Annotated in this window: 45 protein-coding genes (2 of these 45 running past the window's edge); 29 read left to right on the top strand and 16 right to left on the bottom strand. The window is 51.1% G+C overall.

Annotation, left to right across the window (positions count from 1 at the left end; genetic code table 11):
* The 3 genes from SH451x_RS00825 to cyaB all read right to left on the bottom strand — a co-directional run.
* Window positions 1-424: the start of a DNA-methyltransferase gene (locus SH451x_RS00825; RefSeq protein ID WP_479360369.1), read on the bottom strand. Its footprint begins 521 nt before the window's first position; 424 of the gene's 945 nt are visible here — the first part of the coding sequence; its start codon is at window positions 422-424; its stop codon lies off the left edge, out of view.
* 38 nt (window positions 425-462) lie between these two features.
* Window positions 463-1701 (bottom strand): PQQ-dependent sugar dehydrogenase, encoded by a 1239-nt coding sequence (locus SH451x_RS00820; protein WP_479360368.1) that lies wholly within the window; start codon window positions 1699-1701, stop codon window positions 463-465.
* A 120-nt stretch (window positions 1702-1821) separates the two neighbouring features.
* Window positions 1822-2370: a class IV adenylate cyclase gene (gene cyaB / locus SH451x_RS00815; RefSeq protein WP_479360367.1), complete on the bottom strand. Its 549-nt coding sequence runs from the start codon at window positions 2368-2370 to the stop codon at window positions 1822-1824.
* Window positions 2371-2516: 146 nt separating this feature from the next.
* On the opposite strand from cyaB, the gene SH451x_RS00810 reads away from it, so the two are divergent.
* Entirely contained in the window at window positions 2517-3155 is a 639-nt protein-coding gene (locus SH451x_RS00810) for a TlpA family protein disulfide reductase (protein WP_479360366.1), read from the top strand.
* Here the strand turns inward: SH451x_RS00810 and thiE are convergent.
* Together thiE and SH451x_RS00800 are read right to left on the bottom strand one after the other, a co-directional pair.
* A complete protein-coding gene (gene thiE, locus SH451x_RS00805) occupies window positions 3152-4180 on the bottom strand; it encodes a thiamine phosphate synthase (RefSeq protein ID WP_479360365.1) in 1029 nt (342 codons plus the stop codon). The two genes, SH451x_RS00810 and thiE, sit on opposite strands and share 4 nt — an antisense overlap.
* 76 nt (window positions 4181-4256) lie before the next feature.
* On the bottom strand, window positions 4257-4952 hold the full coding sequence (locus tag SH451x_RS00800; protein ID WP_479360364.1) for an AIM24 family protein: 696 nt from the start codon (window positions 4950-4952) through the stop codon (window positions 4257-4259).
* Between the two features lie 397 nt (window positions 4953-5349).
* On the opposite strand from SH451x_RS00800, the gene SH451x_RS00795 reads away from it, so the two are divergent.
* The 3 genes from SH451x_RS00795 to SH451x_RS00785 all read left to right on the top strand — a co-directional run bounded on the left by SH451x_RS00795 (window position 5350) and on the right by SH451x_RS00785 (window position 9119).
* A complete protein-coding gene (locus SH451x_RS00795; RefSeq protein WP_479360362.1) occupies window positions 5350-7632 on the top strand; it encodes a hypothetical protein in 2283 nt (760 codons plus the stop codon).
* A 111-nt stretch (window positions 7633-7743) separates the two neighbouring features.
* Complete coding sequence (ubiE, locus tag SH451x_RS00790; RefSeq protein ID WP_479360361.1) at window positions 7744-8451, top strand: bifunctional demethylmenaquinone methyltransferase/2-methoxy-6-polyprenyl-1,4-benzoquinol methylase UbiE; 708 nt, start codon at window positions 7744-7746, stop codon at window positions 8449-8451.
* On the top strand, window positions 8448-9119 hold the full coding sequence (locus SH451x_RS00785) for a UbiX family flavin prenyltransferase (protein WP_479360360.1): 672 nt from the start codon (window positions 8448-8450) through the stop codon (window positions 9117-9119). Before ubiE ends, SH451x_RS00785 begins: the two co-directional genes overlap by 4 nt.
* A gap of 32 nt (window positions 9120-9151) precedes the next feature.
* Here the strand turns inward: SH451x_RS00785 and SH451x_RS00780 are convergent, their stop codons facing one another.
* Window positions 9152-9907: a YdjY domain-containing protein gene (locus SH451x_RS00780; protein WP_479360359.1), complete on the bottom strand. Its 756-nt coding sequence runs from the start codon at window positions 9905-9907 to the stop codon at window positions 9152-9154.
* A 270-nt stretch (window positions 9908-10177) separates the two neighbouring features.
* Here SH451x_RS00780 and SH451x_RS00775 point away from each other — a divergent pair, with 270 nt between their 5' ends.
* The 6 genes from SH451x_RS00775 (at window position 10178) to SH451x_RS00750 (ending at window position 15228) form a co-directional block, all read left to right on the top strand.
* Window positions 10178-12022 carry a hypothetical protein gene (locus SH451x_RS00775; RefSeq protein ID WP_479360357.1) on the top strand — a complete coding sequence of 615 codons (1845 nt, stop codon included), beginning with the start codon at window positions 10178-10180 and terminating at the stop codon, window positions 12020-12022.
* Window positions 12023-12214: 192 nt separating this feature from the next.
* Complete coding sequence (secG, locus tag SH451x_RS00770) at window positions 12215-12847, top strand: preprotein translocase subunit SecG (protein ID WP_479360356.1); 633 nt, start codon at window positions 12215-12217, stop codon at window positions 12845-12847.
* Between the two features lie 6 nt (window positions 12848-12853).
* A complete protein-coding gene (locus SH451x_RS00765) occupies window positions 12854-13732 on the top strand; it encodes a YicC/YloC family endoribonuclease (RefSeq protein WP_479360355.1) in 879 nt (292 codons plus the stop codon).
* On the top strand, window positions 13729-14331 hold the full coding sequence (gene gmk / locus SH451x_RS00760; protein WP_479360354.1) for a guanylate kinase: 603 nt from the start codon (window positions 13729-13731) through the stop codon (window positions 14329-14331). Before SH451x_RS00765 ends, gmk begins: the two co-directional genes overlap by 4 nt.
* Entirely contained in the window at window positions 14316-14579 is a 264-nt protein-coding gene (locus SH451x_RS00755; RefSeq protein WP_479360353.1) for a DNA-directed RNA polymerase subunit omega, read from the top strand. Before gmk ends, SH451x_RS00755 begins: the two co-directional genes overlap by 16 nt.
* Before the next feature lie 112 nt (window positions 14580-14691).
* Window positions 14692-15228 (top strand): flavoprotein, encoded by a 537-nt coding sequence (locus SH451x_RS00750; RefSeq protein WP_479360352.1) that lies wholly within the window; start codon window positions 14692-14694, stop codon window positions 15226-15228.
* Window positions 15229-15359: 131 nt separating this feature from the next.
* Here the strand turns inward: SH451x_RS00750 and SH451x_RS00745 are convergent, their stop codons facing one another.
* Window positions 15360-21158, bottom strand: coding sequence for a protein kinase domain-containing protein (locus SH451x_RS00745; RefSeq protein WP_479360350.1), 5799 nt, complete (start codon window positions 21156-21158; stop codon window positions 15360-15362).
* A complete protein-coding gene (locus tag SH451x_RS00740) occupies window positions 21155-22084 on the bottom strand; it encodes a serine/threonine-protein kinase (protein WP_479360349.1) in 930 nt (309 codons plus the stop codon). The genes SH451x_RS00745 and SH451x_RS00740 overlap by 4 nt, the downstream gene beginning before the upstream one ends.
* Window positions 22085-22427: 343 nt before the next feature.
* Here SH451x_RS00740 and SH451x_RS00735 point away from each other — a divergent pair, with 343 nt between their 5' ends.
* Window positions 22428-23354: a ThuA domain-containing protein gene (locus SH451x_RS00735; protein WP_479360347.1), complete on the top strand. Its 927-nt coding sequence runs from the start codon at window positions 22428-22430 to the stop codon at window positions 23352-23354.
* Between the two features lie 24 nt (window positions 23355-23378).
* On the opposite strand, the gene miaA is transcribed toward SH451x_RS00735, so the two are convergent.
* Window positions 23379-24350 (bottom strand): tRNA (adenosine(37)-N6)-dimethylallyltransferase MiaA, encoded by a 972-nt coding sequence (miaA, locus tag SH451x_RS00730; RefSeq protein ID WP_479360346.1) that lies wholly within the window; start codon window positions 24348-24350, stop codon window positions 23379-23381.
* Between the two features lie 138 nt (window positions 24351-24488).
* A complete protein-coding gene (locus SH451x_RS00725; RefSeq protein WP_479360345.1) occupies window positions 24489-25751 on the bottom strand; it encodes a BaiN/RdsA family NAD(P)/FAD-dependent oxidoreductase in 1263 nt (420 codons plus the stop codon).
* A 132-nt stretch (window positions 25752-25883) separates the two neighbouring features.
* Here SH451x_RS00725 and SH451x_RS00720 point away from each other — a divergent pair, with 132 nt between their 5' ends.
* Genes SH451x_RS00720 through folP form a run of 3 tightly spaced genes read left to right on the top strand, consistent with a single transcriptional unit; the run spans window position 25884 to window position 29151 of the window.
* The gene (locus SH451x_RS00720) at window positions 25884-27989 is read left to right on the top strand and encodes a thioredoxin domain-containing protein (RefSeq protein ID WP_479360344.1); all 2106 of its coding nucleotides are present in this window, start codon (window positions 25884-25886) and stop codon (window positions 27987-27989) included.
* Window positions 27986-28282, top strand: coding sequence for a hypothetical protein (locus SH451x_RS00715; protein WP_479360342.1), 297 nt, complete (start codon window positions 27986-27988; stop codon window positions 28280-28282). The genes SH451x_RS00720 and SH451x_RS00715 overlap by 4 nt, the downstream gene beginning before the upstream one ends.
* Window positions 28279-29151 carry a dihydropteroate synthase gene (gene folP, locus SH451x_RS00710; RefSeq protein WP_479360340.1) on the top strand — a complete coding sequence of 291 codons (873 nt, stop codon included), beginning with the start codon at window positions 28279-28281 and terminating at the stop codon, window positions 29149-29151. Before SH451x_RS00715 ends, folP begins: the two co-directional genes overlap by 4 nt.
* Before the next feature lie 23 nt (window positions 29152-29174).
* On the opposite strand, the gene SH451x_RS00705 is transcribed toward folP, so the two are convergent.
* Entirely contained in the window at window positions 29175-30047 is an 873-nt protein-coding gene (locus SH451x_RS00705) for a glycosyltransferase family 2 protein (RefSeq protein ID WP_479360339.1), read from the bottom strand.
* Window positions 30048-30405: 358 nt separating this feature from the next.
* On the opposite strand from SH451x_RS00705, the gene SH451x_RS00700 reads away from it, so the two are divergent.
* The 4 genes from SH451x_RS00700 (at window position 30406) to SH451x_RS00685 (ending at window position 33785) form a co-directional block, all read left to right on the top strand.
* Complete coding sequence (locus tag SH451x_RS00700) at window positions 30406-31125, top strand: ABC transporter ATP-binding protein (RefSeq protein WP_479360338.1); 720 nt, start codon at window positions 30406-30408, stop codon at window positions 31123-31125.
* Window positions 31122-31904, top strand: coding sequence for an ABC transporter permease (locus SH451x_RS00695; RefSeq protein WP_479360337.1), 783 nt, complete (start codon window positions 31122-31124; stop codon window positions 31902-31904). Before SH451x_RS00700 ends, SH451x_RS00695 begins: the two co-directional genes overlap by 4 nt.
* 190 nt (window positions 31905-32094) lie before the next feature.
* On the top strand, window positions 32095-33375 hold the full coding sequence (locus SH451x_RS00690; RefSeq protein WP_479360335.1) for a beta-ketoacyl-[acyl-carrier-protein] synthase family protein: 1281 nt from the start codon (window positions 32095-32097) through the stop codon (window positions 33373-33375).
* A complete protein-coding gene (locus tag SH451x_RS00685; RefSeq protein WP_479360334.1) occupies window positions 33375-33785 on the top strand; it encodes a hypothetical protein in 411 nt (136 codons plus the stop codon). Before SH451x_RS00690 ends, SH451x_RS00685 begins: the two co-directional genes overlap by 1 nt.
* A gap of 74 nt (window positions 33786-33859) precedes the next feature.
* Here the strand turns inward: SH451x_RS00685 and SH451x_RS00680 are convergent, their stop codons facing one another.
* Both SH451x_RS00680 and SH451x_RS00675 read right to left on the bottom strand, forming a co-directional pair.
* Window positions 33860-37177, bottom strand: a complete 3318-nt coding sequence (locus SH451x_RS00680; RefSeq protein ID WP_479362936.1) for a type II secretion system protein GspD — start codon at window positions 37175-37177, stop codon at window positions 33860-33862.
* 330 nt (window positions 37178-37507) lie between these two features.
* The gene (locus tag SH451x_RS00675; protein WP_479360333.1) at window positions 37508-38494 is read right to left on the bottom strand and encodes an aldo/keto reductase; all 987 of its coding nucleotides are present in this window, start codon (window positions 38492-38494) and stop codon (window positions 37508-37510) included.
* Between the two features lie 447 nt (window positions 38495-38941).
* Here SH451x_RS00675 and nusB point away from each other — a divergent pair, with 447 nt between their 5' ends.
* The 3 genes from nusB to acpS are packed head-to-tail and all read left to right on the top strand — an operon-like array spanning window position 38942 to window position 40806.
* A complete protein-coding gene (nusB, locus tag SH451x_RS00670; protein WP_479360332.1) occupies window positions 38942-39373 on the top strand; it encodes a transcription antitermination factor NusB in 432 nt (143 codons plus the stop codon).
* A gap of 51 nt (window positions 39374-39424) precedes the next feature.
* Window positions 39425-40393 carry a tryptophan--tRNA ligase gene (gene trpS / locus SH451x_RS00665; RefSeq protein WP_479360331.1) on the top strand — a complete coding sequence of 323 codons (969 nt, stop codon included), beginning with the start codon at window positions 39425-39427 and terminating at the stop codon, window positions 40391-40393.
* A 5-nt stretch (window positions 40394-40398) separates the two neighbouring features.
* Complete coding sequence (gene acpS / locus SH451x_RS00660; RefSeq protein WP_479360330.1) at window positions 40399-40806, top strand: holo-ACP synthase; 408 nt, start codon at window positions 40399-40401, stop codon at window positions 40804-40806.
* A 22-nt stretch (window positions 40807-40828) separates the two neighbouring features.
* On the opposite strand, the gene SH451x_RS00655 is transcribed toward acpS, so the two are convergent.
* Window positions 40829-42520: an HlyD family secretion protein gene (locus SH451x_RS00655; RefSeq protein ID WP_479360329.1), complete on the bottom strand. Its 1692-nt coding sequence runs from the start codon at window positions 42518-42520 to the stop codon at window positions 40829-40831.
* 469 nt (window positions 42521-42989) lie between these two features.
* Between SH451x_RS00655 and SH451x_RS00650 the strand changes: the two genes are divergently transcribed.
* Both SH451x_RS00650 and SH451x_RS00645 read left to right on the top strand, forming a co-directional pair.
* On the top strand, window positions 42990-44558 hold the full coding sequence (locus SH451x_RS00650) for a hypothetical protein (RefSeq protein WP_479360327.1): 1569 nt from the start codon (window positions 42990-42992) through the stop codon (window positions 44556-44558).
* Window positions 44559-44699: 141 nt separating this feature from the next.
* The gene (locus tag SH451x_RS00645) at window positions 44700-45839 is read left to right on the top strand and encodes a DUF1559 family PulG-like putative transporter (RefSeq protein WP_479360326.1); all 1140 of its coding nucleotides are present in this window, start codon (window positions 44700-44702) and stop codon (window positions 45837-45839) included.
* A gap of 10 nt (window positions 45840-45849) precedes the next feature.
* Here the strand turns inward: SH451x_RS00645 and SH451x_RS00640 are convergent, their stop codons facing one another.
* Window positions 45850-47688: an ABC transporter ATP-binding protein gene (locus tag SH451x_RS00640; protein ID WP_479360324.1), complete on the bottom strand. Its 1839-nt coding sequence runs from the start codon at window positions 47686-47688 to the stop codon at window positions 45850-45852.
* A 55-nt stretch (window positions 47689-47743) separates the two neighbouring features.
* Between SH451x_RS00640 and SH451x_RS00635 the strand changes: the two genes are divergently transcribed.
* The 6 genes from SH451x_RS00635 to SH451x_RS00610 all read left to right on the top strand — a co-directional run bounded on the left by SH451x_RS00635 (window position 47744) and on the right by SH451x_RS00610 (window position 57224).
* Window positions 47744-49045, top strand: coding sequence for a class I SAM-dependent rRNA methyltransferase (locus SH451x_RS00635; protein ID WP_479360322.1), 1302 nt, complete (start codon window positions 47744-47746; stop codon window positions 49043-49045).
* Window positions 49046-49128: 83 nt separating this feature from the next.
* Entirely contained in the window at window positions 49129-49599 is a 471-nt protein-coding gene (locus tag SH451x_RS00630; protein ID WP_479360321.1) for a DUF1499 domain-containing protein, read from the top strand.
* A gap of 204 nt (window positions 49600-49803) precedes the next feature.
* Window positions 49804-50715, top strand: coding sequence for a GIY-YIG nuclease family protein (locus SH451x_RS00625; protein ID WP_479360320.1), 912 nt, complete (start codon window positions 49804-49806; stop codon window positions 50713-50715).
* Between the two features lie 354 nt (window positions 50716-51069).
* Entirely contained in the window at window positions 51070-53334 is a 2265-nt protein-coding gene (pilM, locus tag SH451x_RS00620; protein WP_479360319.1) for a type IV pilus assembly protein PilM, read from the top strand.
* 23 nt (window positions 53335-53357) lie between these two features.
* Window positions 53358-55100 (top strand): hypothetical protein, encoded by a 1743-nt coding sequence (locus tag SH451x_RS00615; protein WP_479360318.1) that lies wholly within the window; start codon window positions 53358-53360, stop codon window positions 55098-55100.
* A gap of 102 nt (window positions 55101-55202) precedes the next feature.
* Entirely contained in the window at window positions 55203-57224 is a 2022-nt protein-coding gene (locus SH451x_RS00610) for a hypothetical protein (protein ID WP_479360317.1), read from the top strand.
* 116 nt (window positions 57225-57340) lie between these two features.
* Here SH451x_RS00610 and SH451x_RS00605 read toward each other — a convergent pair whose 3' ends face one another.
* Window positions 57341-57671, bottom strand: the 3' end of a protein-coding gene (locus tag SH451x_RS00605; protein WP_479360316.1) for an NAD(P)-binding domain-containing protein. Its footprint extends 788 nt past the window's final position; only the last 331 of its 1119 coding nucleotides appear in the window; the start codon falls outside the window, past its right edge — the gene reads right to left on this strand; it ends in the stop codon at window positions 57341-57343.

The raw sequence follows: 57671 nt of genomic DNA, 5'->3' as shown, positions 1-57671 counted from the left end.
ACACATCTGCTACATTGAAGACGTAATCGTTGGGGTTTTTAACAAAATAAAAGAGATGAGCGTGCGAACGCGTGAACTTATATTTGCAATGCACGCCAAAAGTGTAATACCACACTACCCAGTTGCGGCAGAAGAATCCTAGTCCCTGGGCCGCAATTTTTAGTTCCGCAGCATATTCATCGCCAATCGCTAGCCAGAATGCCCCATTGGGCATGAGGACGCGATGCACCTCTCGCATCCACTCGCTACACCAGTGCACGTACTCGTCACTCTCTAAACGGTCTTCGTACTGGTCGTATTTATAGCCAATATTGAATGGCGGATCGGCGAACGCCAGCTGAATCGAGCCCTGCGGCAGCGACTGCATTCCTTGTACGCAGTCACCGCAGTTAATCTTTCCAAGCAGGCCAACTTGTTCCGTCATTCGTATACCGTCTGTAGAGCCACAACTAAAAGCGACGTCTACTTACTCGCGCCGCTTGCGAACTTGAAGATGATACCACCACTGGTCGTCGTTGTGAAATAGACTTCACCTTCCTGGTCCTCACCGAACGTGACAATCGGCAAATTCTGCGACCATTCGATGACGCGGTTTTCGACAACTTTGCGTGTATCCTTATCGATCTTCAACGCCCAAAGTCGACCAGACACATAATCGCCATAGAGATAATAGCCTTTGAGTTCTGGAACAGCGTTACCTCGATAAACGACACCACCGGTAATGGACTTACCAATTTTGTCTTCATGCGGATACTCCCAAATTGGATCGGTCATTTGAGAAATGGAGTTTACTTTATTGCTTTTGGCTTCATGCAATCCTTCACGCGCACTCCAACCATAGTTACCACCTCGTTCAACGAGATCAATCTCTTCCCATTTGTCCTGCCCGACGTCTCCAACGTAAAGGTCTCCTGTTTCACGATCAAAGCTCATGCGCCAAATGTTACGAAATCCATATGCGAAAATTTCCGGACGCGCGCCTGATTGCTTAACAAATGGATTATCTTGAGGAATTGCGTAAGGCAGGCCAGGTGATTTATGGTCTATATCAAAGCGAAGGATTTTCCCTAAGACAGTCGTTAGGTCTTGAGCCGATTGGAGCGGGTCATCACGAAGCCCGCCATCGCCCATTCCGATATACAAGTATCCATCAGGACCAAAATCAATAGTACCGCCGTTATGATTCCAATATGGTTGCTTGATCTGCATGAGAACTTCCTCGCTCGCAGGATCAGCTTTGTTAGGATCATCTTTTGACACCGTAAAGCGTGACACGTAGCTCAATTGCGGTTCACTCTTGTTGGTGTAGTACAGAAAGAACTGCCCGTTACTTTTGTAGCTCGGGTGAAACGCCAAGCCCAGCAGGCCTTCTTCGTTTTGCCGATCGTCGTAAACCGTTCGGTCGGTTATATCTAGAAACTCAGCAGGCTCTTCGTCCGTTTGAGGGTTGGGCAATACAAAGATCTTGCCCTTCTGTGAACCGATAAACAAACGGTTGCTACCGTCACCTGCGTGATCGATAAAAATGGGACGATCAACTTGGAAGTTCTCGTAGGCTTTAACTACGTGCACAGCGATGGGCGACTGGTCCACGCTTTCAAAATCAATTTTCTGTGACCAGCCAACTTGGCTGGCTCCCAACAACATGGCCAATGGCAGCACGGCCGCTGAACACGCCTTAACGAAGGTATAGGTTGTCATCAATGTCTCTTCGGGGTAAGAAAAGGTACAAAAAGTGCGTTCCGAACATTTGGCTCGCCTGCACATTATTACATCGATTCAATCCGACTAACACTACCGAATGGGCAGACGGCGCACGAATCAAGCTTTACCCTTCAATTGCAACAATTGTCGCAAGTAGCTTCGCGGCTCCGCTGCCCCCAGGTCTAGCGCTGTGGCCATCGCCGTGACGCGAGCAGCCCCCGCCGTCCGATCGCCATCTGAATCGACCAACGTCTCTATTTCTACGAAATTGCCTAATTCTTCGACTTGGTCAACAGCGACCACCAGGTTAGCCAGATCCGGCTGCGTGTAGATGTCGCGGATCTTGCGAACTTCATCAGCCACCGAAAATCCCAGTTTTGCCCACAAATCCATCCAACTTGCAAAGTCACCGCCAACGGGCAATTCGATTTCGGTCCGAATTTTTACTTCCCCTGCTTCCCGCTTTCCTTTGTACGTCACAACCATCGATTCGTTGACTTGACGCACTCGGAAAGCCTCTCCCGTTTCTGCGAAGCTCCTAACCGGATGGCGAAGGTACGTATCGATATGTTTTTCCTGACTGCCGCATGAAAAACCGGCCGCAGTCAGGTTTCCAATGACATTCTCGATGCATTCAACACGATACTTTTGTTCGATCTCGAACATATTCTTGCAGTCCTGGATAAGTACAGAAGGTCAGCGGCCACAGATGACGAATTTGTTTACGACGTTATCATAGATTTGAAAGAGGGAATTGTCATTCGCGTCTTGTAGCGTATCAAGCCTCTCCAATTTCCCGCTTACCAATATGAATGATGTCCGCATCTAGTCCGACTGGAAAGCTTGCTCCCGAGTCAAGCACGCCACCAAAAACAAGCCTATTTCCACTCTTGGGCGCAGGCGTTTTTATGTTGTTAGGCATTTTGGCATTGTTGTACATTGGCCGCGACGTTTCCTCGCTACGAAATGCTCCTATGCCTAACATTGATGTGGCGCCGATGCTGGGAACGAACCTAGAGCCGACCAATGAAAATCTGATTGGAAAGATTGTGGTCTTTCATTTCTGGGGACCGTGGCAAGCGGACAGCCTAACGGAATACGCTGAATTCAGCGAGCTTTACTCGAACTATACCGATGCTACGGAGGTTCAATTTATAAGTGTGGCTTGTGACCCCAGCCAGACAAACGATCGTAAAGCATTACAAGAATCTACTCAAGAGACCTTGAACCAGTTGAAGATTAGCATGCCGATTTTTGCTGATTATTCGATGTACACTCGTGCTCAAATTGCTAAATCTATGCCGGCGGGCGGCTTTGAATACCCGATGACGATTTTGGTGGATCAAAGAGGCGTCGTTCAAGACTTCTGGCGAGGCCGTAGCCCGGGCGTTATGAAAAAAGTTGCTGCGAAAATCGACGAGCTGAGAAAACAACCGCCGCCCGCAAGTTAGTTGCGCAGGATATCGACAAAGCGTTTTGTGGCATCCACTGGGTTTGCCGCCGACCAGATCGCAGCTGAAACGGCAATTCTATCCACCCCTGCTTTCCGTACTTGCGCCACGTTATCGAGCTTGATACCACCGATGGCAAACGCGGGGCAAGTCGCCAGTTGTGCTGCCTCTCGGAGAAAGTCAAGCCCGGCAAATGTGTCGAAAGACTTTGTCTGGCTTGAAAAAGTCGGTCCGCAGCCGACGTAATCAACATTGTCATGCAGCGCGTCTACTAACTGCTGACGGTTGTGCGTCGACACACCTAGCCATTGCTTTGGCTTGAGCAGCCTCCGCGCCATCGCGGGAGTAATGTCGGTTTGCCCTAAATGCACGCCATGGGAATCGGATAAAGTCGCTAAATCGACTCGATCGTTGACAATAATCTTCGTCTTCTCTAAATCGATCTCGTCACAGAGCGTTTTAATTCGTTGCATAATCACCGTTGACTCGGCAGATTTGTCGCGAATTTGGATAAGATCGGCGCCTGCCTGTGAAATCGATTTTACTCGCGTCACAAATTCTGCCTCGCTCAACTCGCAACTGACAAGCACATATAGCCGAGCGTTTTTTAGAAACTCCTGATCCCGCTGCAAAATCAACAACAACTGCGAGTTTGCAGTGTAGGCGCGATAGCGAAGCTGCTCAACACAAGTAGCCGCCGAGGGGACTTGTTCGACCGATTCCAATTTCAAACACTCCTCGATACACCGGAGCGATTGTTCGACTCGAGAGGCGGCAGCACAGGCAATACTCGATATTGAATCTCGCCTATATTCCGAATCGCTGCTTACTTCAGTCCCAACATCTTGAGGCGTATTGCGAGCTAGATATCGATCTGCTCCGACAGATTGGCTGACGATGTTCGTTAACTCATGCCGAAGGTGCTTGTACGCGCTACATAAGGCGACATTGTCCAAGGAAAACCGAGCCAAATCTTCCAGCGTGCGCAGCCCTTCAGATGCTCGATTCATATTTGCATCGAGCATTCGGAGTATCGCAAAAGGAAGGCTCGAATCCATCTTTTTTTACCGCGCTGAGCTAGTGAGGATGCATAACGAACTACTAACTAGACCCGTGTTGCAAATACACTTCTTCGTAAGGCTGGATGACCACAAAGCCATTGCCACGAAAAAGCATTTGAACGCTCTCGCCAGAACCGCGGCCAAAAAACGTCTTTAACGATACGTCCGTTTTAAATTCCGGTTGCAGCGAACCACTCCAAGCGATTGTTGCGTTTGGATCGGTTACTACAGGATTATCTGGCGTGACGATTAGCGTCAACGGGTCGTAATGCGTCGTTATGGCGAGCATTCCTGTGCCGCTGACATAAATATTGAACAGTCCGCCGGACAACATGGCCGTGACCTTTCGCATCATCCGGATATCGAACTGAAGCGTATCGTCGAGTGCCAGGACATCGTTACCGTTCACGAAGATAGCGTCGTTATTCAGCTCAAGGACTGTGACTTTCTTTCCGGCATCGGCCAAATACAACTTACCGTTTCCAGTTGCTTTTGTAAGCCTAGCGCCTTCACCCGAGACCGCCTTCTTCAGAAGGTTGCCAATGCCGCGATCGAGCACGCCTTCTCGGGTGAATTTAATGTTTCCGCGATACGCCACCATGGAACCGGTCTTGGTCCAAATCATGCCGTCCAAATTAATTTCCAGCAAACGGTCGCTTTCCAGTTCAAACTCGCCCTGGCCACGGTCCTTCTGTGCCGTTGACTGGACAAAGTCGTTGATGCCATATCGGCCCATCGCAGTTCTCCCAAATTGGCGTCGCACTAGATTTCGTCGCTTACAATCGACATATGCATCTATTGTTGGGCAAATGCAACGCGATGAAAACTATGGGCTAATAATTTTTGAAAGGCAAGAACTAAATGCAGTGAACGAATATTTTGAGATCTGATATATTGAATGCTAGGGCAGAGCTCCTTGAGACCGGTTCGGCAGGGCAGCCGCTGATGCCTAGGATCGTCGGCCTCTATGTTCACGTCAACGTTGCAGCCATGATCACGGCAATTCGTATTGCGTCCATGGTCGGGCTTCTAGAAGATCGGCGACCAGTAATCGACCGTTACCATATCCATTCCATTACTTTCTGACCCACAAATCAACATACCCATCGGCCGGAATGATACTGAGGTTTTCAATGTCAAAGTTAATTAATAGCCTTAAAAAGGCGTCTCTTTGTACGTGCACACTTGCATCTTTCGCGATGCCTTCAAGTGTTTTCGCGCAAACAAATACGGCTCAGAACAAGGCAGCAGCCAGCGCGGTTGCTGCGTATCAAACGCTCGATCTCAAGCAATCAAGCTTGCGGCTGGTCGATGCGGATGCTGCTGTCTATTCGGCAGGATTTCAGCTGCAACAACAGTGGTCAGACCTTATCAATGGTCCATTTGTTCAGCAAGTTTTGCAGACACCGATCGGCCAAAAAGTCACATCAACACTTCAAGAACAATGGAACACTCGAAGCGGAAAGGTCGGGGAACTGCGCTCGACACTTAGTAATCCAAATGTTCAGTCGCTGCTTTCGCTGCTACAAGATTTCTCCAGCGACGAGGTTTTTCTATACGGCGACCAAAACTTGCCAAATACTTTGACCGAGGTATCACGGCTCTCTCGCGACATCCAAATGCTGGCAGCAGATGGCGATATCGAACTGGTCAAAGAGTATCTGCAGGGATTACGCAAGGACGAAACCGATGCAATCAAGATTCCCACGCTGATTCTGGGCGGAAAAATTTCTGACAAAGCTGCCGTTCTCCAAAAACTAGATGAGCTAGAGGCGATCATCACCTTTGGCCTCAGTAGCATTCCAAATGCCAACCATTTGCTCGATGGACTAGAGCGAACCGAAGACAATCGTGGTACTCGCATCTCCCTGACTCTCAGTAGCGCCATGATTCCGTGGGAAGACATACCCACCAACGGCAACATTGATGTGGAAGATATCGTTGACCAATTGCACACATTGCTCGAGGACCGACAAATCTCCATCATCATCGGAATGCTAGACGACTACCTTGTCTTTGGCATCAGCGAATCCCAAGACCAAGTCGCCACCTTAGGCAGCAGCGACTCCCTCCTTGATCACGACCATCTTGAACTCGTACGTAGCAAAGAAGCCCTCCCGATTCTTGCGATTAATTACCTCTCGGATGATATGGCGGATGCTAACTTCGAAATTAACCTGAGCGATTACTTCACACGTAATGTTACACCGCTAGTAAATGAAGGCCTGGAACAACAACATAGCCAACTTCTAGATGACGACCTCGACGACCGCGAACTGGAAAAGATCGAAGCTATCAGCGAGCTTCTCGAAACGATCCCCGAAGACTTGCAGTGGATCGATGATCAAATCGCCGAACACGTTCCCGAATTCCGCGGTCAAACTGCGGTAAGTGTCGCGCACGCCGACGGCAATGAATCATGGACCGAGTATCGTACGGAAAATGTTGCTCTCGACTCGCAAGAAGAATTGCCAATCCTCGAGCACTTGGGTGGTGACCCACTCGCATTCTTCGCAGGACGCCGACAATACCATCCAGAATACTTTGAGACCTGTCGGTCAATCGTTCGCAAAGTTCGAACCTACCTGGAACGCGCCGCCGACTCAAAAATCGTCACGGATGATGAAGAAGAAAAACTGAACCTGTTTCTCGAGCGGGGTTGGCCGCTACTGGTCGAACTGGCCGATACAATCGAGCAAGATTTTATACCTGCAACCGAAGATGGCCAGTTTGCGTTCGTCTTGAATGCGCCAAGCCTCTTTGCGAAGCAGTGGTTCAAAGACATGCCAGCAAGCGAGCAAGAACTACCACTGATCGAGGTTGCGGAAATCGTCGGAGTCAACGATGCTTCGAAGTTCACCAATGGCTTTGAGCGATTGTTCGCAATCGGAGATCAAATTGTCGAGTTCATGCGAGAAGAAGAACTTGCAGATATCCCCGAAGAATATACGATCCCTCGTCCCATGAGTGCAGAGGCTACAGCAAACTCCACGAAATACTTCTATCCGATTCCAGAGGACTGTCCTGTCCCTCAATCGATGGCACCCCAAGCCTTGATTGGCGAAGGCTTCTCTTATTTCGGCTACAGCCAAGCACAGATCGATGCACTGTCGAAATCAACTGCGTTGACAAAGCAAGCGGATTTTATCGACGAGAAAGAAACGCTTTCCTCGATTGCCTTCTTCGATATTGGACGCATCTCAACCGCGTTTCGTCCCTGGTTCCAGTATGCCTTGAAACAAGCAGGCGACGAACTGATTATCCCTGCTCAAGAAGGCTTTCCCGAGTTTCGCACTACCGATCTCGATGATCTCTACAACGCAATTTCACATTGCGGTGAAGTCATCGCCGTCAAAAGCGGTAATGGAGAGGATGGGTCGATTTTGCACGTACGGTACTTCCGTCAAGCGCAATAGTTGCCAACAATCGCCCTTAAATCTTAGTACGAGTTGCCTAGCAATTAGAATATTGCTAGGCGGCTTGCGTTTTAGGGCTCCATTCTCGAACTGATTGAGTAGTTGACCAAAGTGGTTGAAAAATCCGGGGATCGCGTGCGGCAAATGTTTGCCCAAATCGCGCCGCATTACGATCGAATGAACCACGTCTTGTCGCTCAACATCGATAAACGCTGGCGCAGCAAGACCGTAAAGTTACTCCGATCTGCCGCGACCGACTCGCTCTTGGACGTATGCACCGGAACAGGCGACTTGGCCGCTGCTTTTGCCCAACAAACCGATTGTCCGAAGATCATCGGCACCGATTTCTGCTCGCCAATGCTTGAAATTGCCAAGCGGAAACAGGCGAAGCAGCAGATTAGTGACGACAGAATGAACTTCTTCGAAGCCGACGCGCAGGCATTGCCCTTTAACGACGACAGCTTCAGTTTAGTCACCGTCGCGTTTGGGCTCCGCAATGTTGCCGACACCATGCAAGGCCTGCGTGAAATGCTGCGAGTCTGCAAGCCCGGCGGAACAGTGGGAGTTCTCGAGTTTTCCAAACCCACTCTTCCGGTCTTTAAACAAGCATACGGCGCTTACTTTCGTTATATCTTGCCCTGTGTCGGACAGGCATTTGCCAAAAACAACAGCTCAGCATACGAGTACTTGCCCGCGAGCGTACGAGAATTTCCTTCGGGCACTGCTTTTCTTGAACTCATGACGAATGCAGGATTTCGCGACGCGAAACAATTTCCGATGACCTTCGGAGTTGCCACACTTTATACAGGCACAAAATGATGAAGCCAATCGTGCTCGCCGTTACCGGTGCCAGTGGAGCGATCTACGCAGTGCGACTGCTGCAGCAACTCGCACTTTCTAAACAAACGGTTGAGTTGGTGATCAGCCCATCAGGGTGGTCCGTAATTGGTCAAGAGTTAGGTGAAAAATTTCGAGTTCGGATGCCAGCCGGAAGCGAGGTTGTCGAATGGTTACTGAGTTATAACGGCGATGGCCTTCTGCCCAATCCAGCGGAACGATGGGGAAGGACTCCTGCGCTTGACCAGGCGAGCTTCATTAATATCCACGAACATACGGACTATTTCTGCTCGATCGCCAGCGGCTCGGCCAAAACTGCTGGCATGATTATTTGCCCGTGCTCCGGCGCAACCATGTCTGGCGTAGCTCATGCCGCCAGTGGCAATTTGATCCACCGCGCAGCAGAAGTGCACTTAAAAGAGCGCCGCAAGCTGGTTTTAGTACCGCGGGAAACGCCGCTTTCCACTTTTCAACTTGAGAACATGACGCGGCTGTCGCAGGCGGGAGCCACAATCATGCCGGCCATGCCGGGTTGGTATCACGGCGTTCGCGACGTCCTAGATTTGGTCGATTTCATCGTCGCTCGGATTCTCGATCATTTCGACATCGAACATAACCTTACAAAACGATGGTCTGGCAAAGACGATTAGCTTCGAGCCCAATTCTTCAGCTCGTGAATTACTTAGGACCTGGGTGGATCGTCACTTACAACCAGAACGACTCGCACAGGTGTAAACAATGGCGGAATCGCATCAGTGTTGGGAGCGAACTGTAAGCTTTCGTTGCTCGCGTCACTACGAATGGCAAGGTCCAAGGTTGCGGACGGAAAGTTTGCGACCGTAATGAAGTCGCCGTAGTCGCCTAAATAGAGCTCTTCGTTGTCGTCGTTCTTGACAAACTTGCTCCCTGCAAAAACCCAGTCAAGCTTCATTGTTTCTTTGGTGTTGACGTTTAGGATCCAATCCTGAGCTGAACTGGTGCGTTTCTTTCCGTCGGTATCGTACCAAAGGACGTAAACTTTGATCGTAGAACCTTCCGCAGGCTTAAACGGTTCGAACTGAACCGGCTGGCCGACCTCAGCTCCAACGCTGAGCAAGGCAGTATGGACCCAGCTTGCTTGCCCAAAGACCGACACCACACTTTCGTGCTCTTTCGTTCCAAAAGCACATGCAAACATTTCGAGTTGTCCGGCGCGCAGCGCAACGTGGCCGTCACAAACAACCATTCGCTTTTTGGGATTTACCCAGATCAATCCCTTTTCACTGATCTGCTGAAAATCTGGCGGCGGACCAAATGTTCCTCGCACACGCGCGTATGCTTCATCCCGCGATGGGCGAATTTGTGAAAACGCGTCAGAAGCAGCGAAACAGAAGCTGATTGCAAATGCAAGCTGTATTGTGGCTCGAAACGAAAACAATTTTGGTAATTTTTCCAGCATTTCATCAGCCTTCTGAATGTCGTAAAAATCCGAACTCTTCCTGCTTGCATCCGCCAAATCTCGAACAACAATTGTGCCCGACTGGTCTCGACATTGTAACGAGTCACAACTGCTTTCGAATGACGGAAATGGTTTTGCAAAATCAATTACGATTGAATTCTGCAAATTGCTTGCCGTTTCCCAAAACGGTTGTTATACCCGCTGCAGGTTACAGTTTTAACATTTGATACGTCGAGCGCACAATTGAATAGCGACAGGGAGGACGACGACATGCAGCTTGCAAGTAGTTTGTTGCACTTTTGGAAAGATCAACATTCGCTCAGCTCTACTAATGGGGCCGGCGATGACAAGCAGGAACGCGCCGCGAAAATCAATCGTCGCGAAAAGTTGAAGGATAGCACTCAACTTTCCGATGCTATCACTTGGGGAGCTGCTTGCTTAAGCACCGAAATCGATGATGCGTTTGAGCAGTTTATCGCCGTTAGCCAACTTTTGGAGTATACATCTTCGCCGACAAAGTCGGAGAAGCGGATCGCCAAGGCCCGAGACCTTTCCAATACCGTCGCCCGTTGGTTGAATACGCATCTACCGCTCGATAGTAGCGACCATTACGTGACACTTGTTGCTGCAGGCTGGATTTATGCAATGCAACACGCCACGGCTACCATTTCAAGTTCGTTATGGCTTGAAACACTTCAGAATATTCTGACGCAAGTTGACCGCGCCTGGAGTGATGCCAGCAACGAATCCATCATTCCGACGATGCTCTGGGGTTGCGAAATTCCACTGGCACTTGCGACTCAAATCGAAAGCATGGATGGTCAAACCAAGCTTGTTTCTGAGACGAGACAGCGATTGCGATTCTTGGTTAGCCGCGTTGATAACGCAGAGGCGATGTGGTTGCAGCGAGGCGGAAATGAAGTACGCACGCTGCTTGCCAGCGTACTGCGTTGTTGCTGGCTGTTACGAGCCTTGAATGGTAAAGAACTGTCGCGGAAAGACCTAAAAATGCTGACCTACTACGCGAAAGCTGGACTTTCACTGTCGCAGGTCGGTGGCCAGCCGCTCTTGCAAGGCAATGCTGTTTCCGACGACAATGCTCTTTGGCATGCATTTGTTAAACATTGGCCGCACGATAAGAAGCTCAACACACTGGTGGAAGCCCTGATTCCCAATGGCAAAAAAAGCCAGAAGATCAAAGCGATCCGTTCGAGCATCGAAGCCGAACTCCCACCTTTAGGTCAGAATTTTGAACTACCTGAGGCCGCGGTCATGCGGCGCGATTGGCTCAGTGGTTCTCAATTAGTCGCCGTCGACTACTCGGTCGATCCGATGTCGATTGAAGTATACGGCCCGAACCGTCGCAAACTGATCGCAGGCGACTGGGAGCTTGATTTACAAAAAGATGGTATGGAGGTTGCCATCGATTCGCCTTGGGAGCAAGTCTGCTGGATGAGCGATGACGACATCGACTACTTAGAACTGCAGTGTGAGGCGGAAGAGCAGTGCAAGGTTCAGCGGCAGATTATGCTGATCCGCAGCGAAGGCGTTGTGTTCTTATGCGACACGTTACTTGGTAAGTTTAGCGCTGACTGGTCTTTGAAATCCACACTAACCTTGGCAGATGATATCGATGCGGAAGGCAGCCACGAAAACACAGAAATACGCTTGAGAGCTCGCAGCAATAAATCAACCAAGACGATTTCACGGCCAGCCGCAGTCATTCTGCCGATCGCGCTGCCAGAATGGAAGCAGCAGAATCGAGCTGGCACATTGAGTTCGGATGGCAAAACCCTCACTCTTCACCAAAACACTTCTGGGGACCGCATGATGTGTCCGCTAGTAATTGGCTGCGGGGACAAAGCGTCCAAATCCGCCTATACATGGCGACAATTGACAATTGCGGAAGACCTTGAGATTCGCAAACCCTCCATCGCGCGTGGCTTTCGCGTGCAAATCGGCAGCGACCAGTTGCTTTTCTACCGGTCATTGGGTGACATCAAGCGGCGAACTATGATGAGCCTGCATCTGTATTGCGAGTTTTACGCCGGTCGTTTCGATAGTCGCGACGGTGAAATCGAGTCGCTCATCGAGGTCTCTAGCGAAGAAGATTAGGGCCAATTCGAAAGCTCAGTGGTCGCTTCGCAGACTTTCGAACCTAGGAATCACGATGTTCGCAGCTTTTCTAGGTGGTTTCGTGTTCCCATGTTAGGTGCAGCTCGATAGAATGCGGAGCTTTCGATTTCCGGCCATCGGCTATTTTGAGCCAGCCGCCCCCATTTTCCCAGCATTTTAAGGATGGAGTTCGTGTCCATCGTATTTACAGCCTTCCCCATCGCAGTTTTGTCCCAATATATTTTTGGAACGCTGCTGTTTCTACTTTCTAGCTTCTTGATTCTGCTGATTTTGCTTCAGCAAGGTCGCGGAGGTGGTTTGACTGGTGCCTTGGGTGGTCCAGGCGGCCAGAGTGCATTCGGAACCAAGGCCGGCGATATTTTCACTCGAATAACGATCGTCACAGCCACATTGTGGATCTTTTTGGCGGCCACCTGCGTTTATTTTTACACAGAGCCACCGGCTGGATCGGCACTTTCGAATACGACAGCCGATCTTACTCCTGCGACCACAGTTGGCGGATCTGGTGACCTTCCGACGCTGGGTAACGATTCAAGTTTCCCCGCCAGCGGTCTTAGCCTACCAAATGGTCCACTTCCAACCGCTCCCGCCGCCGGTGCTCTTGATGCCGGTGCAGTAGTTCCTGCTGCTGAGGGCGTGCCAGCCATCGATTCAGCGGCAACGGAGACACAGGCAGAAGTCACAGAAATAGAAGGTGCGGTCGACGTGCCGCCAACGGCCAGCGAAGACACTGCACCAGCGACGGATACGCCCGTTGCGCCTGCGAGCGAACCAGAAACCACTCCCAACCCAGCTGCAGAGTAGGTCGTCGTGTTAATTAGCATGACGGGGCAGGGCCAAGCGTCCAGCAAATTTCGCGACGGCACAGTCGAAATAGAAATCCGCGCCGTCAACAATCGCTTCCTGAAAGTCACCACGCGCATCGCCGACCAAGTTGCGGCGATTGAGCCCGAGGTTGAGTCGATTGTCAGAGCTCACGTCAAACGTGGCAGTATTTCGGTCTCAATAGCCCTTACCGGCAGCGGTGAAACCGAGGGCGCTTCAATCAATTCGCTGGTTTTGGCAAGCTACCTTCGACAAGCGGCTCAGGCAGCGGAACAAGTCGGCTGGACTTTGCCAGTGGGTGATTTTTTGGCATTGCCCGGCGTCGTTTGCACCAGCCAAACGGCACAAACCGACGACGACAACTTCTTGCAACCAGTGCGAGACTGTTTGGTGGCTGCTCTGCTCGATTTGCATGCGATGCGGCTCCGCGAGGGGCAGGCTATGGCCCAGCAGTTCCGTAGCACGCTTGAGGCTTTTCGGATTGAGGTTCGTAAGATCCAAAGTTTGGCTGGAAGTGCCGTCAAAGAATACGAAGCTCGTCTGGAAACAAAGGTCCGGCAGGCCCAGGAAAAGCTTGGAATTCAGTTCGAAGCAGGCGATATTATCCGAGAAGTCACGCTTTTCGCTGATCGCTCGGACATCTGCGAGGAAATTGTGCGGTTTGCCAGCCACATCGAACAAATGGAAAATCTGATCGATTCTCAAGAACCCGCTGGCCGTAAGCTAGAATTTCTGACGCAGGAAATGCACCGCGAGACCAATACGATTGGTTCAAAGTCATCGGACGCGGAGATTGCTGCTAGCGTGATCGAAATCAAGGCCATGATTGAGCAACTTCGTGAGATAGTACAGAACGTCGAATGACTCTTGAAACGCAAAAACACCTGATCATTATTTCCGGGCCTTCCGGAGCTGGGAAGTCGACGTTGGTCCGACGCTTGATTCGCGACTGCAATTTGCCGCTCGAACTGAGTATTTCTGCGACTACACGGCAAGCGAGACGTGGCGAAATCGATGGCCGCGATTACTATTTCATGTCCAGCGAGGAGTTCGCAGACCGTCGCGAGAAGGGTGAATTCCTGGAATGCAAGGAAGTTTTTGGCCGCGGGCACTGGTATGGAACGCTGCGAGCCGAGGTTAGATCTGGCTGGGAACGCGGAAAATGGGTAATCTTGGAGATTGACGTGCAAGGCGCGAAATCGGTGTTGGACAGTTTTCCTGACGCCATTTCGATTTTTGTGCATCCAGGCTCGATCGATGAACTACGAAATCGACTCATCGCGCGGGGTACTGAGAGCCCCGAAGCGCTCGCACGGCGCCTGGAAGTTGCCACTGAAGAAATGAACCAACGGCACTGGTATCGACATCAGCTTGTTAACCAAGATGTCGACGACGCAGTCCAAGAACTTTGCCAACTGCTAATGCAGTACAACGGAGACCAACATTTATGCTTGAAGAGCTAAAAGAAGAAGCGATTGTCAACAAAGTTGGCGGACGCTTCAAATTGTCGACCTTAATTCAGAAGCGATTGGTTCAGCTTAATCGCGGATCGCGTCCACTGGTTGATATTCACACAGAGGACAAGATGGAGATCGCTGTTCAAGAAATTCTGCAGGACAAGATTTACTTGAACGCATCCGACGAAGTCAAAATGACTGGTGCCAGCCAAGGCTTGGGCGACTTGCTCGATTTGGACATCGGCGACCTTTAATCATTGCGCGTTCCCGAAACGCTCAACATTCAACTACTGCACAGGACGTGACAACTCACGTCCTGTTTTTCGTTATGCCTACGTAGTCCGTTAGAAGCCCAAGAGCAGTCGTATGTCCAACCGTCGAATTGTGGTCGCCGTTAGCGGTGGGATTGCAGCATTTAAGTCGGCGAGCCTAGTCAGTCAACTAGTTCAGGCCGGGCACCACGTGCAAGTCGCACTTACACCATCTGCCTTGCAGTTCATCGGCCCGGCTACGTTCGCAGCTCTTTGTAAGGCGGCACCTGTCACGGATATTTATGACCCGCGATTTCCTTTGGGTGCACACATTGAGTTGGCTGCCGAGGCTGACGCATTGATCATAGCGCCGGCTACAGCGAGAGTTATTGCATCGTGCGCGTTAGGGCTGTCTGACGATTTAATTTCGACACTTTACTTGTGCATGAGTTCCCCCGTCATCATGGCCCCGGCGATGAGCGACGTAATGTGGCAGCAGTCCGCCGTCCAGCGAAACATCACGCAACTCCGCACCGACGGAGTCCACATGGTCGGCCCCGAATCCGGCTGGCTAAGTTGCCGCCGCATCGGAGCCGGCAGAATGAGCGAACCAGAAGCAATCATCGAACAGCTTAATACTTTATTGAGCTGAATCACACTTCTGTTTCAAACTAAGAATTTAGTCAATGCCCGCCTAGCGGCAAGCTTAATAAATCAGCTTAGCTTTCCTCAAGCGTTCGCGACGGTAAATCGCTGGCAGATCAGCTCAGGCACTAGCTTTCGTTACGGAGCAGGCAGTCCTTCAATTTCTGGACGTGCTGCTCGAAGTTTCGCAAAGCCTTCTTTTGTTATGGAAGTACCGCCTGTTCCCAATATCTGCAATTTTGGCATCGCGATAAATGAATCGATACTTGCATCAGTCACGTCAGACATGTACCACAAATGCAACTCGGAAATGTTTTTCATACTCGCAATGATTTTAACCGCCTCGTCGTTAATACCATTGCCAAGGATCGCCAGATTTTCCACGGAATCGAATCTGGCAATCTCTTTCAGATCTTCTATGTCGATAGCGTCGTAGACAATCGATAGATTTCGAAGTTCCTTCAGATTGGAAAGCTGTGACCAATCCATCGGCGAAAGTTTGTTCGGCCCGATGGACAGAGACCTGACCTTTGACAGCTTGGATGCATTCGCTAGAGAATCAGCATCGATTGCCCCATGGGCTGCAGTAAAATCAAGCGCCGTGACTTCCCTTCGCGGTGAATTCAATTCGGTAGTCGTAAAGACGCCTATCGACTTAAGGTTTTCGATCGGCTTGAACTGTGACTCACGTGCAGCCAAAGCATCTTTGCTTGGCTTAAGTCGTTTAACCTGCAGTTCGCCACCTTTAGGCTCAAGGCATCGCAGTTGAATTCCTACGCGACCTCGTCGATACAGGTCGAAGTATTCAACTCGCAACGTATGCTGCCCCGGAGGAATCTCAATCATCCTCGCATCCTGCGTAACCTCTCGGCTTACCCACCCATCGATTACAAGCTTGCCGTCCAATTTGACTCGAATCCCATCAGCCGCAATCGTTTCCAAGCGATATAGCCCGCCGTCAGACTTAAACTTTCTTTCACCAATCAATATGTAACGCTCACGAGGCATTTTCGGTATGAGATGGTAGTCGTTGTTTCGCGACCAATCAAAGTAGTCTAATTCGATAACGCCAAACGGGCGTGTGTTTTTGGGCGGTACAACGGAGGGGATTGCACTCGCCTCGTTCACATCGTATTCCCAGCCTGCGATTTTCCATGGTGTCGTCCAGTATGGCTCAGTACCTACTGCTGAAAGTGCAGAAACTTGCTTCGGAATCTGAACAACAATGTCAAAGCTGGTCGTCGTATTTGGGATAGAACGTGACTGGATTAGAAGATGATCCTCGTCATAGTGGTATGTCAAGTTTCCGCCGTTTCCTACCTGATAACTATGCAAGCGTGCCCGAGAAAAATCTAATCCGTCACCGAATAGTTTTGTCTCACCTTTGTTTGCTAGCGCCTTTGTCGACTTAGGCTGCCAATCGAATCCGTTGATAGTCAACTTTGGCTCGGATGTCCTTATACCGACGAGTTCAACACCAGACTGGCTCAACTTAATCTCAATTCCATCGACTTGCTCTCCTTTGATTCTAACCTCTTCAAAGTCTGAAGATGTGACATTTTCCTCCGCTGCGCGTTTCAGATATGGCGAAATCCAGAGGCCTGATTTTACTCCATCGGTTTTACCGAGATCTTCGAAAAAAAGTTCCAACTTTTTAATGCCGCTTACATCGACATGAATGCCATACAACCGATGGTCGCGAATGACACTTGAGCGGTAGAGAGTTCTTCCGTCGCCGGCGACGACAAAAGCACAAGCACCTTTAAAACTATCGTCCAGGCCGAACAACGTCGTGAAAGTTGACCATCCGGGCTCGAGCTCAAACATATGTTTTGTGGTAGAACTCCCTTGCAATACCTGAGTGAATTCCTGTCCGCCTTGCAGATACTTTACAGAACCTTCGGATGAATCGTTTTCAAAAATCGAATTGAAGTCTGCTGAACGTTCTATATCAAGAAGCGAGACGGCTTTCCTATTGCCAGGAACGTCCTTCAATTTTCTGCTCCTTTTCGTCGCACTCTGAAGCGCGACTTGCCCGTCTGGCTGCGGGCTCGTCGCAACTTCCAGCGGCGCCCCTGGCGCAATTGGAGCAGGCATTGGAGCAGACGGTGCCAGGGCAGCTTGCGAGTTCGATACGGTTGAATTAGTAGTATTATTGAGATTTAGACGCGGCTCAATTTTCGTTTCGGAATATCGCTTAGCCGCACTTGCAACGGCGTTCCAGTGTGAATCAGTCGGCGTTGCAAACTCCATCATCCACTGGGGCTCTAGTCCTACGATGCACAGTTCTTTCGTAGCGGGATTGAAATGGATCTTTGAAAACAGTTCTTCGCCCAGGCTCGCATATGAGCGAGTTGGCAACTCGACCAACTCAAACATGACTTGCGGATTGAGTACGCTTACTCCGTGGTCAGTCGTGGCAAACAGCCGATCGCCATCAGAATCGAAACCGACCGCAAATGGCTGCCGACCAGCTTCTGGAAACCACTGACCTTGTAGCTTAAGATCATCGGTCCCCAGCAAAAGTACCCTTGGGCGACCTACTGGTTGCGCCGGACTGGTCCTTGGAACAAGTTGGTAAAACTTGTACTCTTGCGTTCTTGTTTCCGTCGTAGTTACCGGTACCGTCACCGTATACGGAACTTCAACCTGGGTTGTTACAGGTACTTCCACCGTGTAATCAAAGGTTTGCACTTCCTCTCGGCCATCCATTTCCACCATTCGAGATTTTATTCGCGTTTCCGTCTGCACGACTGTCTTTTCCACCATTCGCGTCCGTGTCTCAGTCGTGTACGTACAAACGGGCACTTCATAGGTCTGGGTTCGCATAGACAAGGCTAGATCGACATCAGAAACAACAACGGCAATTGCGTCACCCGTCGGCGAGAACTTCAAACATGTTGCGTTCTCCCCCGGACATGCATACTCCGCGACGATAGCTGCGTTTTGCGTATTCCAAAGAATTATCTGCCCGTCAGCCCCGGAAGTCGCGAGGAAATTACTACGAGGCGAGAATTCGGCAGAATTGATCTTCGCAGTATGCTTAGCCAGACGATGCAGGACTTTGAGATCTTGAGATCCGAGCACAAGCACTTCGAACGCGTTTGAAGACGCTGCAGTTTCCTGCACCGATCCGCCGTCGAGGGCTTTCTTCGCTTCGAACCCCACGGCCAATTGCTTCCCATCGGCCGAGTAGTTAATACAGCTTACCGATCGATCGACTTGTTCTCCTTTCCACTTATGCAGAACCTTTCCGTCGGCGGCAGATAGAAAACGAACTGATCCGTCCATCATGCCGGCCGCAATTGTTTGACCACCTGGTGAGATGGCAATTGCACCGATTGGCGATCGCTCGGCTGACGGGGTTACCTTCCACAACACGGCATGACGCGCTGTGTCGACCAAAGAAACGGTACCATTGACACTACCAATTGCAATCGATTGATGATCGAGTGACGAAGCGGTGCAACTTGCCTCAAACTTTTCTCCAATAGTTTGTAACGGCGCAATGGTCGATGTATTCCAGATCAGCAACCGTCTTTCCTTATGGGATATATAAACCGGAAGCATCATCAACGAACCATCATTGCTAAAAGTGATCGAGTGGGGCTGAAGTGTATTCAACGCATACGGTACCGGCAGCATTGTAAGCCGTCCGTTGCAATAGAAGCGAATCTCGTTTTGGTCGCGAAATGCAACGAAGCGATTGTCCGGATCACGCTCTGCATACTGGGGACTCTCGGGCAGTGACGGGTCTTGAACGAGACGTTCAGATAGTATTCCCTTATGCATGCCCTTCGAATCTACGACTTGGATCGAATTGTCTGTTGCCGCGTAGACCATGTCTTCTAAATTTGCGCTCATGGCTATTAGGGCATTTAGATTGCCAGCGCTAACGACTGCCTCCACATCAAAGCTAGGCAGCCAAATTTTTTGAAGCAGCCCCTGATCATCCAAACACAAGATAGAGGATGAATCATGCGCAAATATGAAGGACTTGATTTTCATAGCAGGCGTTGCGACTAACGATTTCGTCGTAAGGTCCCACATTACAATAGATTGCGATCGTGTATCAAGTGCTGCGATCCAGTGGTCGTCACGTGAAACCTTAAGATCGACAAGTGTCGTATTAAATGCCTCTAGATTGATGCTTGCTTCAGGGCGTTCGACGTAATTCCATAGACTGACACCGTTGTATGAAACGGTCGCCAGCAAGGGTTGAGTATTCAGAGCTATTGCGGATCGGAGAACCGGTTCCTTGACTGGCACTTTTTGTTGGACGAGCTCTTTCCCTGTCACCACATCACGAATCGAGATGTTGTCTCGCCACAATAATCCAATCGAACGGCCATTTAAAAGTGGCAAGACTTTGAGACTCCAAGTGTCAATGTCGATTTCCCAGTCTGCAATGTGCGGTTCGAAAACTTGGGTCAAATGCCCGTACTCCCAGTCACGATATTCCGCTCGCGTTTCATTGAGCAATTTGTGACTGGTTTCGATATCATTCAATGCAAAGCTGCGGGCAGCTTTGTTCAACTTGCGAGAATACGCGACCCAGTTGGAAATTGAATTCCTGGCGTCCGAAACACTCAAGCCCGAACTTGTGTTGCTTACGTTGGTCAGCAAGCTGGCTGAGCCTTCCGTTTTCAACCCCGACATTTCCCCTTGCAATTGCCGTTGTCCCTGAGCATACAAGTTACTCTCTGATTGAGCTCGCTTGATTAAAATTTGATTACGAACGGCGCTAGTGGTTGCTACAGAAAAGATGGCAAGAGCTATAACGGCAGCAGTCGTAGCCCATGCAGCAATCTTTGGATGCTTTTTGGAGAAGTGACGAAGCCTTTCTATTGCACCAATACGTCGCCCTAAGATCAACTCGCCCGCTAGATATCGATCTAAATCATCAGCCATCTGACTGCAATCTTCGTAGCGTTTCCACGGTTCCTGCGACATTGCTTTGAAACAAATAGCGTCTAAATCAATTGGCACGTCCGATTTTCGCTCGCGTGCTCGCGGCGGACTGGGCTGCTCAAGTGCTTTTAGGATTTCAATTGCGCTTCCTTCATGAGGTCGCTCGGCTGTCAGCATTTCGAACAATGTAGCGCCGAGTGCATATTGATCTGCGGCTGGCCCAACCGATGTCCCTCCAATCCCGGCTTGTTCAGGCGCCATGTACGCCAGTGTTCCAGATTTTGAATAGGCTTCAGCATTGAATACATCTTCATCGCGTCGATCGACGGCTAACCCAAAGTCGGCAATCTGTGGCCTTCCATCGTCACCTACTAGAATGTTTTGAGGCTTAACATCGCGATGAACTATTTTTTCCGAGTGGGCATAGGCAAGGCCACGCGCTAAATCCCGGACCATAGTTGCGGCTTGCTCGACAGACAAGGCTCCCTGCTTAATCAGATGGGCCAGTGTTTTACCCTCGATCAGCTCAGAAACGACAAAGGTTTTTTCGTCATTCGAATCGACCTCAAATACCGCGACAATATTGGGGTGTCGCAGACGGGCGGCTGCTCGAGCTTCTTGAAGTAGCCTGGTATGTTTTTCTGTATCCTCTGTTCGGTGATGTAGCTTTATTGCTACATGACGCCGAAGCACCGGATCTTCGGCCGCAAAGACGACTCCAAAAGCCCCCCGTCCAAGCTCACGGATCACTTTGTATCGACCTATTTTTTCGGCGGTCGGCTCCAGCGGTGTCGCATGTGATATTGCTGAAGTCGATGCGGCCTGATTAATTTCGGTTGAATGCGGATCGGACCGAGTGGCCATCGCTTCCTGGTTTAGTTGAGGATCCTGCTCATTTGGGATCGCGATATTGGTAACTTTGAATACGCTGTCGCACTTGGGGCACCGAATGTTCTTATCGAGGAACTTGTCTTCGATAAGCATCGATTTGTTACAACGGGAACAGGAAGTAATAATTTTGGTCATGATGTCCTTGTTGCTGTAGCCATTGCGAGCGTCAATTCGTCTCGCATCTCTTGCGTTGTTGAAAATCGTTTTTCAGGGTCTTCCTCGAGTCCGCGGTGTATCCAGTTTGCGAGCTTTTCAGGAATGCTTGGAAACAGTTTCTCAATGCGTGGTATCGCGTGCCGTCGAATTTCCAGTAGTGGATTAGAATTAGGTTTCATCAAGATGGGAGGTCTTCCCACTAACATGTCAAATAGAGTTGCGGCTAAAGCATATTGGTCGCTGGCAGGCTTAAAGTATTTAATGCCATTCAGCAGTTCCGGTGCGAGATAGCTCAGCGTCCCGCCAATCTCACCTTCATCTGTTACGCCGCTATGGCCAGCTTGCCGAAAATTCTTAGCTAATCCAAAGTCTGCCAAACGAACATACAATTTGCCGTTCCGCTTTTCCAACAGGATGTTACTTGGCTTGATATCCCGATGAACGATCGACTTTGAATGTGCGTAGATCAATGCGTCCAAACAATGACCAACAACTCCTACAGCCACAGCAAGACGTTTGGCCGGAGCTAATTTTTCACAGACAGTAGACCATGGCACGGAGTCGACGTAGTCCATAACTAAGTAAAGATCATTCCCTGCGAATCCAAGCTCACGGAATGCGACAATGCGCGGATGTTGCAGTTGGCACAGTACAGTCCCTTCCCGCAAGAATCGCTGTTTCGATTCTAACGAAGGTGCATCGCTGGAATGCAATAATTTGATTGCAAAGACTTTCCCATCGCTGTTGCGCGCTGCTCTAAAAACTTTGCCGAACCCACCAGCACCAATGCACCGCTCTATGGTGTAGTTGGCGATCTTGGGTAAAGCTGAGAGTTCCGCAGCAGAAGATGATGGCAATTGTGTGTTTGAAAACAGCTCTGTAGAACAAACATCATCGGAAGACATTGTAGTAGCTCATCGGGATTTTGCGGGAGACCGTATTCTGCCATGCAGACCGACCAGAAATCCATCTACTGGACACAAAATTCGCCAATTTTGATCGGTTATTTTGTAAAAACCGCTGAACGCAGTAGCAGGCTAGTAATGACTAGAACCGATGACTGGAATTCTTTGCTTCTGATGAAACTCGTAGATCGCAACATTTAACTGAATGCTTCTGCAAGAACTAAGAGCCCCAGCGAAGCGGAACCAAGAACGATACAAGATTCGTACATCGGTTTCGCACTGTAAGGCAGTTTGGATATAATGCTGGCTTGCTAGTCACTTTCCCTACTCGGAATGCCCACCTATGTATGCACGATTTGTTCTGACTTTCGTTGCTCTTGTCGCGTCGTCTTGTATCGCTTTCGCTCAAGATGACTCAACGGACTCTTCCAAACTGGTCATTATCGCTGGAAAGCCGTCCCATCCTCCGCGGATGCATGAATTTAACGCGGGCGTTCAACTGCTGCGTGACTGCCTTTCGAAGGTTGAGGGGCTCGATGTGCAGATATCACTGAACGGTTGGCCGAAAGACGAATCCGTCCTCAACGATGCCGATGCGATCGTTTTCTACATGGACGGCGGTGGCGGTCACGAAGTCGTTCAGGAAAAAGGTCGACGCTTGGAAATGATCGACAAACTTGCCAAACAAGGAGTTGGACTTGGGTTCATGCACTATGGCGTTGAAGTCCTGCCCGATCAAGCTGGTAAAGAATTCAAAAGCTGGATCGGCGGGCACTACGAACACATGTTTTCTTGCAATCCAATCTGGGAACCAACGTTCAGTCAATTCCCCGAGCATCCGATTACGAAAGGCGTCAAACCGTTTTCAATCAGCGACGAATGGTACATGAACATGCGGTTCGTCAATGACGTCGCAGGCAACGAAGCTTCGCAATTGGGCGATTTGAAGTTCACTCCGATTCTGGTCGCATCTCCATCGGACGACGTGCGCGATGGTCCCTACGTTTACCCTCCCGGTCCCTACGACCACATCGTTGCAAACTCGGGGCGAGCCGAAGCGATGATGTGGGCGGTTGAGCGACCCGACGGCGGACGTGGATTCGGGTTTACCGGCGGCCACTACCATGACAACTGGGGTAATGACGACTTCCGAAAAATCGTGCTCAACTCTTTGCTATGGATCGCTAAAGTCGACGTGCCAGAAAACGGAGTCGAGTCGACGATCACCAAAGAACAGCTAGACGCAAACCTTGATCGGAAGAGGCGGTAAAGCTACGTCAGTAACGCCTGACCGCTATTCTTGCAGACTTAGTATACGAAGCGCCGCTGTTGCAAGCGGCGCCTCACAGTCGATCTTAATACTTTGAACTTCTTGCAAGGACCGTAGCCACATTTCTTGTCGGCGAACAAATTGCCGAGTATGAAAGACGACCTGTTCGTTCATCTGAGCCTTGCTGATTTCGCCTTTGAGATATGCGATTGGTTCTTTGTAGCCAACCGCCTGAGAAGCAGTCTTGCTCAACTGGTTGTACTTCTCTAACAAGAATTCAACCTCACCCAACAAACCACGCTCGAGCATCCCGCTCACACGCTGTTCGACACGTTTGTGCAAATCACCACGTAGCCAGCTCATCGCAAACACACGTTGTTCGCGGCCTTGTGCAACGCGTTCAAACTGCGTCTGCCAGTGGCTCATTGGGATGCCGGTGGCACGCGCGACTTCCAAAGCTCGGATCATCCTCCGTTTGTCATTCGGCAGAATCTTGTGCGCCGAAAGCGGATCGACAGATCGCAGGCGATTGCGTAAGACTTCGATGCCGAACGCTTCCACATCGCCTTCGATCGCATCGCGAAACTCTTGGTCAGGTTCGGGACCGAGAAACATTCCTCGCAAGAGGCTTTTCAAATAGAGCGGCGTTCCGCCAACGAACAGGACTTGTCGACCACGTGACCTGATCTCGGCGACCTTGCGATGTGCCGCCATCACGTACTGCGAAAGGCTGTAGTCGTCGGTTGGCGCAACGACATCAATCATATGATGCTCGACAACGTTTCGCTCCTCCGATGACGGCTTAGCTGTTCCGATGTCCATGTCGCGATAAATCGCCATCGAATCCATCGAAATAATTTCCGCGTTGATTTCGCGGGCAAGATCCAGCGAGACGGCCGTCTTGCCCGATGCCGTGGGACCAGTCAAGAACCAGGCGTCTTCGACTGGCGGGACGCACCATTGCGTAAAATCAGCAAGTTTGTAGTTGGAAGTCATGGTAAACGAACGGTCGCGAAGAAATACTATGTCGTCGCATTATAGACCGAAGGCAAAACAAGGCAATTTAGGATCTTACCGCTGTTTCACTGCTCCGCTTAACCGATCGGGCGAATGATCGTTGCGACCGGTTTGCTTTCACATATGAAGGCCGGCGGTATGGCCAGTGCTCCAGGCAGCTTGAAAATTGTATCCGCCGATCGGTCCATCCAAATCAAGTATCTCGCCAGCCAAGTAAAGCCCCGATACCAGTTTGCTTTGCATCGTCTGAAAATCAACTTCCCTTAGATCAACACCACCAGCGGTCACTTCCGCTTTGGGATAGCCTCTCGTTCCTTCGACTGGGACCTGCAGTTGCTTGATTGCACTGACTAAAGCCACGATTGCCTTGTTCGAAATTTCAGCCATAGGAATAGACTCATTTAATTTGCAAACTGCCAACAGCGTATCAACGATGCGTGCCGGAAACTTCGCACCCAGATAGTTTTTTAGATGACGTGTTCTCGCTTCCTGCTTGCCGGAGGTTAGCCATTGATTCAAACTTTCGATCGATTCGTCGGGCAGCAGATCAACGTACAGGAAAGCCGTTTTGTAGTCCTGGAGATCGGAAACCCACCGCGAGACATTCATAGCAGTTGGACCACTACAGCCGAAGTGAGTCCATAAGAAGCCGCCGCGATAATCATGACGATGCCGCGCAAGCTTCTTGGGATAATCGTTGTACGGTGCAATTCGCACCGAAACATCCTCGTGCGTAATCCCTTGCAATTCTCGAAAGGTCTGAGAAGAACTGGTGATAGGCGCCAGGGCAGGGCGTCGCGCAGAAATCGCATGGCCCATCTTCTCAAGCCATGCATAGCCGTCGCCGGTCGTTCCACATTCACGGTAGCTTAATCCTCCGGTGCAGATCAGTACGCTTTGCGATCGATATACTCCGTTTTCAGTGAACACTTCAAAGCCGCCGTTTTCGCTTTGTACGACGTTTTGCACGGAAACGCCAGCCTTGATGGTAGCGCCTGCATTCGTTGCGCGAGCTAGGACGGCATCGCGAACGTCGACTGCGGAATCGCTTACGGGAAAGATTTTCCCGCCTGGTTCGCTTTTCGTTTCGACCCCCAAACTGCGAAACTCCTCGATGACTTGCTGCGGCGATAGTCGACTGAGCGGCGAGAGTAGGGCGCGGCCTTCGTGCCCGAAAGCCTGAGCAATTTCTGCACTACTACAATCGTGCGTTATGTTGCACCGAGTGCCGCCTGACATCAAAATTTTGATTCCAGGTTTGTTATTCTTTTCGAGGACGACTACGGATCGTCCGCGCCGAGCACAAGTTCCCGCTGCCCACAGGCCAGCCGCGCCACCGCCCACAATCACACAGTCAAAGTCGCTTTTATGGTTGTTCATCGTTGTATAATTCGCTTGACTGAAGGACGAAACGTTTGCCGCTTAGACGAAATTGGTCAGACCTGTTAAATTGCATGGAACGATTTTGATTCACATATTTTGACAGAGCCAGATTCTGCACTAGCCGATCCCATGCCCAATCGCCTCGCCTCGTCCACCAGCCCTTACTTGCTGCAACATCAAAATAACCCGGTAGATTGGTATCCATGGGGCAAAGAAGCTCTAACCAAGGCGATTGCCGAAGATAAGCCAATTTTTTTGTCGGTCGGCTATTCGGCTTGCCATTGGTGCCATGTTATGGAACATGAATCGTTCGAGAATCCGCAGATTGCGGACATCTTGAACGAACATTTCGTTTCCATCAAGGTGGACCGCGAACAACGTCCCGATCTCGATCAGATCTACATGCAGGTTCTACAGTGGATGACGGGCTCGGGGGGATGGCCGATGAGTGTTTTCTTGACGCCCCAAACCGAGCCGTTCTACGCTGGGACGTATTGGCCGCCGACCGACAGCATGGGGCGGCCTGGCTTCGATTCCGTGCTCAAAGCGGTTCTTGATGCGTGGAAGAACAAACGAGTCGACTTGACTAATCAAGCTGATCAAATCGTTAAGCAGCTTAATTTGTCGGTCGTAGAAAACGCCGCTGGAAAGGTGAGTGCAGATCGTGCATTCGATGCCGATACTGCGCGAGAAATTTTAGCTGCCGCCGACCAGATGCTTAACGAAGTCTACGATGCAGAATTCGGTGGCTTTGGAAACGCGCCCAAGTTCCCGCACGCGACCGATCTTGCACTACTGCTGCGATTTGAACAGCGGATGCCCTCGAGTGCACGTGAGCAGATCATCAAGAACTCGCTTGACAGAATGGCTGACGGAGGGATTTTCGATCACTTGGGAGGTGGCTTTGCTCGTTATAGCGTCGATAGACATTGGCTTGTGCCTCATTTTGAAAAGATGCTGTACGATAATGCTCTGCTTGCCGGTCTTTATGTCGACGCATTCCGTTGGAGCAAGAGCGAACGCTATAAAGAAGTTGCCTTAGAAACGCTGGACTATATTCTGCGCGACATGACCGATTCGTCGGGTGGATTTTATAGCGCACAAGACGCAGACAGTGAAGGAGTTGAAGGCAAGTATTACGTTTGGTCGCGAAATGAAATCGATCAACTTCTGTCACCCGAAGACGCGAAGGTATTTGCGCTTTGTTTTGACGTATCGGCAGATGGTAATTTCGAAGGCAAAAACATTCTACACCTTGCCAAACCATTCCAAACACTTACGCAAGAGCTAGGTCTCGAGCTAAAATCGTTGCGCGAGATACTCGACCGAAGTAAGAAAACACTCCTTGCGCACAGATACAAACGAGTGGCTCCGGGAAAAGATGATAAAATTCTTGTCGCTTGGAACGCATTAGTGATCGAAGCACTTTGCCGGGCAAGCGTTGCATTTGACACGCCTGAGTACTTGCAGGCAGCTCGACAGTGCGCCGATTTTATTGAGTCTGAAATGCTTGACTCGAACGGCGATTTGCTTCACGTGTGGAGGCAGGGCAAAGCTGAAATCGGCGCGTTTTTGGACGACTATGCAGCTCTTTGCAATGGCTTAATCTCGCTTTGGGAATGCTCTGGTGACTACGGATACCTACAACGGGCTGTGGATTTTGCACGGAAGCTCTGTGAAAAATTCGCGGCTGAAGCGGGCGGTTTTTACTTTACGTCAATCGACGCAGAGAAGCTTATCGCGCGCACGTTAGACCATTTCGACGGCAGCACGCCCAGCGGAAATGCACTGGCAGCAACCGCACTGACTCGGCTATGGTGGTGGACCGGGAACGAAGATTTCCGAAGATCGGCAGAAGGCGTTTTCGGTGCACTCGCTAAACGTTTGCAAGAAAATCCGGGCGCTGGAAACCAAACTGCAATCGCCATGGACCACTGGCTAGGTCCCGTCTCGCAGTGGACGGTAAATTCGAATTCAAGCGAACAACTTGATCTGTTGCGGCGCCGTTTCTTTGACGAATACCGTTCCAACATGATACTGGCAGCCATCGAACCACAACCAAGCGAACGCCGGGCCGAACTTCATCCGGTCTTTGAACACGAGGGATCGTCAAGCGACGACGAGTGTGTTCTCTATGTTTGCGAAGGCTTTACCTGCCAACGGCCAATTCAGGGCTTGGATGAGATTGAACAATTTATAGCGTCAAATACGCGACCAAGGACGACCAAATTATGAGCGATCCAATACCGAGCCAGGGCTCAAGAACAAATAGCCCGTTGCCACATCGCCCTAAACAAGAAGACGCCTTTGATCGCTTTGTACGATCGAAAGCTTTGATCCTGGCAATCCAATTCCTGGTCACTGGATTTTTGGGACTGCCATTGATTTGGTTTAGTTCTAGTTTTACTCGATCTGAAAAATGGACATGGTCAATCATCGTGACGGTCTACACTTTGATTCTCATTGGAATTGCTGCGTTCTCCGTATACTTCATGCTCCGCACCTTTAAAGAGACGGGGATCCTATGACAAACGGAATTCCGGAAACTTCCAGCGTTTGGCAGATTCGGAACCGTACGCTCACGTTCGGACCGACTCCGCTGTTAATGGGGATACTAAATGTTACACCCGATAGCTTTTCTGATGGCGGAATCTATTTTTCGAATCAACTGGCGGTAGATCAGGCTCTGCGGCTTGAAGATGCGGGTGCTGACATTTTAGACATCGGAGGCGAAAGCACTCGTCCCTACGCTACAGCAGTAAACTCAGACGAAGAACTTCAACGCATTGCACCAGTGCTTGAAAAACTGGTTGGGCGGTTAACCATTCCGATCTCGATCGATACGATGAAGGCTAGGGTTGCAAGCTCCGCGATTCAACTGGGTGCAGCAATCATCAACGATGTTTCAGGCCTGGAAGCAGATCCTGAGATGATCGATGTTGCCAAGGCTAGCCAAGCTGGTATTTGCGCGATGCATATGCAAGGCACGCCTCAGACGATGCAAGATTCCCCCCACTATGACAACGTGGTTGAAGAAATTCACGAGTATCTGGCCGCCAGAGATAGATTCCTAGTAGATTCTGGTATTGAAGCGGCTCGTATTTGCCTCGACCCGGGCATTGGATTCGGCAAGACCCATGAACATAACATCGAATTGGTCAAGCGAGTCGCCTGTTTCCATAGCATAGGCCGACCGATATTGGTTGGGCACTCCCGCAAAGGCTTCATTGCGAAAATTTTAGATGATCGAAGCGCGGACCGTGATCCAGGAACGCTGGGAGTTTCGCTGGCGCTCGCCCGCTCAAAGGTCCAGATTCTACGAGTCCACAATATTGCCCTAACGCGACAAGCGTTAAAGCTCTTTCACGAGTGCGGCGGGCTTGACGATTCCCACTGAACAGCAATTGAGAGCAGGGAAGGTTACGACTTGCTAGAGAATCGATAGCGGAAGATACAGAACAAGGTGCTGAGCAAATCGCGCCAGCCAATTTTCTTACCTTCGCTCCAAGATCGCGGACGATACGAAATGGGAACTTCGGCGATGTCAACCTTTCTCGCAGACAGTTTCGCTGTGATTTCTGGCTCGAACCCAAACCTGCGTTGTTCGATTTTCATCGACTGCAGGAGTTCGCGGCGGAATGCTTTGTAGCATGTTTCCATGTCCGTCAGTCGCTGGCCGGTGCATAAATTGCTAAAGCCAGTCAGCGCGGCATTACCGATTTTATGAATCCAGCTCGAATCTGTATGCTTGGAATTGTCTAGATACCGCGAGCCATAAACAACATCGTGCAGTCCTGCTTGAATTGGAGCAATGACTGCAGGAATGTCTGTTGGGTTGTATTCTAAGTCGGCATCTTGAACTATTACGATCGCGCCGCGACATCGCATGAAACCGGTTTGTAGAGCGGCACCTTTGCCCGAATTTTTTTCGTGCAGGACGACGGTCAGCTCGCTTCGTCGGCGTGCAAGTTCCAAGAGCAGATCGCGAGTACCGTCGGAACTGCCGTCGTCGACGACGATTATTTCTTTGTCGATATCCAATGCTCCAACAGCATCGATCACTAGAGCGATGGTGCGAAGCTCGTTGTAAACTGGAATGACAATCGATAGTTCCGGGAAGGTCAGTGACGATTGCTCGGACAATTGCCCACAGTCTCCCAGCAAACGCTCGACGGCTTGAAAACGCTCTTCAACATTGGCGGCTAGAACGTTAGAAACAGGTAGTCGCAAGTCTTGATGTTCGCTTATCACCGGCTGTTGGGAGGTAAGCAGTGGCTGTTTATCTTGACTCATTAGTACGATTTTGACGAAGGAATTATCATCGACGAGGCGTGGGCTTGTCGTAGAATTCGACGCTTGTAGCCCGAATGCTATATCAATTCGCTCAAAGAGACGGTCACTTCGAAGATGCTGGATTTATCGATAAAACGCATTCGAAGTTGCCTTGAACATCGATCAGCCGCAAAAATCCTGTGATTTTACGAAAGCCGAAAGGCGAGAAATAATTATCACACGCTACGTTCCGTCATAAAAACCGCTTGCATCAAGGAACACTGCCATCGGGGCAAAAGCTTCATTCGTTGAAACCAATCCTGCGCTGGGAATCGACTGCAAAGATGTCACCGTAGCGTTTCCAGGAGCAGGCGGTCAATTGCTTCGTGTTCTGGACGGGCTGAACTTAGAGATTGTGGGCAGCCAGATCATCACGTTGCTTGGTCAAAGCGGTTGTGGAAAGAGTACGCTCCTGCGAGCTATCGCCGGGCTTCAAGAACTGTCGCACGGATCCGTTTTGCTGAACGGCGATCCGGCGACGCAATCGCGTGAAGCGATCGGATTCGTATTTCAAGAGGCAGCCTTGCTTGACTGGCGAACGGTCTGGGACAACGTTCGGCTGCCGCTCGAGTTTCACCGAGATGCCCTGTCAGACACGCAGGCTAGTAATGAAATCGTCCTCGGTTTGTTGAAAGCCGTTTCGCTTCCTGAAGATAGCTTCACGAAATTTCCGGACCAGCTTTCCGGCGGTATGAAGATGCGTGTCGCTATTGCGCGTTCGCTTGTTCGCAATCCGAAATATTTGCTGTTGGACGAACCGTTTGCCGCGCTCGATGACATTCTCCGAAATCAGCTAAACCTGTTGTTAGTCAATTTGTGGGAGGAGCGCCAACCGACTGTTGTATTTGTAACGCACAATATATCGGAAGCGATCTTCATTTCGCATCAGATTGCCATTATGCATGGCGGAAAGATCTGCGACATGATCGACATACCAGGGCCACTCCCTCGAGACGGCAGCTTTCGGTCGTCGCCTGAATTTGCGCAGTTGTATGGTCAAGTCAGTCAAGCTTTAGAGCGGCTTTCGAGAACCTTATGAAAAAGTTAGTATCGATAGCGAAACAATCGCTTGCACCAGCACTGGTGTTCGCTGCAATCATCTTACTCTGGGAGCTTGCCGTGTATGCTTTCAGCTTGCCTAAGATTCTATTGCCCACCCCCACGGTGGTCATGAACGCGGCTTGGGAGCAACGTCTGGCGTTAGGGCGAGGCATGTTTGTAACGGGTTCGGCCGCTCTGGTCGCATTGGTTTGTTGTGGACTAGTTGGGTTGCTCGTGGCGGTCGCATTTAGCCAATCGGCTTGGATTCGACGAGCGTTTTTTCCTTACGTGGTGTTTCTTCAGACGGTACCGATCGTGGCCATCGCACCTTTGTTGATCATTTGGTCAGGAAGCAATTTTCGGACGATAGTGTTAGTCGCGATGATCATCGGATTGTTTCCCGTCGTGTCAAACACTACCAACGCGCTGCTGGTGGTCCCGAAGCCGATTCTGGAGATGTTTCGCGTCAATAACGCTTCCGTGTGGCAAGTGCTTTGCAAGTTGCGACTGCCGTTTGCGATTCCAGCTTGGTCGCTCGGCTTGCGTATCAGCAGTGGGTTGGTTGTCATCGGAGCGATTGTCGGAGAGTTCTTTGTAGGTAACAGCGGCAATTACGATGGGCTTGGAACCTTAATCACCCATTGGCAGGCGCGGCAATTTACGGCTGGTTTGATAGCGGCCGTCGCAGCCACAACGGTGCTAGGACTGTTCTTTTTTGGACTGACTAAAGTTTTGAGCAACGTACTATTGCGGCGTTGGACACGGGGACGACTTTAGTGGGGGAAGCAGATAGCTCGTGTTTTCCTGCGATTTTGCGCAAATTGCTGCTTTCCGTTTGTTCCTTTTGTAATTCTGCCGTCCTGCTAAAATGAGCGGTTCGTATCGGTTCGCGCATGGCGCAGAGCTGCAGGTTGGTTCGTATTGTTTTTCCGCGTCGATTGATGACGCAAGGTTTGGAGAACGCTCAATGGCTCGTCGAGTTGTCGTCACAGGATTAGGGATGACTAACCCGTTAGGACACGATCCGGAAACGGTTTGGAAGGCCGTCATCGAGGGCCGCAGTGGCGTTGGACCAATCACGATTTTTGATGCAGCGAACTATCCGACGACGATTGCTTCGGAAGTCAAAGATTATTCGGTTGCAAAATATGGCTTGGATGAAAAAGAATGGGAACGACGTGGCCGTCACACTCGATTCGCGATAGGAGCAGCCATCCAAGCTGTAAAATCGTCTGGGATCCAGGATGCCAAGATCGATCCGCGCCGCGTCGGCGTTTATATGGGAGCTGGTGAAGGCAACCAAGACTTCCAAAACTTTACGACCATGATGGCCGCAGCCACGCGCGGAGAGACTTTTGAGCTCGCAGAGTTTTTAAAATGTGGCCTTAAAGTCTTGGACGCCGAAGCAGAGCTTGAACAGGAGCCGAATATGCCTGCGGCGCACATTGCAGCCTACTTCGATGCCCAGGGGCCCAATGCGAATTGCTTGACAGCGTGTGCGGCGAGTTCACAGGCTGTCGGTGAAGCGACCGAACTTATTCGCAATAATTACGCTGATGTGATGATTGCTGGCGGTGCACACAGCATGATCCATCCGTTTGGGCTGACAGGGTTTTCATTGCTGACCACTTTGTCGACTCGCAACGATGATCCGACAAAAGCTTCGCGGCCGTTCGATTACGCTCGCGACGGATTTGTGCTGGGCGAAGGCGCTGGCATTGTGATTCTAGAAGAGTACGAATCTGCGAAGAAACGCGGCGCAGCAATTTATGGCGAAGTTCTTGGTTATGGCTCGACTGCCGATGCTTATCGCATTACAGACATCCATCCCGAAGGTCGCGGTGCTATCGGTTGCATGCGTCAAGCGATCGAGGATGCAAAGTTGAACATCGCAGACATCGGATACGTCAATGCACATGGGACTAGCACCACTGTCAACGACCGCACCGAAACGATGGCGTGCAAATCGGTCTTTGGCGATCTCGCGATGAAGATTCCTGTATCCAGCACCAAGAGCATGATGGGGCATCTGATTGCTGCGGCAGGCGTGACAGAAATGATCATGTGCCTGCTTGCAATTCGTGATTCGGTGTTGCCTCCGACCATTAACCTAGAAAATCCCGACCCGGCTTGCGATTTGGATTATATCCCCAATCATGCTCGTGAAGCCAAGATCAGTGCGGCGTTGAACAACAGCTTTGGATTCGGCGGTCAGAACGTAACCTTAGCTGTCGGGGCGTTGCGCTAATGAGCAACAGCCCGATTCCAGACGCAGTCTTGGTCGCTTACTTGGATGAATCCCTACCAGCCGACCAGCTTACACAAGTCGAACTTCGACTGCGCGATGACGATGAGCTGCGAAATCGCTTGCGGTTAATCTTGGACAGCGAGAATCGCGGTGTCCACACTTTGTCCGCAATCTGGCGACGCGGCCGAGTCAGTTGCCCCAGCCGCGAGCTCCTTGGCAGTTATTTGCTCGGCGTATTAGATCAGCCAGAGTTTGACTATATCACGTTCCACTTGGAAACGATCCAGTGCCAGTATTGTCAAAGCTCGATAGCGGACTTGCGTTCGGAAGAAGAGGCTAACCATCCTGTCACGCAGCAGCGGCGATCGAGATATTTCGAAAGCAGTGCTGGTCGTCGCCGGAAGGATTAAATGCAAACAGGCCCGCAACTTTTCAGTTACGGGCCTGCGCATGTTTAGTTCTCACAAAAACCAAAGTCTCTGCGTTACGGGAGCACCGCTCCGCCTAGCACGCGTTCTTCCTCTTCTTCCGGAATGATAATTCGCGGAGTAACCGTCATCATCAGCGTTCGGGCTTCACGTCCGATCGCAAGGTTGCTGAATAGGCGGTTGATATAAGGAATCTTGCTGAGCATCGGCACACCGCGTTCCGTACGACCTTCTGACAGACGCTTGATACCACCTAAGAGAATGGTACCACCATCTGGCACAGTCACAGTCGTATTGATCGAAGTGATCCCCACCGTTGGCAACTGCACAGTCGAACCGACGGTTCGTCGTTGCTGGTTGTTGTTATCAGGCAGTGGATCGCCGTTCGGACCGGTTACAACTTCACCGCTATCGGTCGAGTTCTCTCCAGTAAACGTAAAGGTTCGATCACGGTCGGTGATGTTCGTGAAGGATGGCGACAAAGTCATCCGCACGAAACGCTTATCAGCCGTAACAACTGACTGTACACCGAGCTGGGTGCCATCGTTCAAGATCACGATGATCGGTTGTTGAGCGACAGCAAAGTCACCCACGATCGGTTGCAATCCAACCACAAACGGTACTTGAGCACCATCGAAGATGTTAGCAAACTGACCATCGAACATCGTCAGCTTTGGAGCTTGCATCACATTCGTTCGCGAATCCCCTTGGGCTGCGTTCAAGAAGAAGAACAGCTCAAGGTCGCTCAAGATTGCAAAGCCCAGCTGTGCACCGGCCGTTGGGGAAAAGTTTCCGAACGGTGGGACAGCAGATCCAAATCCATCTTGGCGGAACTGAACATCCAAGTCAGTCGTTGGACGAATAATGCCGTCAGACCCAACGCCGGCACTCAAACCAAACGACGTCGATGGTCCGCTGTCGTCGCGAGGAAGTCCTGGAGCAGTGCCGGCGTTGTCATCGATGTTGAAGTCGAAGTCGACACCCATTCGCTCGAAGAAGTTATCGCTCAGCGTGATAAATCGAATCTCGATGGTCACCTGCAAGTTTTGAAGTGCACGAAGCTGCTTTAGTAAAGCTGTGATCTGTTCGTGCGTCTCAAGTGGTGCGTTGATGATCAACGAAAGGTTCGAAGGGAACTGAGTGATTGTGTCTTCGCCCGTATCCCAGTCGCCTGGAATCGTGGTTTGGATCAAATCGATCAGCGTCGTAAAGTCCGCGTTAGCTCCACCACCAGCACCGCCGTTACCCGTATTCATTGGGTTACCGAAAGCACCTGCAGGAGAACCAGGAAGCGGACTTCCCATGCTGCCCATGCCGTTGGCTCCGAATCCTTGCGGCATTGCTTGACCGAGGGCAGGGCTATTTGGATTCAATGCGCTAGCTCCCGCATTTCTCGCTAATTGCGATACGCTTGAGAACTGGCCCGGTGTCTGTGCGATCAACCCACCAACTTGCGTTTGATAAGCTGCTTGCAGTGCTCCGGCGAAACCATTAGAGGCTGTATTTACAAAGTTAGGGATCGGGATCACCAAATCGGCTACCGGATAAGGTACAGCCCGTCGCTCACGAGTGATCGTGCTGCGGCTAGTGATCTTTAAGACTTCGTCCTTGACAACATACGTCAAACCGAGTGGCTCGAGAAGCAAGTTCAGAGCACTCTTGAGCGATACGGAGTTCCCGTTTAGCTCAAGCGACACTGGTTGTTCCGGAGTCAGGCCTTCTGCAGCCATGCCCAGTGGATCAATGATGATCGGAATACCGGTCATTTGGCTGATCGTATCAACAGCGTAGCCTAAGGGCCGTGCTTGAAAGCTAACCGAAACTGCTTCGGTGAGCTTCTGACGAATCATCCGCTCCGAAGGTGTCATCTCAAGCGGTTCATCGCGCAAACGTCGACGCGAAAGCTCGTCCCAGTTCGCTGGCATGCTGTAGGGTTCGTCAGGGTTTTGCATAATCATGGCTCGTTCGGTCGCTGCCATGGCGTCCAAACGTGCATCTGACTTCATTTCCTGAAGCATTTCGTTTTCGTAATTGCGACGTGCAATTCTCGCCTTGGTCACCATCACAACACCGATTTCAGTGTCGGGATTAAGTTCGCTGACCTTCTTAGCAACAATCTCAGCCTCTTCGAAACGTCGTGCTGCGGTCAGTTCATTGAACTGGTCGACCAAACGTTGAGTGTCAGCGCCAAGTTTCGCTTGCAGAGCAGCATCCGCAATCAACTTATCTTCAACTGCGGTGTTTCGTTCTTGTTGATTGATGGCAGCTTTGTTTTGTTCAACATAAGCTTCCACGTTATTGATAACGCGGTCGACCATCGCTAGATATTCTTTGCGAGCAGCGCCTTCGACAGCCGACTGGCTAACCCGTTGACGCAATAGCCGCAGACGATCGAGTGCTGCAAGCGGTTGGTCGTTGACCATTCGCTCGGATTCTGCGATTTCTGTGGTGACTTCGCGGAACGTTTTCTGACGAAGCAAGGCTTGTTCTTGAGACACCGCTTGCATGCCTGGTGGCATTTCTTTCGGTGTCACGGGCTCAAGCGCATTGGCTTGCGTCAGGTTCGTAAGCTTGTCCTTCAGCTGTCCCCGCACGAGGGGATCCATTTCAGCTTCTTTTTTCCAGGCAGCTGAAAACAACTCAAGGGCACGTGATTTGTTCTGAGCAGTCAAAGCATCGACGCCTTGACGATACAGTTCTTCACCCGTCAGCCCCGTTTCCGAACCAGCATCGACGGGAGGTCGACCAACTTGCAAAGCGCCAGCAGGCTGGACTTGCGAGTTATCGGTTTTAGGCTGGAATACACTAGGCTGTACGAGGTTTGCATCAGCCGCGTTGACTCCACCCGCAGGTTGGACTGCGTTTTGGGCCATGTTTGGATTTCGCTGCATTTCTGCTCGCGCTAGATCCATGGCGACTTGCCAAGGCCGCAACTGATTGGGTGCGTAAGCCGATTCAGGCACTCGCAATGAGTTTGCTTGATCGATCAAACTACGAGCGGTTGTCAACTCACCACGTGTAACTGCGAGCTTGGCTTCTGCAGCCAACGCAACAGCGCGGTCACGCAACGGGTTCGGAGGCAACAGTTGCCCAGCGTCTGCAGTGGAACCTGGCATTAATTGCGGTGCAGCAACAGGTTTCCCAGCTGGAGCACTCGGCTGCAACGCTGCGTTCGAGGCTGGCGGTACGGCCAACGTCGGAGCAGGATTGGATTGATTTTGCGGCACCGCCAATGTCGGAGGCACTTGTAATTGTGCCGAGGCGGTTTGGCAGTTCGTTGCGACTAGGGTCACCGCTGCAACGCTAAAAAAGGTCGGCGATGCGGCCGCGGCAATTGCCGACAGGAGTCGCAAGCTGCCCAACGGATTTCTCACTTTCAACGCGACACTCCTTTTCGCGATTGGTGTGGAAACAACGCCCGAAAGGACGTTGTCAAAATTACATCAGTCTTTGTGAAAAACTAAGCTGCAACACTTGCAGTACATCACATCCATTAACGCCACCGTCCGTGGTAGCGCCATCGATCCAGTGTAACCACCTTCATTCCCCGAAATCGATCCGCAAAACGGAACCCGAAATCCAGTCGACGAAATGCAAACGTGCGAACACAATTTGCCCAGGTACAACTACATTTGTTGCTAGCAACGTACGGAATAGCCGTATGTTCGAAGTGGTGTCAATGGCAACAGCAGCTTCTGCAAAGATTATTTTCCAGAATACCAGACACCTCGCAGCCAGTTGTGCCGTCGCAACCTTTCTGCCAGCGCTATAGGCAACTTGGGCAAGGCAGAGACCGCAGCATTCCGTTTAGCTTGCTCTTCGGATCGAACTCCGGTGATCACTGTGGAGACGGCAGTCGCTTCCAACGCAAAGCGAATCGCCAGATCGGCAAGCGAATAAGTATTTTCCAGCTTTGCCTCGACCAAATCCTTGCGAATTTCTTCGACCCGAGCAAGCGACCTATCAAGCCGATCTCCCGCAAAATAATTGCGGCGAAAGTCGCCTTCAGGAAATTCGTGCGCCGGAGCGAACTTGCCCGTGAGCATGCCCTCATCTAGCGAAACACGGACGATAACGCCCGTGTTCGTCTGCCTAGCAACTGGCAGAATTTGCGCCGCTGGCTCTTGATGGAACAGATTGAAGATCACTTGGATTGTGTCGACCAAGCCGTCACGCATGAGGTCAACGACACATCCCTGATCCTGCTCCGGAGTACTGACTCCGATGAAGCGTAACTTGCCTTCTTCTCGGAGCTTCTGCAAAGTCAGCAGCGGTTCTGGATCATCGTTCCACGCCGCCGTCCAGGTATGAAGCTGCAGGATATCGATCACTTCCACATTCAACGCTTTTAGCCGCTCTTCCACCTTATCGCGTACATACTGCCGACCGTAGCGTTCAACATGCGAGCAATAGGGGCTAGGCGGCCAAGGACCAGGCGCTGGAGGAATTTTGGTCGCCACGACGACTTCTTGCTTTGTTTCTGCCAGCGCTGCTGCAATTACTTGCTCACTGCGGCCGTTCCCATAACCTTCCGCAGTATCGATAAAATTCATCCCGGCATCCACGGCAGCCAAGATTGCTTTCTTTGAATCTTCGTCGGACGCGGCGCCCCAGCCGCCGCCAATGGCCCACGCTCCGAAACCAATTTCCGAGACGCTCAAACCTGTTTTTCCAAGTGTTCTGTTCTGCATATGCTACGGTGTTCTGCACCAATCTTTGGGTCAATCGATTCGGCCGACGGATTGGAAATCGCACAAAATGGGCGTTCAGCTTCCCGTCGACTCGCCGCAGCACTCTAGATCCAAGATGCGTTTGCGTCAATTCACAGCCGCATCACAATCTTGGTGTTCCAATGGCCCATCGCGGGCAGCTTACCTACCGTCCGCCCGCTGACGAAGGGAGCTCAACGTTTGCAGCGACCTAGCAAAGCACTTAGAAGCGGAACGACGCAAGCCGTCCGGTGGCACAAAACCGGAACGCTCGCGCCCTACCGCTACAATTGATTTGCGGAACCCATATCAGGACGATCCCTTGATCGAATGTTTTCGCCGAAATAGGGATAGCAGTTGCAACATCGCCCGGCTCAAGCAATCATGTCAACTGTTTTTCAACGACCTTCGACTTATTACGCCACAAAAATGACCACTCGACGACGAGCGCGCGAGATTGTTTTGCAAGTTCTGTTTCAAGACGATTTGAACCCAAACCGAAATTTGGCAAACGACGACGGTTTTATTTCACGCCGATTGTTGGCGAATAAGCCGCTAATTAGTTTCGCCCAAGAATTGCTGGGAGGTGTCCGCAAGAACCGTGTGGCGCTCGACAAAACGATCGGTGCGCATGCAGTGAACTGGTCGGTCAAGCGGATGTCGACGATCGACCGCAACATTATGCGACTCGCGACTTACGAGATTTTTCATGCCGACGTCCCTGATCGCGTAGCGATCAACGAAGCGATCGAATTGGCCAAACGGTACGGTCATCACAATTCCAGCAACTTTGTAAATGGAATTTTAGATCGAACTATCAAGATGAAAGCCGCCGCGGCCGTCTCGGATGCTTCGACGTAAAACAATCTAACAGCTTGCGTTTTCGCTCATTCCTATCTTCTTCACTTACTTATGCGCATCCTATCGGGCATTCAGCCAACTGGTCGATTTCATTGGGGCAATTATTTCGGTGCCATTCGCCAGTACATCGATCTTCAACACGGCAATGAAGGCTTCTATTTTATCGCCGACCTCCATGCCCTAACAACAGTGCGGGACGCGAAGGAGTTAGCTGGCAATGTTCGCGATGCAGCCCTCGATCTACTCGCTCTCGGACTTGATCCGGCGATCGCCACTCTCTTCGTACAATCAGATGTGCCCGAGGTGTCAGAGCTGTGCTGGATTTTAATGACGAGCACACCGATGGGACTGTTGGAACGATGCCATGCGTTTAAGGACAAAAAATCGCGCGGCTTGGCAGCCGATGCCGGACTGTTTACTTATCCTGTGTTGATGGCCGCCGACATACTGGCTTACGACTCGAAATGCGTGCCGGTCGGTGAAGATCAGATTCAACATATTGAAGTGTGTCGCGACTTGGCGCGTTCTTTCAATGCGCACTATGGTGAAGTCTTTACGATGCCCGAAGGTCGTGTCATGAAGGACGCCGGGAAAGTGCCCGGCACCGATGGCGAAAAGATGAGCAAGAGTTACGACAACACAATCGGCATCTTCGAAGACGTAAAGGCGGCTCGCAAAAAGATCATGCGAATTGCAACTGACTCGCGTGCCATGGAAGATCCTAAAGAACCTGAAAACGACAATCTGTATGAATTGCTCCGGCTTCTTGCGCCCGAGGATGAGGTGGCAGAAGTCGCAGCGTTATATCGTCGCGGTGGATTCGGATACGGCGACATCAAGAAGAAAGTTGCGGATGCGGCAGAGAACTACTTTGCAACCGCTCGTGCGCGTCGAACGGAACTCGAGGCAAACGCTGACTATGTCGATGAAGTGCTAGCCAACGGGGCAGTGCGAGCCAGACAGGCCGCTTCGGTTGTGCTAGATCGCGTCAAGAAGGCTTGCGGACTGACAAGGACCTAACAAGCATGAGCCATGTAACGCCTCGGCTGCCAGGCACAATCATCAGCATCGGGACCGACATCATCGAATGCGCCCGAATTGCTCAGATGATTGAGCGGCATGGAGAGTTGTTTCTGCACCGCGTCTTTACTGTGCGGGAAATCATCTATTGCTCCGCTCGACGCTCGTGCAATCAACATTATGCTGGCCGCTGGGCTGCAAAAGAAGCTGTGCTCAAAGTACTTGGTACTGGTTGGAGCAAAGGTATTCGATGGACGGATGTCGAAGTCCAAAATGCGACCGGTGGCTGCCCGACGGTGATCCTTCACAATCGCGCCGCGGAAATAGCCAAGCAGCAATCCATCGCGACGGTGATGCTTTCGATTTCGCACTGCCGTTCGCACGCTGTAGCTTATGCCACGGCCGTAGCATAGCTTCCTGTCGCTTTATCTCGTACTACTCGTCTTGTTCGACGCGGACTAAATCCGATCCGTCACCCATGATGGCTGCCAGTGGAGTCGTGATAACGAAACTGCCAACCTTTAGACGCTCGTCCGCTTGGGCCACCCAATATTCTTTGTTGACAGAATGCTGATTGGGCGATTCAACATCGATTACCCTAACAGTTCGAATTCCTTGAAGTACTTGGACTCGTCCTACGCCCCAATCTTGATCGGCAACCTCGATCACTGCGGGCGTTTGGCCTTCCTGGACGATCTCCGTCGCTTCGCCATCAACAGTCGACTTGCTTTCGTCAGCCGACCTCGCCGATACAAACCTTCCGTCTCTGGGCACCTCCGCCCCCACAGTTTCCCCGCCCGGAGCAGTACTCTCGGTCTTCGGTGGCAACTCGAGTGCAGTAGGATCCGCTTCGAACTTCCACACGACACCTCCTGGGCGAACACCCAACTTTGGTATCAACACCATAGCTTGTGACGGTTTTGTCCTGAAAACAGCCCGCACGAACATCCCGCGCAGCAAGGCTGGTACCAATCTGGAACTCGGCTCCGTCGCACCCGCGCGAGGGCTGTTGTTTACGACGCGCACTTTGCGAGGATCATCGACCAACACTCGCACGGAAATAGTCCGGCTTTGCACATCCACCCCGACACCTTCATAACGACTCAGCACGCCGTCCCATTCGTACTGCAGGTCTTCACGTCCAGCGATCTGGTAGACGATCGTAACAGGGGTCGGCGGTAACTCATAACTCTGTGAGATGCGACGCGTTTCTATGGCTGGTGCGCCCGAGACTGAGTTACGTTCACCAATGTTGCTATAATTTTCTTGGTCAAGAATCGCCGAAAGTTGATCTGTTCGCAGATCGCATCGCACTTCAGCTTGATCGGTATCTTCCATCACGCACAGCGTTGCGCCTCGCTGGACGAACGAATCAGTTTGGACTTCTTCGCTTACGATAACTCCCGAGATCGGTGCGCGTATTTCTGTTCGCGCCAAGTTCACCCTGGCTTGCTCAAGCTGCGTGGCAGCTAACTTTTCGGAGAGTTCGATCCGAGTGCGACGACTGCGCAACAGTTCGAGCTGATTTTGAAGCGTTGTAAGGGCGTTAAGACTTGTTAGTTTGTTGCGTCGCGCTGTGTCGAGCTCCGTTGCGCTGGCAAAGCCCTTGGGTAAGTTCAACAAACGTTCAATTTCGCGGCCTTGCAATTCCAAGTCTTCTTCAGCGACCTTGATCAATCGGGCGCTGTTGGAGATCTCTTGCTCTAATTCGCGTTGCTGTGAGTATTCGCTTTCGCGCTGCGCCGACAGACGTTCGACTTCCAGTCGATAATCCTTGTCGTCGATCCGAAAGAGCAACTCATTTTCCTCTACATAGTTCCCGGCCCGGCAATTTTCGCTCTTCTCGGTAATGCGGCCAGCTACTTCGGCAGCGACCGTAACCTCGCGCAGCGGTACAACAACACCGTTGACTTCGACGTCCAAAGTTTGAGACGTATCGTAAGGCAACACTTGGTCAATTTCGACAATCGGTAGGCGTTTGAGCGCGGCCACAAGATCGCTGCTGCTGTCGGCAATCTGTCGCGGTGTCGATTGGCCGAGCACGACAAAGACCAAGATGCTTGCGCCTAGAATCGCGGCGGGCAGGATGAGTCCTACCAAAATTTTCTGAATCGGTTGGGTTTGCACGTCGCAAGAACTCTCGTAGGTCGCGTCGCAGGAATCTAAAGGAATGGCTAGCAAAACACTGTGTTTTCAGACTCTTATTTTGCACTTCCCGGCGACGAGTGTCGATGTGGATATACTAAATCCGATAAGAGCCCTGATTGCATCACGAAATGTTAGCTGAAACATCATGAGTTGCGAGGTTGGTTGGCGTATTCGCCGACGAAAAGTGGAGCGAGCCAAAGAAATCTTGGCTGTTCGCATTGGGAAAGTAGCCGATTCGCGAGCTGGGCACACTTATTTGGATTTCGATGTTGCAACCTCACAAATTTTCGCAGTTTGTAGGAACTATGCTGCGGTTCCTTGTCGATTCACCGGATCCGCACCCGAAAATCATTGACAGCGGCGAGATTCTGACCATAGAATTGGGTTGACTGTAGTCTTGTCTCAAGATGGTCGAAGCTCGTCATCTTTAAAACCGAGGGAAACCGGAATGTCAAACTCATCTGCTAAATTGCGACGTGGCGTTTTTCTTGCGGCATTAATAACGTCTTGTTTGGTATTTCCGCGCCCGGAAATTAATGTCTACGCTCAGGAGGCTGCAGCGGCTGCCGCTGCACCAGCGTCGAAACTGAAGTCTCTGCCGATCGGTGAGGCGTTCAAAAATCAGAAGGCTTTGAAAGAGAAAGCTCAGGCCAAGGACGACATTCTCAAAGGGAACAGACCGTTTGACGTTGCTCCGGTGAAGGAATACTACGGCGGCTATGAACTTCCACGACTGACTAGCCTCATCGACGCCAATTACACGAACGACGCAAGAAACGCACTTCGTAGCGACCTTTACAACGCAGAATCCAAACTGAAGACTGCGGATCTAGCGGCGTACAATCAGTTGCTCGCGCTGTACTTGCATGCGATTGTGAAGGGTAATTTCAGCCCAGCCGCGCGCATCAATGCCGTCCTCACGATCGGTGAGATGAACGAAGCGGCCCCGGTAAAAAGCGGAGCGGCACCGAAGCCTTTCAGTGCTGCCAGCAAGTTATTGCTTGACTGGGCAACCAAGTCAGATGTTGACGGTATTCGAGCTGCAGCTTTAGTGGGGCTAGAACGTCATATCGAGCTATCAGCGGTGGCTGAAAAAGATCGTAATGATTATGCGAAAGCTTTACTCGCGGCAGCGAAGACTCCAAATACACCAGGCCGTAAAGACTCGTCGCACGCTTGGCTTGTGAGCCGTTATTTAGAACTATTGAAGTCGTTTGAACATGCCTCGGTCAACGAGATGGTCATGTTTGCATTGGATTCGCTAGCTAACGAAAACACCCATCCGATTCTCCGCGAAGAATGCTTGTTAGTGGTCGGGAAGTACGCACCAGCGGAAGCACCGGAGGGCAAATTCGTTTCGGCCGGTCGCTACAGCATGCGATACCTCAAAAAGCAATGCGAGCAATGGGTCGACCTATACGATTTGAGCCCGTCTTCAAGTGGTGGCGGTACTTCCGGAGGCTACAACCCTGGTGGCGCCTACGGGGATAGTTATAAAGATTCGAATGCAACGGGTGGCTATGGTGAAGGCTATGGAGGGGGCGGCGGCTACGGGCAGGCGCAGAAGAAAGAGAAAGAAGTAAAGGAAAACCCCTACGAAAAGCAAGATGCGCAGACTCGAGCCTTGCGTCGTTTTATGCACGAAGTAGCTCAGACCATGCGTGTTGGATTGGAAGGAAAAACGAAGGGAGACGTTAACACGTCACCGGAGAAAGGTCTCGTAGCTAAGATCCAATCAAGCGAGGAACGAGCTATTCTACTTGACACACTCGATGTTCTTGCCGAATTGCAAACCGAGTTAGATTCTGAGACCGTCAAAGCCAAATCGGACTTAAACACGGAAGTCAAGAAGCGAGTTGAGCAGTTGATTGCTTTTGCGGAAGAGTATCCGGGAGCGGTCGATTTGGATGAAGAGCTGATCATCGAAGAAGCTCCAGTGGAAGAAATGCCGGAGATGCCTGAGGGCGAAGCACCTGCCGAACCAGCAGGCGATGAAGTCGCTGCTCGCGATCGCTAATCGTGTTTGGCAGCTAGTGAGTCACATAGCCTTTGCCAAACAGGTGACGCCGTAATCGGAAACTATTTTGCGGAGGAGTGTTCAGTCACTCTTCCGCTTTTCTTTTGAAGTATCAACTCAAATTAGACGTAGGAATACGTAGTGGCCGCAGCAAGACAAAGAAACGGATTTTCACTTGTCGAACTGCTTGTTGTGGTCGCCATAATTGCCGTACTAGCCGCACTTACGTTACCAGCGGTTTCAGCGGCGCGCGAGAGCGCGAGGAAAGGCAAGTGTGCCTCCAATCTACGCCAAATCGGAATCGCTTTGGCCGCTTATGAAGCATCCAACCGATTCTTGGTGCCAATGCGCAGCGGTCCTCTGACCAATGACGATGGAATTTGGATGGGCATGCGCACCAGCGGCTTTATGGATCTGTGTCCCTATATGGATCAAGCTGAAATTTACAAGCGTTTTTATAATGGATTTGAAGCAACGCTGCCGCCGCCGGAAACCTTTTCTAAAGGTGGTGAGCCTTGGTGGAAGGGCGGAAACTATACTCCATGGCGAACGCAAATAAGCGTTTTACGTTGCCCCTCCGACCCTGGACGCATGTCGACTCAAGATTGGACGAGCATGGGTCGCACCAACTACGCGTTTTGTGAAGGCGACTCGCAGATGGGAATTGAACTGGCCTATTGGGAAGCACCTGAGAAGTCGACTCGGGGCATGTTCCAGCAAGCGTATGTGCGAAAAATGTCGGAGTGCATCGACGGGCAGAGCAACACGATTGCCCTGGGCGAAATCGCGACTGCAGCCGATGCTCAGATGGGCGACCGAACTCCAGGCGCCTCTGTCCGTGGTTATCAGGCGACGCTGGTGCCAGAGCGAACGCTGGGCCACGGTATCACACCTGAGGACTGCAAGCGACTGGCATCGGACGGTCGCTACAAAGCTGAACAACGCATCATGGCCCGGCGTGGGATGCACTGGGGCGATGGATTGCCGGACTATGTTGGCTTTAACACAATATTGCCCCCCAACAGTCCTAGCTGTATCGCTGAGCGCAACGAAGGTCCGGGGATCCATTCGTCGACTAGCTATCATGCCGGTGGCGTACACGTCCTGCTGCTCGACTCCTCTATCCAGTTCATCTCCGATAGTGTTGATGCTGGTTCGCCTTTAGCAGAATCCAATGGCGTATTTCGGGAGGACGGCTCGCTTGTTTATAGCGACAACTGGAACTTGCCAAGTCCCTACGGAGTGTGGGGAGCGTACGGCACGCGTGACGCTAGAGACTAGGCGTGAGCTTTTACATAAGCTGCTGCTGAAGCTTTGCCGTGGCAGCGTAGAAGCCAGTGGCTTGCTGAGCAAGTTGGTTTTGGGTTCCGTCTCCTGTGACCTGACCATTTTCCATGACGATCACACGATCGACATAGGACAAAGTGCTGATTCGATTCGTGACAAGCAGGCTTGTTCGCTGCGCAAAAGCTTGATCGAGCGCCTCCCAAATCTCGTGTTCAGTCCCCGGATCGACCGCTGAAGTTGGATCATCCAGAATTAGCACCGGCGGATCGAAGAGAAGGGCTCGCGCGAGTGCTACTCGCTGCCGCTGTCCACCAGACAATGTCAAGCCAAACTGTCCCAACACAGTATTGTATCCGTTGGGTAACGTGCGAATGAAATGATCCACTGCGGCAGATTTTGCGGCCGCGACGATTTTATCCATCGTTGCGTTAGGATCGCCAAACGCAATATTTGCAGCCACACTATCGCTAAACAGGAAAGGATCTTGAAAGACAAAGCCAATAGATCGTCGAAGGTGAATTAGATCGTATTCTTGGAGGTCAACACCATCCAGCAGGATACGCCCCTGCGTTGGGTCATAGAATCGCGGCAGCAACTGCAAGAGCGTAGACTTGCCGCAGCCGATTTCACCAATGATGCCGACTCGGCTGCACGGTTCGATGGAGAGATTGATCTGCCGCAAGACTTCGTCCCCTTTGCGATAGGAGAAGTCAACATCTTGGAGCTCAAAGGCTCCATGAATTTGGCTCTGCTGGGGGCTACGGCCCGATGCGGCTGATGGGCTGGAGATACGGACGGGTGCATCTAGTACATCGAACACACGCCGAGCTCCGGCGAGCGACTGCTCGATCGTATTTGTGATACCGGAGAGCGCTGTAATCTGACCCGAGAATTGCTGTATTAGTCCAGCAAACACAATTAACCCCGAGCCCAGTGGCAACTGATCATTAATTACCAAATAGCCTCCGTACAGCAGCAGTACAATGAGATTAAACTGAGTCAACAGTTGGACTGTAGGAGTAAACGTGCTGACTTTCCAGAAAATGCTTCGTTGTTGTTTCTCGACTCGCTCGGTAGCGACACGGAATTTCTCAATTTCGCGTTCCTGAGCGCCAAATGCTTTTATTGCCTGCTGACCTTCCGCATTCTCATTTACGCGCAACATCATTTCGTCGAACAGTTCACGATTGCGGTCGTATTGTGGTCGAATCTTCTTTGAGAAGCGATGCGTCTGGATAATCAGCAGCGGTGTTGTCGCGAGCGAAACAAGCGTTAACCCAACATGCAAACGTAACATTGCTGTTAGATAAAAGACCAGCGACATTGCCAGCACGGAAACTTGAATAATTACACCATCGACAAAAGACCGTGTCAGTTGGATGTCGCCAGTTAAACGGTTTACTAAGCCACTGGTGTCGTTTTGATTGTAGAAATCGAATCCTAGCAACTGCAGTTTTTCGTAAACGGCAATTCGGAGGTCGACCACCATTTCCTCGTTAATGAACTTCCCGTTGGTCACGGAGTAGACGTAATTTAGAGCGGCTCGAATCAGTGCGACGGCGGCGATTAGGCCGGCGATGCTTGCAACTTGAATCGTCGGTGAATGTCCGACGACCGGATGCCAGCCATAGATGGTCGGCAGGTTGTCAGACGGTTCACCCGCTGATTTGATCCAATCGAGAGCAAATCCGCTTAACTGGATCGCAAGGATGGCGGTTCCGAGTAAGATCGTCTGCAAGATCAAGAGCGAGACAACTCGCGAACGATATCGCCAAGCAAATTTCAAAAGCCGTCGGGTTGCCGTCCAATTAGACGAATGGCTTGACTGAAGTCCGGCTTCCATGTTTGCTTGTGTGAAGATTCTGCATTTACAAAGTTCCTATTTTTGAGTGAAACCGTTGCAAACGAAAACCCTAAATCCTGATGCCAGTGCGAAAATTGGGCGAGTAATTGTCTCGCAAGCGATGCGGCACCCCAACATTTTTCGCAAACGGATTTTGCACACGGAGGGTAATCCATCGCCTGGAGATTGGGTTGCGGTCTATTCCGAGGCTCCCGAAAATCGTCCTGTCGCTCAAGAGGAGGGGTCAGAATCGGAGTCCCATCGATCTTTTGATACCAGAAGCGATCCGTGGCTTTTTGCTTACGGAATCTACAATCCCAAATCGAGCGTTGCGGTGCGCTTAATGAGTTGGGGAGATCGGTTGCCCAATGACGCCTATTGGGAAAGCAAGCTAGAAGCGGCGATTAGCTTGCGACATGACATTTTGAAGTTACAGAACACGACCAATGCATACCGAGTAATTCACGGTGAGGCCGACGGATTTCCGGGCATCGTGGTCGATCGCTATGCGGATTGCCTGAGTGCAGAAGTATTTTCTTTGGGCATGATGCAACGGAGCGAAGAACTGATGCAACGGCTTTGCAAGAAGCTAGAGATCAGCAATTACATCGTCCGCCCCTGTCCAGGTTTTGGCAGCCAAGAAGGCTTCGAAGTCGATGATTTTACTTCGGAGAACGTGCCGGGCAGTGTAACCGTCCAAGAAGGGGAAACAAAATACCGCATACACTTTGGAAGCGGTCATAAGACGGGATTTTTCTGCGACCAACGTGACAATCGCCAAATCCTTTCCCAGTGGTCTGCAGGCAAAACGGTGCTAGATCTATGTTGCTACACCGGCGGCTTCAGCGTCCGCGCCGCAGCGGAAGGAAAAGCCGCGGAAGTCACAGGCGTCGACATTGACGAAGAGCCGCTAAAGCTTGCTAAGAAGAATGCGCATATCAATAACGCGAAAGTACGATTCTGCCAGAACGACGCCTTCGCGTTTATGAGAGACATGCTGGCGATTGGACGGAAGTACGATATCGTGATTCTGGATCCACCAAAACTGATCCGCTCGCGGGCTGAAATCGAAGAAGGCACGCACAAACACTACGACTTAAACAAACTAGCCATGCAGCTAGTAAATCCAGGTGGCCTAATGCTCAGCTGCACCTGTGCCGGATTGTTGACGCAAGACTCCTTCAATTCGATGCTCCATTCCGCCGCTCGTACTACGGGCAGACATGCTGACGGCACCCGTTCTGCACCGCGATCGATACAGATCCTTCAACGTGTTGGAGCTTCGGCTGACCATCCCATTGCTGTCCAATGCCCAGAGACTGAGTATCTTAAAAGTGCGTGGATGCGAATCGAATAGATCGTTTGGTTTTTCGGATGTGATGCTGACATTTGCATCAGGCTGTCACGGCAAACCGCAGAAAGAGCGACAAACAGACCGCTATGCCCCCTCGATCTAAAAAGCGAAGTCTTATGTGGATTTTCATCGTAACAATGACAATAGTCGTCGGGGTCAGTGCATGGATCTTTTCCTACATCGACGACTGGTCGCGGGACTTAACACAGAACTACGCCGAAACAAACGCAACCGCGAACGAACCAGATTTGCGGCCTAGAACATTCGTGTCCCTATCGCCGGTACAAGTCGCGGATAAAGTCGAACAATTTGTGTCGGCTCATAAGCTATGGCACCTCGAACAGCGAGAAGAGCAGTCGCTAGGCGTGAAAATGCATTTGATTCGTCGAACGACTTTATTGCGGTTTACTGACGATATCCACGTCGAAATTTCTCCGTCTGCGGGTGACTCTGGTTCTGTTTTAAAGGCGTCAAGCAGATCGCGATTGGGCAAAGGCGACTTGGGGCAGAACCCTCGCAATCTACGCGAACTTCTCGTTTGGCTTTCCGAAAATTAGCTTCGCCCGCGCGGCACTTGTGCTGCAGCAAGCAGCGGACTCGATGCAACGCCAACTTCAATTAGAATTTCAATGAAACAACCAATCGGAGCAGAGAAATGAAGATTTGTTGTGCTATACTTACGATCAGTCTTCGTGCCCGAGTAGCCGGTTGGTATCACGCCAGAGTCAGGCGTTGTCGAGTCACTACGTATGAAGCCATCCATGCGCACATTTGTTTTCCGCCAAGCTGCTAGCATAAGCCTATTGGCCTATCTCGCTTTCTTCGCGTGGCCAGTCAAAGCTCAGGATGCTGCGACCAGCGTGGTGGATAGAGAGACATTTCATGACATCGAAGAGGAGGCACGCCATCTTGATATTCAAGCTGTCTACGCGAGTGCCCATGGCGGCTGGAGTCTAGACGAGGTCATCATTCGCGACGACCTGCGGGCACTGCTGATGGAAAAATATCGCGAGGCGGGGGGAGATTTAGAGGAACAGGCGGTACTGGAGACGCTGTTAGCGATTCGCAAAAGTGGAAAGCTTGCTGTACAGTCGACGCGTTCCGTTCGACATTCGACCGAGGACGTGGCTCCGGCTGCTGAAATTGCAGCGCGACGAATGGTGGATGAACACGGAATTTCTTTAGACAAGATATTTCTAGACCCGAACTTGTTGGCTCAATTCGATCGGTTTGCTGCTGATGTAATGCCCGAAGCAGAGCCTTACTTGATGCGAAAAGCGGCATTGAGGCTGCGGAAATCTCGACAGTTGCGACCGGAACTGCTCGCTCGAGTGACCGATTGGAAAGTGTTGATCCAGACGCTGGCGCTCAACAATGAGCCTGAAGTAGCGGAAAAATTGCCAAAGCGGCCGGGAATTTACATATTTCGAGACCGTTCGGGCTATCTTTACATTGGTCAATCAAAAAATTTGAAAGAACGACTCTCAAAACATTTGGACGGCAGCGACCGAATTGCGTTAGCTGAATTTTTGGCATCTGGCGATCGCCAAGACGTGATCTTGGAGCTGCATGTATTTCAAGATGGCTCGCCGGCCGAGAGCTCGGTTGTCCGCGAAGCTTACGAAAGCGAATTAATCCGAACTAGAAAACCGCGGTTGAATATTGCTCCCTAAAACGGTCTCAAGAAAAATTTGACATCCGTTGGGGGCAGACGATAGGATAATAACAGCTGCGAAGGGGGAATTTTGCAGCTTTATCACTCATCAATGCTTGAGCGGCGGTCGCGGCAGTATAACCTAAGCCAATCAGAGACTGCGCTCGTACAAACTTTTCAATACTGGGCTGAATAAGAACTTGCACGCCAAACCTGCTGAACGCCGTAGATCTGCAAGGGCGTATGATGCTAATTGGCGGTAGATGGTAGTAGGTGGCTTACTAGGCCGAACTTGTCAACTCACAGAAGCTAAACCGCTCGGCCTCAAGAAAGTTTCGGGCGGCTCGCTTCAATAAACTGTTTCGAGGGAAAAATGGCAAAGAAGAATACCCACGCATGGGGACTGGAAATTGGGCAAAGTGCCATCAAGGCATTGCGCTGCCATTTGGAGGGTGATCGGGTCGTTGCAGACTCGTTTGACTTTGTCGAATACCCGAAAATCTTGTCCCAACCCGACTCGGAACCAGATGTCTTGTTGGCCGACGCTCTAGAACAACTAATTTCTCGCAACGATTTGCGAGGCTGTAAAGTTGTCGTCAGTGTTCCGGGTCAGCAAGGCTTGGCCAAGTTCTTCAAGCCGCCACCGGTTGAAGTCAAAAAGATTCCTGACATTGTTCGGTATGAAGCGAAGCAGCAGATACCGTTCGATCTTAACGATGTGATCTGGGACTTCCAGCAAATGGCGGGAGCGAACGTCGAAGACGGTTATGCTTTGGAAAGCGAAGTCGGGCTTTTTGCGATGAAACGCGAGGCGGTTTATCGCGCGCTGGCGCCATTCCAAAAAGTTGAAATTGAGCCAGATGTAATACAGCTGTCGCCAATTGCAATTTACAACATGATTGCATATGACCGTTTCTCGGAACAGCTTGCGAGCCAGGAGTATGATTCGGAAAAGCCCCCGCAGTCGACGCTTCTCTTGTCGATGGGTACCGATGCGACTGACTTGATCGTCACCAACGGCTTCCGCATTTGGCAACGCAGTATTCCAATTGGTGGTAACCATTTCACGCGTCAATTGAGCAAAGAGTTGAAACTCACCTTTGCCAAGGCGGAGCATGTCAAGCGAAACGCAATGCAAGCGGATGACCCGAAACTGGTCTTTCAAGCGATGCGTCCGATCTTCAACGACATGCATACGGAAATCCAGCGCTCGATGGGCTTCTTCCGTCAAATTAACAAGAAGGCGCATATTGCATCCATCCTCCTGTTAGGCAACACTTCCAAACTACCAGGACTCCAGGCGTACCTCAGCAAGAGCTTGGGGATGGACGTGGAGGCGATGGATAAATTTGAGCGGCTGGAAGGCGCTGAAGTAATCGGATCGCCTAGCTTTAAAGAAAACCAACCCAGCTTTGGTGTTGTCTATGGGCTGTGCCTTCAAGGCTTGAACCGCGGTCCGATTCACACGAATCTTCTGCCAAAGGAAATTGTGGTCGATCGCTTGGTTGCTTCCAAGAAGCCTTGGATGGCAGCAGCAGCGGCTTCGCTGTTACTGGGACTCGCCGCCAATTACGCGCTCGTGTATGGAGCATTCACGAAGGTAGCACCTGAGAAGTGGCAAGCGGCTGAACAAGCTGTTACCTCTCTTAAGCAAGAGAGTGACAACTTGCTTCAAGTCGATGAAAAGCAGAAGAACACGGTCTCCCTGCTGCGTGCGATCGGGGACGAAGTTAGTTCGAATTCGGATCGGCGTTTGATTTGGCTCGAATTGCTGAGCGTTGTGAACTCGGGCTTGAATCACGATAAAGCTCTGTTGAGCATGTCGCCCAAGAAGTTACCTTACGCGGAGCGAACGGATTTCCATTTGACTTTGATAGATTCAAAGTACATGGACGACCTTTCCAAGTATGTTACCGATGACTTCAAAGCAAAATATCAAGCCGAAACCGACACGCGACTGCGACTGATTGGGGCGCCTCGACCTGCTGGAGATCAGGCAGCTCCCGGCAATCCCGACGCTCCTGGTAATCCCGACTCTCCCCAACTCGCACCACTCCCTGATGATGACTTAAAAACGCCAGGTTGGGTCGTGAAGATCGAAGGGTACCATTATCACAACGGTAAGCAGGGGGATGAAAAGTCCGACTTTGTTCGTAAGCATCTGATCAGCTTCTTGGAATCTGGCGTTGTACAATTGCCAGGGCCTGATGGAAGAATGTTGGACTTTTCTACTAAAGAACTGGGCATTGCTTATCCGCTACTCGTTAAAGAAGCGACGACTGAGCAAGAAAAGATCGGTAATCCATTGTTTGAAGAGCTCAATGGCGGTCGCAGCCTGAAGGTTCCAGGAGCGCCCGGCGGCGGGTATACTGGCGGTGGCGGCGGCTACGGGAACACTGCGGCTACCGCGGTAGAAGCTCCCAAAAAAGTTGAGATAAGAGATGCCGATGGGGACATTGTTCCACCATTCTATGAGGTCACGACCGCAAAATTCGTCGTGCAATTTGTTTGGCGCGAGAAAACTTTGGCTCAACGGATGGATTGGAAAGCAGACCCTCGCTTCCGTCCAGATGTTATACCGCCTAAGGAATTAAAGCCCGCCAGTGATGCGCAACCTAGCAATTCAGTCCCTAACTAACGCCTAGCAATCAGGATTAAATCATGGATCAATTAAAACCAATCCTTGCGGGTATCAAGAAATACCATTTTTGGATTTTGTCAGTTGGCGTTCTGATCGCTTCGCTTGTTGTCTTCTACATGTCCAAGAACGAGTTGACACAGGAGATCAGCCAACGTGTCAGCACGATTACGGGCAAGTATGGTGTGGTAACGGAAGTCAGTTCCAAGGCGCCTTTGCATCCCAACGATGCCTCGCAATCAGGCATGGAAGAGATCATTGTGCAACATACCAGCGACGTAAAGCAAGCTTGGGAACTTCAATATGCTCATCAGAAGAATATTCTGAAGTGGCCGACCAAGGTTGGCCGACCTGACACGCTGGCCAAGTTAGATGCAATGCGTCCGATCGAACTGCAGACTTTGGAACCTGATCCACTGGTCTCTAGCGAACGAGAAATCTACCGCGATTATATCAGTAAGGTGTTTCCCGAAATAGCGAAAATCATACGGACTAACTGGACGGTTGCCCCGTTAAGCGGCGGCACGCCACCCAAACCAGAATTTGCCAAACCGATTGTTAAGTGGGAAGACGCATCACAAAAGAAACTACAAGACCAGATCGTCGCTTGGTATGACGCTACTCGCCCACCGAGCACCAAAGAGATTCTTTATACGCAAGAGGATCTGTGGATTCTCGAGGGATTGATGAACATCATCAAAGAGGTCAATCGCAACGCAGTAGAAGACTTTGAAGCTCCAATCAAGGAAATCGAATGGATTCGCATCGGGCAAGCAGCGAACGGTAGCGCTGGTGAGACTGAAACGGTCGCAGGCGCCCAACCTGCGGGCGACACTTACGGCGGAGGCGGTAGCAGTTACGGGGCAGGCTATGGCAGCGGTGGTGACACAGGCGGTGGAGGTGGAGGTGGTGGAGGCGGAGACAGCGCGTATGGATCTGCATATGGGTCGGATGCTCAAGCAAAACGCGACCCGGCCGACCAAAGATACGTTGATTCAAATTACAAACCCGTGAAATCGGATGAACTCATTAGCAAAATGAAGAGTTCGGATCCGAAGGACGCATTTTTCGCCGTCGCGAAACGCGTTCCGATTCAAATGCGTCTGAAAATGGACCAACGCGAAATCGCTCGCCTCGTCGCTCAGTGCGGCAACAATGACCTTTTGGTCGAAGTGAAGCAAGTCCGCATTGGAACTGAAGAATCAACCGAGCGAGCAACAGCTACGGCAACCATGGGTGGTGGTGGCGCGAGCGGTGGTTACGGCGGCGGTGGTGGCGGTTATGGAGCTAGCTACAAACCCTCTGGCGGTGGTAACGAAGGCTACGGCGGAGGCGGTGGCGGTTACGGCGGCGGATATGGCGGAGGAAGCACCGGCGGATATGGCGGGACAGGGGAAGATGCCAGCATCAAATGGGGAGCAGATAAAAGCTATGACCTGGATGTTGAAATCTACGGTATCGTTTTGCTTTTCAACCCCGTAGATATCGACAAACTTGGACTAGAAAAAATCGAAGAAACGACGTCGCTCGAAACTACTGTCAACGAACCTGAAGCAGCAGCAGCTCCAGCGGCAGAACCAACGACCGCGCCAGCGGCGGCCGAAGCTCCTGCTGTTGATGCTCCCGCTGACAGTACCCCCGCCGATGCAGCGCCATCGGAGCAACAGCCTCCAGCAGGGGAGGGCACTCCAGCCCAACCCGCTGCAGCTCCACCCACTACAGAGTCGGCTAGTTTGCCTGTGCCGACCAGACCAACCATTCAATAATTTTTTGATGGGTATCGATGTTACATCGCCGATGGGGTTGTAACGTCTGTGATAAACTAAACTTATTCGCGTTTGAACTTACTTTCGGTCACGAGGTGTGCCATGTTCGGTCTAGGTAAAAAAGCCAGTAAGGATGGCGCTCCGCCATCGCCTCCCAAAGAGAAAGCGTCGAAGTCGAACAAAAGTTCTGACAGCAAGTTCGACATCAAAGATCTTGCGCTTAAGCACGGCGAGAAAGTCGTCGTTGCGATCATTGGCGTTGCGACCGCTTACTTCCTTTATAGCGGCACGCAGGTTGAGTCGATCGATAACTCGCGTACAACCGAAGATCTTCTCCAGAAGGCGGCGAGTACTCGCATCGTCGTCGCAACGCCGCACTGGGAACAGATCGCCCCAACACGGCAGGCTGAAGCGAACTTCTCAGAAAAATCAGCTCGTTCCCGTGAAGCCACCGAGGCATCTCCGTACGGCGACCTTGTTTGGGAACACGTTGCTCGTAATAAAGGCGGAAAACGAGGCGACCCTGAACTACTAGCGCCACTCGAACTCAAAGCGGCTGCTTTCATGGGAGCAATCGCAGTCAACAGCAATCGATTGGCACCAATCGATAGCCTTCCCAATGCCGGAAAGCTTGATGAAAAACGGGGCAGGAAAACAGCAGACGAAACGGCCGCGGAAGTTGTACGAAAAATGGCTAGTGGCTATGACTTTGGATTCCAAGTCGAAACGACTACTGCAGCCGCCGCGGAAACTACTACGCGACGGACCAGTGACGTCGAAGTTGTAGTGCCTAAGTATACGACCTTTGCCGCGGTCACTGCTGCGGTGCCGCATGGCGATTTGGTCAAGAATTATCTAGCGCAGTTTGAGGGCGCCACTGGTTTCAATGCAGACCGTGATTCTCCGAACTATCTAGGTTTTGAAGTCCAACGAGTTGACCTAACGCAAAAAGCGGACAAATCGGCCATTGATGAAGCAGATTGGCAATCCATGCCAAACATCAACATTGATGCATACGAGAAAGTGGTCGAGAAGTGGCCGGGAACAGCTGACGAGACTGCTAAGACCAATTATGTGGCTGACAAACTGACCATGGATGTTCCGCCAATCCTGATTGAAAACTACAGCACCCTTGTAGACCATCCAAAGATTCCTCAGATCAACAAGAAGCCAGCGGCTGCCTCCATGGGTTATGGTGGCGGCTACGGCGCCGGTTATGGTGCAAGTTCTGAGACCGGTTATGGCGCTGGCTATGGCCAATCAAACTACGGAGAAGGTTATGGAAAATCTTCTCCTTCCGGCTACGGCGCCGCAAACGCCGAGGTCGAGGAAATCGATCAGTCAACAATGCCGAAGGCACTTGAAAAGACCGACTTCAAACTGCTCCGTTTCTTTGATTTTGAAGTGCAACCCGGGCATACGTATGCATATCGCGTTCGCTTGATCCTGGAAGACCCAAATTATCCTCGCAATGTCACAGTTCAACCTGAAACGTCGACAATGACTCCAGACGCTTATCAACGCGTTCAAGAATTACGCCGGGTCGATGAAGAAAAAGCAAACGGCGCTAAGAAATATGATCGCACCAGCAAGCGGCTTTCTCCCTGGAGCGAAACCAGTGAATACGTTTCCATCCCGTCTGTAAGCCGTCTGTTTGCCGGCCCAGCCGCTCGTACGTTCTTCCCAGTTGCCCTGAAAGATAAGACTATCGAGAAGGAAGCTTTGCTCTCCGAACCTCTCGTTTATGGGGAATGGAATCGCGAGCTTGGAACGTTGGTTCCGAAGACAGAGGAAGTGAAGTTCCGCGGCTTTGTGCTCGGTGGTAAACCTCGAACCGACACAGGTTTGGATATTATAGATCCGGTTTCAAAGAATGTGAAATCGTTACCTAACCCGCAGTTTACTAATTCGCTCACCGTAGCGGATATCAATGGCGGACGGCCTTTGGATCTATCGACCCGTGACAACGAATTGAAGTCACAAACGGAAGTTGTAGCGTTCGATCCTCTCAGTGGCGATCTGGTGATCTCACGAGAGTTCGACGATTTCGCAAATTATCGACTCTTCTCGTACTCCGATGAACGGGATGAAATCAAGAAGAAAGAGGACGAAGCGAAGAAGTAACTTCTCCCCCTCAACGTCAAATAAAACCGCTCGGCGATTCCAGTTGTCGCCGAGCGGTTTTTCATTTTGGCTCCGTCAGTAGTCCAGCTATTTTTGCCCAGCCACGTGCGAACTGGTCAGCTCTCTGGCATAGCTTCGATTTGCGATTCAAACTCCGGTGCTCTTCTTTGCACAAACGGACTGTCGGTGAAGCTTTTTCCGGTTATTGCTCTAACAATAATGGGAACATGGTCGTGACAATTCTCTACAAACACTCGGTACTTGCTACTCTGAGTTCCTGCGACGGCTGTACCGGCAACGTAAATTCCTGAGACGTTGGTCATCATCGTTTCTGGATCAAACTCCGGCCGCTCTGATTCGCCGACTAAGTTAACGCCGCATAATTTCCAGAGCGTCTTATCTTGCTCATACCCAATCAAACTCAACACATTATCAGCGAGTACTTCA

The organism is Njordella aestuarii (assembly GCF_056494165.1).
Note: the sequence above shows the minus strand (reverse complement) of the source record. Positions and strands in the feature narration are given on the sequence as shown.

Coding starts and splice junctions, on each gene's coding strand:
- cyaB (WP_479360367.1), bottom strand. CDS start 2,370: ATGTTCGAGATCGAACAAAAGTATCGTGTTGAATGCATCGAGAATGTC.
- SH451x_RS00640 (WP_479360324.1), bottom strand. CDS start 47,688: ATGGAAGCCGGACTTCAGTCAAGCCATTCGTCTAATTGGACGGCAACC.
- SH451x_RS00785 (WP_479360360.1), top strand. CDS start 8,448: ATGATGAAGCCAATCGTGCTCGCCGTTACCGGTGCCAGTGGAGCGATC.
- thiE (WP_479360365.1), bottom strand. CDS start 4,180: ATGCTCGATGCAAATATGAATCGAGCATCTGAAGGGCTGCGCACGCTG.
- SH451x_RS00740 (WP_479360349.1), bottom strand. CDS start 22,084: ATGTCTTCCGATGATGTTTGTTCTACAGAGCTGTTTTCAAACACACAA.
- SH451x_RS00675 (WP_479360333.1), bottom strand. CDS start 38,494: ATGCAGAACAGAACACTTGGAAAAACAGGTTTGAGCGTCTCGGAAATT.
- gmk (WP_479360354.1), top strand. CDS start 13,729: ATGACTCTTGAAACGCAAAAACACCTGATCATTATTTCCGGGCCTTCC.
- SH451x_RS00650 (WP_479360327.1), top strand. CDS start 42,990: ATGTCAAACTCATCTGCTAAATTGCGACGTGGCGTTTTTCTTGCGGCA.
- SH451x_RS00695 (WP_479360337.1), top strand. CDS start 31,122: ATGAAAAAGTTAGTATCGATAGCGAAACAATCGCTTGCACCAGCACTG.
- SH451x_RS00690 (WP_479360335.1), top strand. CDS start 32,095: ATGGCTCGTCGAGTTGTCGTCACAGGATTAGGGATGACTAACCCGTTA.
- SH451x_RS00715 (WP_479360342.1), top strand. CDS start 27,986: ATGAGCGATCCAATACCGAGCCAGGGCTCAAGAACAAATAGCCCGTTG.
- SH451x_RS00735 (WP_479360347.1), top strand. CDS start 22,428: ATGTATGCACGATTTGTTCTGACTTTCGTTGCTCTTGTCGCGTCGTCT.
- pilM (WP_479360319.1), top strand. CDS start 51,070: ATGGCAAAGAAGAATACCCACGCATGGGGACTGGAAATTGGGCAAAGT.
- SH451x_RS00685 (WP_479360334.1), top strand. CDS start 33,375: ATGAGCAACAGCCCGATTCCAGACGCAGTCTTGGTCGCTTACTTGGAT.
- SH451x_RS00820 (WP_479360368.1), bottom strand. CDS start 1,701: ATGACAACCTATACCTTCGTTAAGGCGTGTTCAGCGGCCGTGCTGCCA.
- SH451x_RS00810 (WP_479360366.1), top strand. CDS start 2,517: ATGATGTCCGCATCTAGTCCGACTGGAAAGCTTGCTCCCGAGTCAAGC.
- SH451x_RS00625 (WP_479360320.1), top strand. CDS start 49,804: ATGCGCACATTTGTTTTCCGCCAAGCTGCTAGCATAAGCCTATTGGCC.
- SH451x_RS00720 (WP_479360344.1), top strand. CDS start 25,884: ATGCCCAATCGCCTCGCCTCGTCCACCAGCCCTTACTTGCTGCAACAT.
- SH451x_RS00780 (WP_479360359.1), bottom strand. CDS start 9,907: ATGCTGGAAAAATTACCAAAATTGTTTTCGTTTCGAGCCACAATACAG.
- miaA (WP_479360346.1), bottom strand. CDS start 24,350: ATGACTTCCAACTACAAACTTGCTGATTTTACGCAATGGTGCGTCCCG.
- SH451x_RS00775 (WP_479360357.1), top strand. CDS start 10,178: ATGCAGCTTGCAAGTAGTTTGTTGCACTTTTGGAAAGATCAACATTCG.
- SH451x_RS00705 (WP_479360339.1), bottom strand. CDS start 30,047: ATGAGTCAAGATAAACAGCCACTGCTTACCTCCCAACAGCCGGTGATA.
- folP (WP_479360340.1), top strand. CDS start 28,279: ATGACAAACGGAATTCCGGAAACTTCCAGCGTTTGGCAGATTCGGAAC.
- SH451x_RS00610 (WP_479360317.1), top strand. CDS start 55,203: ATGTTCGGTCTAGGTAAAAAAGCCAGTAAGGATGGCGCTCCGCCATCG.
- SH451x_RS00745 (WP_479360350.1), bottom strand. CDS start 21,158: ATGACCAAAATTATTACTTCCTGTTCCCGTTGTAACAAATCGATGCTT.
- nusB (WP_479360332.1), top strand. CDS start 38,942: ATGACCACTCGACGACGAGCGCGCGAGATTGTTTTGCAAGTTCTGTTT.
- SH451x_RS00630 (WP_479360321.1), top strand. CDS start 49,129: ATGCCCCCTCGATCTAAAAAGCGAAGTCTTATGTGGATTTTCATCGTA.
- SH451x_RS00615 (WP_479360318.1), top strand. CDS start 53,358: ATGGATCAATTAAAACCAATCCTTGCGGGTATCAAGAAATACCATTTT.
- SH451x_RS00755 (WP_479360353.1), top strand. CDS start 14,316: ATGCTTGAAGAGCTAAAAGAAGAAGCGATTGTCAACAAAGTTGGCGGA.
- SH451x_RS00725 (WP_479360345.1), bottom strand. CDS start 25,751: ATGAACAACCATAAAAGCGACTTTGACTGTGTGATTGTGGGCGGTGGC.
- SH451x_RS00795 (WP_479360362.1), top strand. CDS start 5,350: ATGTCAAAGTTAATTAATAGCCTTAAAAAGGCGTCTCTTTGTACGTGC.
- trpS (WP_479360331.1), top strand. CDS start 39,425: ATGCGCATCCTATCGGGCATTCAGCCAACTGGTCGATTTCATTGGGGC.
- SH451x_RS00750 (WP_479360352.1), top strand. CDS start 14,692: ATGTCCAACCGTCGAATTGTGGTCGCCGTTAGCGGTGGGATTGCAGCA.
- acpS (WP_479360330.1), top strand. CDS start 40,399: ATGAGCCATGTAACGCCTCGGCTGCCAGGCACAATCATCAGCATCGGG.
- SH451x_RS00800 (WP_479360364.1), bottom strand. CDS start 4,952: ATGGGCCGATATGGCATCAACGACTTTGTCCAGTCAACGGCACAGAAG.